This is a genomic window from Mesorhizobium sp. C120A (assembly GCF_030323105.1).
Taxonomy (GTDB): Bacteria; Pseudomonadota; Alphaproteobacteria; order Rhizobiales; family Rhizobiaceae; genus Mesorhizobium.
Window position 1 is genome coordinate 2726651 of the sequence record NZ_CP100476.1, and the last position, 57671, is coordinate 2784321.

Below are 57671 nucleotides of genomic sequence, written 5' to 3' on the forward strand. Positions count from 1 at the left end.
TATTTTCCCCTCGATGAAGAATACGACGTCGATCCGATGGACAGCTATGCTCTGTCCAAGGTCGTCAACGAGCACACGGCGCGCGCCTTTGCGCAGCGCAACGGCACCGATATCTATGCGTTGCGCATCGGCAACGTCATCGAGCCGCACGAATATTCGCTGTTTCCGAAGTGGTTTGCCGATCCGGGCTTTCGCAAGCGCATCGCCTGGAGCTATGTCGACGCGCGCGATCTCGGCCAGATCGCGCTGCGCGCCGTTGAAACGGACGGGCTCGGCTTCCAGGTGTTCAACGCCGCCAATGACGACACCTCGTCCGACCTGCCGACAGCGGAACTGTTGAAGCGGTTTTATCCCGACGTGCCGGTCAAGACGAAGCTCGGCGAATATGAAACGCTGCTTTCCAACCGCAAGGCCAGGGACATGCTCGGCTTCCGTCCCGAGCACAGCTGGCGCAAATACGTCAAATAGGACTGGCAAATTGGGCTTTGGGGCAAGGTTGTAACCTGATCTGTGCACAGGCGCAGGCTTTGCCGTCTGCGCCCGGCACTCTGCTTGACAGCTTTCGAAATCCGGACTTTGTGGACGCATGAGGGACGGAAAGCCGAATAAGGGAACGAAGCCTGAAAAGGGGGCATCCGCCGAGCGCCCGGCGGCCCTTCGCCGGGCTGACGCGACCCGGATGCCCGGCACCAGCGTGCATGCGTCACTGGCCAGCGAAATCGGGCTTCGGATCGTGCGCGGCGACTATCCGCCGGGCACCATCCTGCCCAATGAAGCCAAATGGTCCGAAACCTTCAACGTCAGCCGCTCGGCGGTGCGTGAGGCGATCAAGATGCTGATGGCCAAAAGCCTTCTGGCATCGCGCCCCAAGATCGGCAGCTGGGTGGAGCCCAGGGAGCGCTGGAACCTGCTCGATCGCGATGTGCTCGCCTGGTACGCGACCGCGCCCGACCGTGAGGTGTTCCTGAAGACGGTGCAGGAATTCCGCCATATCATCGAGCCGGAAGCGACTGCCTTCGCCGCCATGCGACGCACCGAAGAGCAGATGGCCGAGATCAGCCAGGCCTGCCGCGAGATGGGCGAGGCGCCGAGCCTGCAGGAGCGCACGCGCGCCGATACGCGTTTCCATCTGGCCATCCTGCGCGCCTCCGGCAACGATCTGCTGGTGCCGCTCGGCGTGCTGATCGAATCCGCCTTCGATCATCTGTTCACCTATACGACGCGCGAACTCGACGATCTGCAGCATGCACAGCAACTGCACGAGGCGATCGAGAAGGCCATCCGCCTGCAGCGGCCGGAGGCGGCCCGCAACGCGGTGCGCAAGCTGCTCGCCAATACCGACGGCGTCATCAACACCCGGTAGGATATGCTGATATTCAGGTGAGGCCGGCCTGCAAACGCCGGCTTTCTGCGCTTCCGGTGCTCACTTACTTAAGTACGCTCCGCTCCGGTTCTCGAAATCCAACGTTTTCGGCGCGGCCTGACCTGAATCTCAACACATCCTGCGAGCGCTCAGCCGGCCTGCGAAGTGGCCAGGTGCTGCCTGGTCAGCGCGACCAGCAGCGCCTGGTCGCGGGCGGCGTGCTCGGGGCGGTTGACCACCTCGTCGCCATTGACGATCGCACCCCAGAAGCCGCGCAGTTCCTCGACGAAGGCTTCGCCGTAGCCGGCACGCAGATCCCTTGTCGACAGTGTGTGGCCGTCCGAGGTCTTCACAGTCAGCCGGGTCGGATGATGGTTGAGCCAGGGCGAGGGGAATTCGAGCTCAAGGCTGGCATCGTCGAAGAAGAGCGTGATGCGTTCCTTGTAGTCGGCGAGCTTCGGCACGGTGAGATGCGTCATCGTCCACAGCGCCTGGCCGTCGAGCAGTTTTACCGCGCCCTGGCCGCCATCGCCATTGGCGAAGATCTGCGCGCCGACAACCTCGCCCTCCGGCACGCTGAGCGCGTCGAGCAGGCCGTGCACGGCATTCACATCGTGAATCAAGGCGGAGCTGTAAGCGCCGGTAAACCCACGGAAAGCCAGATCGGTCATGGGCTGGCCGATGGCGCGCTCGACCTGTTGTTTCTGCCTGGCTTGCGCGGCGGCAATCAGCTCCTCGGGAATGTCGTTGCCGCGCTTGTAGCGCTGGTGGGCGATGAACGGCCAGGCATCGGGATCGTTGACCTCGACCGAGACGGACCGCAACGTCTTTGCCGTGCCGGGCAGCGAGGCCAGCGCCAGCCGGTAGCTCGGATCGAAGCGCTTCATATAGCCGACCTGCATGACCTTGCCGGCCTTGTCGCGCGCGGCGATGATCTCGGCGATTTCCGCCGGGGAATAGCAGAGCGGCTTTTCGCAGAAGACATGCAGGCCGCGCCCGAGTGCGGCCAGTACCTGCTCGTGATGCAGCGGGTCGGGCGAGCCGATGACGACGGCGTCGAGCTTCTGGCCGAACAGTTGCTCCGGCGTTTCGAAATTGGCGATGCCGTGAATTTCGCTGACATATTCCCGCGAAATCCTTGACGGGTCGGCAACGCCGACCAGTTCGAACAGGTCGCCGAGCCGCAACAGGTTTGGAATATGCTCGACCTGCGAAATCATGCCGGCGCCGATGACGCCGACGCGTATCCTGCTCATGCTGTTAATACTCTCTGCAAAAGTGTTCCAGGCTCAGGGTGCGGCGGCCGGCCGGTTGCCGATCTGCGCCAACAGCCCGGCAATCTCAGCTTCCACCGCCTTCAAATCCTCGCCGCCCGACATGATGGAAATCACCTCGTCGCGCGAGATCTCGGACTTGGCGTATGTACCGCGATTGCGGCCGCGGTTGAGCAGCGTGAAAGTGTCACCGACAGGGTAGGCGTGGTGGATGTTGTGGCTGATGAAGATCACGGCCAGGCCGCGTATGCGCGCCTCGATGATGAATTTCAGCACCATCGCCGCCTGATGCACGCCGAGCGCCGAGGTCGGTTCGTCCAAAATCAGCACCTTGGCGCCGAAATGCACGGCGCGTGCGATCGCCACCGACTGGCGCTCGCCGCCCGACAGCGTGCCGACGGCCTGCGTCGGGTCGCGCACGTCGATGCCGATATCGGCCATCGCCTGGCGGGCAATTGTGTTGGCGCGCTCCTTGTCGAAGCGCGAGAAGGGCAGGCGGCTTCTGGTCGGCTCGCGGCCGAGGAAGAAGTTGCGCGTGATCGACATCAGCGAGATCATGCCGAGGTCCTGGAAGACCGTCGCGACGCCGAGGTCCTGCGCGTCGCGCGGGCTGCGGAACGTGACGGGCTTGCCGTCGACGAAAATCTCGCCCTTGGTCGGCCGGTGCACGCCCGACAGAACCTTGATCAGCGTCGACTTGCCGGCGCCGTTGTCGCCCAGCAAGCAGTGCACCTCGCCGGGATAGACCTTGATGTCGATATCCTGCAGCGCGCGCACCGAGCCGAAATTGACCGATACACCACGCAATTCCATGGCTGGCTGGATGGCCGGGGATGGGTTTGGATAGGTCATTTGCCACCTCCGCGTCCGAGCGCCTTGAGGCGGATGTAGTTGTTGACGAGCACGGCCATCAAGATGACGATGCCGAGGAAGACCTTGAACCAGTCGGTGTCGATGCCGGTGTAGAAGATGCCCATCTGCACCAGGCCGAAGATCAGCGCGCCGAACAGCACGCCATAGACGGTGCCGTAGCCGCCGGTGAGCAGCACGCCGCCGATGACCGCGGCGATGATCGCCTCGAATTCCTTGAGCAGGCCGCGCGTGGTGTCGGCGGAGCCGGCCTCCATCACCTGGATGGTGGCAAGCAAGGTCGCGGCACAGGCGGTGTAGATGAACAGCGCGATCTTAACCCGGTCGACCGGCACGCCGACATTGCGGGCGGCATTGAGGTCGCCGCCGGTGGCGAAGATCCAGTTGCCGTATTTGGTCTGGGTCAAGACATAGCCGGCAAGCGCTGTCAGTCCGAGCCACCAGACGATCGACATCGGAATGCCGACGACGAAGGGAATGCCGTCGGTGCGGGTGGCGATCCAACCTTGCGTGCCCATCCATTGGAAGAAGCCAGTCAGGAGATGGCCGTTGAACAGGCCCGCGGTTGCCGGGTCCGGCGCGCCGTCGAGGATGTAGGGGATCTGCGTGCGGCCGGTGACGGCGCGGGTGATGCCGATCGACAGGCCGCGCAGGATGTAGAGCGACGCCAGCGTCACGATGAAGGAGGGCAGGCGGGTCTTCACAACGATCAGGCCGTTGACGTAGCCGGTGAGGATGGCGACAGCGAAGGCGCAGGCGATGCCGCCCCACAGCGGCAAGCCCCAATATTTCACCGTCAGTCCGATGACGACGCCGGCGAAGCCGACCATCGAGCCGACGGAGAGATCGAACTCGCCGGCGATGATGAGAAGGGCTGCGGCCGTGGCGATGATGCCGAGTTCGGCTGCCAGCGTCAGGAAGGTCATCGACCCCTGTAGCGAATAGAGGTTCGACGCACCCGGCAGCAGGGCGAAGATGATGACGGTGGCGATGAGGCCGCCGGCGGCACCGGCTTCGGGCCGGCGCAGCCATTGCGTCAGCCGGCCGGTGCTGGCCAGCCGCTCGTCAGTGCCGGCAGCCCGTTTCGACGTCATGCCGAAACGGTCCTTGCCCAGTACCCCGGGGGCCGGCGCTTCTGGAGGTATCGCCTTGTCTTCCACAACAGCCATTAGGCTCCCCAATCGCTCACTTCGCAATCTCGACCAGAGACGGGAGCGCATGGCGGCTCCCCGATCCGTTTTGGTCTTGCCTTAGCGGATGCCGTCCTTGGCGAGCGCCAGGATCGCCTTGGCCTTATCGGGCGAGTCGATGAACAGCGGACCGGTGTAGGCGTTGTTCTGCGGCCAGAAGCCATGTGTGGCATGCTCGACCAGATAGATCACCGGCAGGTATCCCATCAGATATTGCTGGGCGTCCATGCCGAAGCCCATTTCGCCGGCGACGACGGAATCCAGGACTTCGGGGCTGATGTCGAAGGTGTAGAGCTTGATCTTGCCGAACAATTCCTTCTGCCGGAAGAACGGGATCAGCGGATTGGCGGCAGTGGCGCCGAGCGCGAAGACGGCCTGGGTGTCGGGATGCGCCGACAGATAGGCCTCGGTGCGGCGCTGGATGTCGGCCGGATCGGGCGACACGGTAAGCACTTCGGTGCCGCCGCCTGACGGCTTCAGCCCATCATTCAACCCCTGGCAGCGCTGGTCGAGGCTGACATTGCCGACCTCGTGGTTGATGCAGACGACTTTGAGCGTGCCTTCCTTGGCCAGCCGCTCGCCGGCCTTCTTGCCGGAATCATATTCGGAGACTGTGCCGACGTAGAGAGAGGTGCCGAGTTCGGCGCCTTCCTTCTCGCCGGAATCCAGGACGACCATCGGAATATTGGCGGCAAGGCCGGCCTTGACCGATTTACCAAGCGCATTGGCGTCGGCAATGGAGACGGCGATGCCGTCTGGATTGGTGGCGATGGCCGCGTCGAGCAGGCGGGCCTGCTCGACCACGTCGAACACTTGCGGCGCATAATATTCGACCTTGGCGCCGGTCAGCGCCGCCGCATCGTCGACGCCGCGCTTGACCACCGACCAGTAGGGATCGGAGGCCGAGCCATGCACCACGAAGGTGATGCGGACATCCTTGGGATCCTTCAGGCCGGCCGCTTGCACGACGCCCGCCAGCATACTCATCGAGACAAGCGCGCCGAGCGCCAGTTTCAGAACAGTCTTCATGTCATTCTCCCATTGTCGTTGCAGTTCCAATTCCCTCTTTGCGCCTCGGCCGACGGATCGGCTTACGGCGCTGACCGGGTGGCCGCTTTGCGGGCCTTTGCCAGTGTCGATGCCCCGAGCCGTGCACGAAGCTCCTCGCGCAGCGGCTTCATGCCGATGATGTCGATGTCCTGCGCGCCGAGCCAGTCGCGGAAAGCCTGGTCGCGGAAGAGTTCGTATTCCTCGGTGCGGATATAGGCGGAGCGCGGCTCGATGAGTTCCAACTCGCCCGGCGCGTTGAAGTGCAGGCAAAAGAAGGTCAGGCCTTCGCGCACCCCTTCGACCAATGCCCTGTAGGCGGGCCCTATCGGCTTGGAGCGTGGACGGCCCCAGGTCGTCTGAATGGCGGCGTCGAAGATGACAAAGCCCTTGGCCCGGGCTTCAGTGACGCCGCGCTGGAACGCCGCTTCGGTGACGCCAACCAGATTGTCGTTGGGCGAATAGGCCGACAGCGTTTTGGTCAACAGCACCGGCAAGCGATATTCCAGGCCGAGCTTGATGTAGACGTCGCAAAACTCGGGCGACAGCGCTGCCCCCATATGGGCGTCAAGATGAGTGACGTCGATGCCGGCGCGGTAGGCGGTGTCGATCTGGGCGCGAAGCTCGGTTTCCACCGCTTGCGGTGCTGCCTTGCGGCGGGTGGTCGCGACATCGGGCCAGAAATAGCCGAACTCGTCCGTCAGGCCGGCCGCGCGCGACGGCGACGTCAGCGGCCGCCATTTGTAGTGCTGCTTTTCGCTGTTCAGCGTCAGGTGGACGCCGAGATCGAGCCGGGGATCGGCGGCTGCCGCTTCGGCCATCTCAGGGAACCATGGGCACGGCACCATCACGGCGCCGGAGCTGCAGGCGCCCAGTGCGGTCAGTTCGAGGAAGGCGCTGTTGGCGCCATGGCACATGCCGACATCGTCTTCATGCAGGACGAGCTGTCGCGTCATGGACGGCCACCGTCTTGCCGGCCACCATCTTGCCGGCCACCATCTTGCCGGCACCCCGGTTTCGAGGGTCTTCCAAAGTGTGTCCCGTGCTGCATGGAACCGACCGTTTGCCCAACTGGACGCGATGGAACGCCCAATGCGGGCTTTCCGACAGGGCCACTTCAGCGAATTCGGATGGGTACGATTTTTCCGCGGGCCTGCATTCTGGAATGTCGATTTCATTCGATATGCCCACAGTCGGCGCTAAACGCCGCTCCGACGTGAGCAGGATGGCTTGGTCCGATCGCAGCGGAGTGGTTCTTTCAAACAGCGGCCGCAGGCGTACTGCTTTCATACCATCAGCGATGTGGAGACTTGCCATGTACACTGCCGGCGAAGAAGAGATCGAAGCCATTGCCAGGGTGATCCGCTCGGGTGCGCTGTTTCGCTATGGCGAGAACAGCGAGTGCAACCGCTTCGAGGCCCGCTATGCCAGGCATCTCGGCGTCGAGCATTTTGCGCTGGCCGCCAGCGGCACCTATGGGCTCGCCGCCGGCCTGATCGGCCTCGGCATCGGCCCGGGCGATGAGGTGCTGGTGCCGGCGCACACCTATATGGCGACCGCCACAGCAGTGCTGTCGGTCGGCGCCATTCCGGTCATTGTCGATATCGACGAGAGCCTGACCATCGACCCGGCCGCTCTGCGCGACGCCGTCGGCCCGGGCACCAAGGCGGTCATCCCGGTACATATGTGGGGTGCGGCCTGCAACATGAACGCCATCATGGACATCGCTAAAAAACGCGGTCTGCTCGTGCTGGAAGATGTCTGCCAGGGCATTGGCGGCGGCTATGAGGGCAAGAAGCTCGGCTCCATCGGCCATGCCGGCGCCTACTCCTTCAACTACTTCAAGAACATCACGTCGGGCGAGGGCGGCGGCATCGCCACCAGCGATCCGAAAGTGGCCGAGCGCGCGCGCTGCGCCATCGACCCCTGCCACTTCTACTGGCAGGGCCGCAGCGACAGCATCAAGCCGTTCGCCGGCATCGGCGCGCGCGCCTCGGAATTGATGGGTGCAATGCTCAATGTCCAGCTCGACCGTCTCGACGGCATCATCGAGGCGATGCGGGCGGAGAAGAAGAAGGTGCTGGCCGGCACGCGCCATCTCGGCAATCTCGGTCTGACGCCGTCGCCGATGAACAGCCCCGACGACGATTGCGCGGCGCAGGTGATGTATCTGCTGCCCAGCGAACAGGCGGCGCAGACTTTTTCGAAGACCATTCCGAGCGTCATTGCCGGCAAGACCGGCCGCCACAATTTCACTCAGTGGGACCAGGTGCTGATGCATGAGGGCGCGCATCATCCGGCGCTCAATCCGTACACGCTGCCGGAAAACAAGGGCCTGCGGCTGACCTATGCCGACGATCTCGGCAAGGGTTCTCTCGACATCCTCAACCGCACGGTGATGATCGCGACGAATCCGGCGCATGGCGACGCCGACATCGACGACATGGTCCATAACATCGATGCGGCGGCCCGTGTGGCGCTGGAGAATGCCTCGCTGGACGATGTCGAGGTGCGCAAGGCAGCGCCCGTCGATCTGCAGAAATTCGATAGTGTGAATTGAAGCGCTCAGCGCTGGATCGGCCTATTGCCGGTCCAGCCGCATGAAGGCAGCGCGCAACGCCAGCACCGCGCGCAGGATCTGGCGTTCGTCCATCGCGGCATAGCCGAGCAGCAGGCCGTGTTCCGGCTCGCTCGAATGGTAGTTGATCGAGATGCCCTGCACGTCGAGGCCCTCCTTGACGGCGGCGGCGACGACGTCGCTGTCCTTGTAGGGTCGGATAAAACTGGCCAGCAGCTGCATGCCGGAATCGTTCTCGGTCACAGTCAGCCATTCGGCCAGATGCTCCTGGCACAGCTTGACGAAATTGGCTTGCCGGCGCGCATAAAGGCGGCGCATGCGTTTCAGATGCGTGGCGAAATAGCCTTGCGTGATGAAGTCGTTGACCGTCGCCTGCAGGATCAGCGGCGCGAACTGGCCGGTGATCGAGACGGCGCGGTCGAAGGGGACCGACAGTTCGCGCGGCACGATGAGATAGCCGATGCGGAGCGCCGGGATCAGCGTCTTGCCGAAGGAGCCGATATAGACGACCCGGTCGGCGTGATCGAGGCCGCGCAGCGCCGGTACCGGCCGGCCACGGTACCGGTACTCGCCGTCATAATCATCCTCGACGATCCAGGCGCCGTGGCGCTCGGCAATGTCGAGCAGTTGCAGCCGCTCCTCGATGCGCATGATGGTGCCGAACGGCCACTGGCAGGATGGCGTCACATAGATCAGCCGCGGCGGCGGCAGCTCTGGGTCTGCGAGATGCCAACCGTGGCGATCGACCTTCAAGGGCGCGAGCTGCGCGCCGCTGGCGAGAAAGGCGCTCTTGGCGCCGAGATAGCCGGGCTCCTCCATCCAGACATGGTCGCCTTCGTCCATCAGCACGCGCGAAGCGAGGTCGAGTGCTGCCTGCGCGCCGGTGACGATGATGACCTGGTCGGCGGTGCAGTTGATGCCGCGCGACAGGCTGATGGTCGACGCAATGGCCTGGCGCAGACCGGGATGGCCGGCAAAGGAGATATAGCCGAGCAAGTTCTCGTCGCGGCTGCGTGCGTTGCGCACCAGAAGGCTCGACCAGATGGTGAAGGGGAAGGACGCGGTTTCCGGCACGCCGGGATGGAAGTTGATGACACCGGCATTGCGCGGCGGCTGCGGGCCGTTGACGATGGTCTGACCGCGCCGCGAGAGCTTTTGCGGAGCGGCAAGCCCGGCGCGCAGCGCGGCCGGCGGGCGTTTCTGCTGGATCGGCGCCACCCAGGTGCCGGACCCGGCGCGCGCCTCTATAAACCCTTCGGCGAGCAGCTGGTCGTAGGCGGCGATCACCGTGTTTCGGCCGACCTTGAGATCCTCGGCCAGCGAGCGTGTCGATGGTAGCAGCGTGTTCTGCTGGATCTGGCCGTCGAGGATGAAGCGCCGCAGGGCGCCATAGATCTGTCGGTGCATCGGTTCGTCCGAGCCGCGGTCGACCGACATGATGTCGAGGGAAAGGCGCATGTGGTCGGCCAAGCTAGTCTCCGACGAGCCTGGCTGCGCGCGCGATCTTTTCTTCGTTAAGCAGGCAAACGGTCTCGAGCACCAGCCGTCTGGTTGCGGGACGGACCTCACGGCTGTTCTTCAGCGCGCGATGAACGGTTGCCGCGCCGAGTTCCGCCTTCTCGGCGATCTCACGGATGGTGCAAAGCCGTTCCATGCCGAGTGCCGCCTCGAATGCCATGTCGCTCCTCCATCCGCATCAAGGCATGCCTCGTCGCCAGCCTCAAGCTTGAAACGCCGGGCCGGCAACTCGGGGGCAAAAATTTCGATGCCAAGAACTGTGCGATCCGCGCCGCCAAGGGAGGGCGGCGGCGCGGATCGCCGGGCGCTTTCGCGTCGCTACCCCTACCGAGGCGCGCGCCCAACCGGCCCAACCACCAGCCCCCCGGCGGTGGTTAGGCCAAGTCTCGTATCGCGACGTCGAACCCGGCCGCGCAGGCCGATTTGAGAAGCGAAGCGTAACCTTTCGTGGCATAGGTCAAGGGGTGTGCCTTGGCCGGATCCTGCTCGGCCTCGACGACGATCCAGCCTTCGAAGCCGCGCTTGGCCAGCGGCTTCAACAGCGACAGGAAATCGACGGAACCGTCGCCGGGCACAGTGAAGATTCCTTCCATCACTGCCGCCATGAAACTCATGTCCTCGCGCCGTGCCTTCTCCAGCACGGCCGCGCGGACGTCCTTGCAATGGAAATGCACGATGCGGTCGAGATGCCGGTTCAGGAGGGAGGCCGGGTCGCCGCCTGAGAACAGACAATGGCCGGTATCGAACAGCAGGCCGACGCTCTTGCCGGTTGCGGCTATCAGCCTGTCGACCTCGTCATCGCTCTCGACGATGGTGCCCATATGGTGATGGAAAGCCATGCCGACGCCGAAGGCAGCCATGCGGTCGGCGAGTTCGGTCAGCTTCTCGCCATAGGCGGTCCATTCGCCGTCAGCGAGGCGCGGACGCTGTGAGATCGGCGCGAAAATGCCGTCATGACGGCCGCGCGAGGTGTCGGCATAGACGACGACCTTGGCGCCGAGGTCGCGCAGCAGGGTCAGATGCGAGGTGAGGGCGGCGAATTCCTCGTCGACCGTGCGGTCCAGAATGCGGCCGTCATACCAGCCGGAGACGAGCTCCAGTCCGTAAGAAGACAGGATCGGTCCAAGCTCGTCGCTTCGCCTGGGGAATTTGCCGCCGAGTTCGGTGCCGCGATAGCCGGCCTGCCTGGTTTCCGACAGGCATGTCGCGAGCGGCGTATCGCCGCCGAGTGCGGGAACATCATCATTGCTCCAGGTGATGGGATTGATGCCGATCTTGACCGTCATGCCGCTACTTCAAAGGGCTCGGGGAAACACAAAGCCGAGGCCGGCAAATTGAGGGGAAAGAGGACCTGTCACTAGGTCCAGTTGAGGTGAATTTGGCAGAGCCAATCGGGAGCGCTAAAGCGCGTCCCGTTTGAACGGACTAAGTCGACGCGCTTAGGTCTTTGTTTATGCATGTCGTTGTCTCAAAACCGGCGCCACTTTTGAGCGACATGCATTAATCCTGCTGCGGCCGTCCGAAGGCCGCGCGCAGTTCGTCCTTGGCGTCCTCGAGCACTTTCCGGCGCGCCTGCGGCAGGTTCTTGCCGGCGCGGTTGATGTAGAAATTCAGCATCGACATGGCCGACTCAAACGGCTGGGCCTTGCGGCGGTCGCTGTGCTCGGCCGAGCGCTTGAGCGAGGCCGCGATCTTCCTGGCGTCGTCGGCTTCGAAGATGTGGTCCTCAAGGTCCATCGCATCGCTGTGCTCGGTCACCTCGGCCGACCATTTTTTCTTCGCGGTCATGACAAACTCCTTCCTGTCGCAAAAACTCGGGCAGGCCGCCGCGGTTCCCGAGAAATCGCCGGGCCGCTGGAGCCACGGATCATGGCCCTGTGGCGCTGCCCGTCGCGGTGAATGCGCCGATAGTGGCGACACAACGGTCGACTTCCCAGGACCGTAGACAGGAAACGCCTTGACCCCGATCGTCGCCAATCAGGCGGATAGCCCCGGCATCGACAGCAGCTACGCCTGGATGCGGCTTGCCATCTCCATGCTGCTGGCGACGATCGGTGCGGTCGGCATGTGGGCCGTCGTCGTCGTGCTGCCGGCCGTGCAGGCCGAGTTCGGCGTTGACCGCGCCGCGGCATCGATGCCCTACACCGCAACCATGGTCGGCTTCGCCGCCGGCAATGTGCTGGTTGGCCGCGCGGTCGATCGCATGGGGTATTGGATCCCGGCACTGCTATCCTCGGTGGCTCTCGCCGCCGGCCTGCTGCTCGCCGCGTTGTCGACCTCTATCCTGCAATTCACCCTTGCCCAGGGCGTGCTGATTGGTGTCGGCACATCGGTGATCTTCGGGCCGCTGATCGCCGACATCTCGCACTGGTTCAACCGTCGGCGCGGCGTCGCCGTCACGGCGGCGGCTGCTGGCAACTATCTCGCCGGAGCGCTCTGGCCAACCATCATGCCGACACTGATCAAGGCGGAAGGCTGGCGCTTCACCTATGCCGGCATCGGTGTCTTCTGCCTGGTCACCATGGTGCCACTGGTGCTGTTGTTGCGGCGCGCTGCTCCGACGGCGGCTGCCGCCGGTTCGCCCGGAAGCCGGCCAGTGCAGTCGATTTCGCTGTCGCCGGCGGCGTTGCAGGTGCTGCTGATCGTTGCCGGTCTCGGCTGCTGCGTGGCGATGTCGATGCCGCAGGTGCACATCGTCGCCTATTGCATGGATCTTGGCTACGGCATTGCGCATGGCGCCGACATGCTGTCGATCATGATGGCGGCGGGCGTCGTCAGCCGGCTTGCCTCCGGCTTTGTCGCCGACCGCATCGGCGGCGTGAAAACCCTGCTTATCGGTTCCGTGCTGCAATGCCTGTCGCTTTTGTTTTACATCCCGTTCGACGGGCTTGCCTCGCTCTATGTCGTGTCGCTGGTGTTCGGCCTGTCGCAAGGCGGCATCGTGCCTTGCTATGCCATCATCGTGCGCGAATACCTGCCCGCCAGGGAGGCCGGCCAGCGTATCGGCATCGTCATGATGGCGACCATCTTCGGCATGGCGATCGGTGGCTGGATGTCGGGCTGGATCTACGACCTGACCGGCTCCTACGCCGCCGCGTTCCTCAACGGGATCGCGTGGAACTTGCTGAACATAGTGGCCATCGGGCTGCTGCTGTGGAAAGCAAAACGCAGTGCTGCCCTGATGGCTTAGGAAGGCAGGATTGCCCTGTTGCTTGACAAGGGCGATTGGCTGCGCGACGCCAGCAGGCGAGTGGGTGCGGCAGCAGCCGGCATGGTGGCAGTGGAAAAGCTGAACATGGTTTCGCAAGGGCGCAGCGGCCGGGGCCCGGCACGTGGAGGATGTCCATGACCAAGCCGCGCTCGCGTCGCGGCGGCGGCCGCCCGACCCTATCAGATGTTGCGCGCAAGGCCGGCGTCGGCGCCATCACCGTGTCGCGGGCGCTGCGCGAACCGGAACGCGTCAGCCAGGATCTGCGGCGCCAGATCCAGGCCGCCGTCGACGAACTCGGCTATATCCCGGATCCCAATGCACGGGCGCTGGCCTCGGCGCGCGCCGATGTGTTCGGCGTGCTGGTGCCGTCGCTGACCAACAACGTCTTCGCCGAAGTGGTGCGCGGCATCTATGACTGCCTGTCGGACGGCCCGTTCCGCGTCCAGCTCGGCAACACCCATTATTCCGGCCTCGAGGAGGAGCGCCTGCTGCAGGTGTTCGCACCGCAGCGCCCGGCGGCGCTGATCGTGGCCGGCATCGACCAGACGCCGACCTCGCGAAAGCTGCTGGAGAGCGCGGGCTGCCCGGTGGTGCAGGTGATGGAGACTGGGCCCGATCCGGTCGACATGCTGGTCGGCTTCTCGCATTTCGACGGCGGCCGCACGGCGACCGAGCATCTGATCGAGGCGGGCTACCGGCGGATCGGCTTCATCGGCGCACGCATGGACCCGCGGTCGCAGCGGCGGCTTGCCGGCTATCGCGCGGCAATGGAGAAGGCCGGCCTGTTCGACCCCCGGCTGGTCACCACCACGCCGCTACTGTCCAGCGTGACGCTCGGCCGCGAGCTGCTTCGCGATGCGCTGGCCAAGATGCCGGCGCTCGACGGCGTCTTCTGCAACAATGACGACATCGCGCTCGGCGTTTTGTTCGAATGCCATAGCGCCGCGCTCAACGTGCCGAAAACAATCGGCATTGTCGGCTTCAACGACCTCGAAATGATGCAGGCGGCGTTCCCGCCGCTCACCAGTATCCGCACCCCTCGCTATGAAATCGGCCGTCGGTCTGTTGCCATGGCGCTGGCGGCGATCGCAGGACGAAGGCCTGAGCAGCGGGTCGTCGATCTCGGTTTCGAACTCAAGCCCCGCGAGAGCACCGCACGCTGAACACGCTTGGCGGCCTCAGCAAATGGTGCTTTACACAACGTCATGGTAGCGCTACCATTTTCGTCGGGCAGACGTTTTGATGAGAGGCCGTGCCTGTTTATTATACATAAGCAACAGCTCATGCTTGTTTATTATGTATAATATGCTAGTTTCGTTTCTCGCCTGTGAAGCGGCGAGGGGGAGGGGATCGGGCCGGCTTCGGGCCCTTGAGACGTGGCGCCGGCCAGGCTGGAGGGCCTTCGGCAGGCGTGGAAAACACACCACGACAAACAGCATCAAATAAACAAGCAGCAGCAAATAAAACTACAACTGGGAGGAATATCGATGATCAAGTCACTTGTTGGTGGCATCGTTGCCGCCACTGCATTCGTCATGCTGAGTTCGTCGGCCATGGCCGACCCGGAAGTCGTCAAGGGACCGTCGGCTGAGCCGGATTGCTTTGCGCCCTGGGCGGCCGATACGCAGTTCTTCAAGTTCCCCAAGAAAGACGGCCCATACCGCATCGCGCTCGCCAATGGCTATATCGCCAACACCTGGCGCATCCAGATGGTGCAGACCGCCAAGGCCTATGCGGCCCAGCCGGAGGTCGCCGCGAAACTGAAGGAATTCAAGGTCGTCTCGACCGGCGAGGACGTGCCGGCCCAGATTTCGGCGATCAACAACTTCATCGATTCCGGCTATGACGCGATCGTCGTCAACGCCCAGAACCCGACCGCTTTCGGGCCGGTCATCAAGCGCGCCAAGGAAGCTGGCGTCATCCTCGTCGCCTTCGACAATATTCTCGACACCAAGGACGCCATCAACGTCAATGTCGACCAGAAGGGCCTTGGCGAATTGTGGGGCAAATGGCTGGTCGGCCATGTGCCGAATGGCGGCAAGGTGCTCGAAGTGCGCGGCGTTGCCGGAACTTCCGTCGACACCGACCGTCACAACGGCATCCATGAAGCGCTCGATGCCTCCGGCAAGAAATGGGACGTCACCGAGGTGGTCGGCAAATGGGACGACGGCGTGGCACAGAAGGCCACGGCCGACGCCATTGCCACCAACGGTCCGTTCGACGGAATCACCGGGCAAGGCGGCGACACCGGCATCGTGCAGGCGATGATCGATGCCAAGCATGCTTTCGTGCCGTTCGGCGGGGAGACCGAGAACGGTTTCCGCAAGTTCTGCGCGGCACATGCCGGCGACGGGCTGAAATGCTCATCGGCCGGCACCGGTCCGGCGCAGGTCGCGGTCGCCATCAAGACGGCGATTGCCGCGCTCGAAGGCAACGTCGTTCCGCAAGCAGTGAAACTGCCACTGGCGATCGTCGAGGATCCGAACTTCAAGGCCGGTCAGGATTTCTTCCCCGACCAGTCCGACAATTTCTTCGTCGGCAATTCCTTCCCGACCTGCGGCATCAATTTCACCGCGCAGGAAATTATGGGCCAGACCAAAGCTGACCAATAGGGGCTGACCAATAGGCGGCATATCCGGCGCCGCGGGATCTCCGCGGCGCCGGCCACTCGATATCCCTTGAAGTCAAACTGCCTCGGGAGGGCCGATGGACGGTGCGGTTCCGCTCTTCCGGATGGAAGGCATATCCAAGCGCTATGGTGGTGTGCGGGCGCTGGAAAAGGCCGAGCTTTCGGTCTCGTCCGGTAGCATCCACGCCATTCTCGGCGAAAACGGCGCCGGCAAATCGACGCTGATCAAGGTCATGGCGGGCGTCGTCGCGCCCGACGAAGGCCGCATGATGCTGAACGGCAGCGAGGTGACGTTCGCTTCGCCTGCTGCTGCAAACAAGTCCGGCATCGTCTGCATCTTCCAGGAGCTGTCGCTGGTTCCCGAACTCAGCGTTGCCGACAACATCGTCATCTCCGATCCGCCGAAGCGTTTCGGCATGATCGACCGCAAGGCGCAGCGCCGCATTGCCGAGGATGCGCTGGCACGCGCAGGTGCGGCCGACATCCATCCATTGGCGCTGGTCAAGGATCTTCCGCTTTCAAGAAGACAGATGGTCGAGATCGCCAAGGCATTGGCCAGGAAGCCGCGCATCCTGATCCTCGACGAGGCGACCTCGGCCCTGACCGCGACGGACGTCGCCAGGATATTCAGCGTGCTCAAGCGATTGCGCTCGGAAGGGCTGGCGCTGCTTTACATTTCGCACCGCATGAACGAGATCGCCGAGCTTGCCGACCACTGCACGGTGTTTCGCAACGGCCGCAATGTCGCCAGCTACAAGGCAGGCACAAAGAGCGACAACGAAGTCGTCGAACTGATGATCGGGCGCGAATACAGCCATATTTTTCCGCCGAAACCCGCGCGCACCGCAGCCGCCGCCGTTCCCGTGCTGGAGGCGCGCAAGCTGTCCTGGACGGACCGGCTGGACAATGTCTCGCTGACGGTCGGGGCAGGCGAGGTCGTCGGCCTTGGCGGCCTGGACGGCCAGGGCCAGCGCGAATTGCTGCTTGCCTTTTTCGGTGTGCTGCGCGGCCTCGGCGGCCAGATCCTTATCGACGGCAAGCCTGTTTCGATCGCCAGCCCCCAAGCGGCGCGCGACGGCCGCATCGGCATGGCGCTGATCCCGGAGGACCGCAAGACCGAAGGCCTGATGCTGCCGATGACGGTGCGCGAGAACCTCTCCTTTGCCGCCCTAGACCGGCTGTCCAAGGCCGGCATCATCGACCGCGCCGCCGAACAGCGGCTGATCGACGACATGGTCGGGCTGCTGGCGATCAAGACGGCCGGCCTCGACATTCCGGTCGGTGCGCTGTCGGGGGGCAACCAGCAGAAGGTGGTCATCGCCAAATGGCTGATGCGCCAGCCGCGTATCATCCTGCTCAACGATCCGACGCGCGGCATCGACGTCGGCACCAAGCAGGAACTCTATCAACTGATGCGCAAGCTGGCGGATGCGGGGGCGGCGATCCTGTTCTATTCGACCGACTATGACGAACTGATCGGCTGCTGCGACCGCGTGCTGGTGCTCTATGACGGCGCGGTCAAGCGCGAGCTGGTCGGGGCCGAGATCACCGAGCGGGCGCTCATTGCAAGCGCGCTCAACATCCATGGCGATGACGCCGGCGCGAGAGACGATACCGGCGCAAGACAGGGAGCGGACGCGTGAAAGAGTGGCGCTACTGGCTGGCCGAGCAGCGCGGAACACTGATGGCACTCGGCATATTCATTGTCATGTTCGTCATCTACACCTCGAACCATCCGGCGGGCTTCACCGCCAATGTCGTGCAGACGGCGTCCAACAAGGGCGTGCTGCTCGCCTTCGTCGCCATGGCGCAGACACTGGTCGTGATCACCGCCGGCATCGACCTCTCCATCGGCATGATCTTCACGCTGACCAATTGCCTCGCCTCCTGGCTGGTCATAGGCACCGGCCTCGAGACCGCTTTCGGCGTCATCGCCGTGCTCGGCACCGGGCTCCTGTGCGGAGCGATCAACGGCGCCATCGTCATCTACGGCCGCCTGCAGCCGATCGTCGCCACGATCGCCACGGGTGCGGTCTATTTCGGCATCGCGCTGCTGCTGAGGCCGTTTCCCGGCGGTTCGGTCAACGAAGGTCTCGCCGACGCGCTGACCGGGCGCCTGTTCGGCGTAGTGCCGGCCAGTCTTATCGCGCTGCTCGCCGTCGTGCTAATCGTCTGGGTGCCGTTCAGCCGCTCGGTGCTCGGGCGCGCGGCTTATGCGGCCGGCTCGTCGGAGACGGCGGCCTACATGTCCGGCGTGCCGATAAGGCGCGGCAAGTTCGCTGCCTACGCGCTCGCAGGCCTGTTGGCCGCGATCGGCGGACTGTTCCTGACCTTCTTCACCTATACGGGCGATGCAGCCTATGCCAGCGGCAACGCCTATACGCTGTTTTCAATCGCCGCGGTGGTGCTGGGCGGCGTCTCGCTGTTCGGCGGCAAAGGCAGCGCCATCGGCGCCATCTTCGGCGCGCTGGCCTTCCGCACCATCGGCGACCTGTTGTTCGTGTTCGATTTCGACCCGCTATGGCAGCCACTGTTCCAGGGCGTTATCCTGCTGGTTGCGGTCAGCCTCGGCGCCTTCGCACTGTTTCGGGTCCGCAACCGGCTGGAGTGGTTCCTGTGAGCGAAACGACGTTGGGCGGCATCGCCGGCCGCATGCCGAAATTCATCCGCCGCGCCGATCCGGCGGTGCTGACGGCCTTCGCCTGCATCGTGCTGTTGCTGTTCCTAGGCAGCCTCTATTCCAGGAGCTTTCTGTCGCCTGAATATCTCTTGCAGCAGCTCAAGGTGGCCTCGTTCCTCGGCGTCATCGCCACAGGCATGATGCTGGTCATCCTGCTAGGCCAGATCGACCTATCGGTGCCGTGGGCGGTGGCGGCGGGCGCGATGATGGCGTGTGCGGCCGCGGCCTATGGCCCGATCGGTGTGGCGCTGGCCATCCCGTTCGGCATCTTTTGCGGGGTGCTGATCGGGATCGTCAACGGCTTTGGCGTCGCCTATCTGCGCATACCCTCGATGATCATCACGCTCGCCACCAACGCTGTCGCGCAAGGGCTCATGGTCGTTTATACCGGCGGCTACTCGCCACAGGATTCGGCCACCGGCGCCATGCGCTATCTTGCGACAGGTTTTACCATTCCTGGCGTGCCTAACGCCGTCATCATCTGGGCGCTGATTGGTGCCGCGATGGTGTTCGTGCTGTCCCGCACCAGCTTCGGCCGCACCGTCTACGGCATCGGCAACCGCGAGCGTGCCGCCTATCTCTCCGGCATCGATACAAGGCGCGTGGTGATGATCGCCTTCGCTATCTCAGGCGGGCTGTCCGCCTTTGGCGGGGTGCTTCTCGCCGGCTATGCCTCCAAGGCGGCGCAATCGATGGGCGATGCCTATCTCCTGCCGTCGATCGCCGCCGTGGTTCTGGGCGGCACCTCCATCCTGGGTGGCCGCGGCTCCTATCTCGGCACCGTCGCCGGTGTCATTCTGATCACCCTCCTGCAGTCCATACTCTCGGTCATGCAGATGCCGGAGGCGGGGCGGCAGATCGTCTATGGTCTGGTCATCGTCGCCATGCTCCTGCTCTACGGCCGCGCGCCGGCAAGCCGCTGACCGTGGACGAAAAGACGGCACAGGCGCCAATGGACGCTACCGGCTCAGTGCCTCGGGCCATTGTGGTGATGGGCGTCGCTGGCTGCGGAAAATCGGCTGTCGGCAAGGCATTGGCAGCAGAGGAAGGGGCCGTCTTTGTCGAGGGCGACAGGCTGCATCCGCCAGAGAACGTCGCGCGCATGGCGAGCGGCGAGCCGCTCACCGATCAACTGCGTGAGGGCTGGCTCGATGCCATCGGCGAGCGGATCGCCGACCTGACCGGCAGCGGCCAAAGCGTGGTTGCCGCCTGCTCGGCGCTGAAGCGCAGCTACCGCGATCGTCTGCGTGGCTTCCGCCGGGATATCGATTTCATCTATCTGAAGATCGATCCCGCAACCGCCAAGCAGCGTGTCGCCAACCGCAAGGGGCATTTCATGCCGGCAAGCCTGGTCGAGAGCCAGTTCGCCATCCTTGAGCCGCCTGGCGCCGACGAGCAGGCGCTGACGACAGACGCCACACTTCCAGTGGCTGAGATCGTCACCGCCGTTGCCAGCCTGCTGGCCGGCGCAAAATCATGAATCGTCAGGCAAGGCACTTTCCGGCCGTTCGGTGAACCGGTCATGGCCGGACCAGACCATCATTTGCTCGGGATAGAGTTTCAGCGCCTCCAGCAAGCGGTCGCGCTTGAGCAATATGTACTCGGCCTGCAGCGCCATGTTCTTGGCGCCGCCGGCGCTGGTCGAGGGCTCGCCGGCCTCTGCCGGAGCCGGCACCAGTTCGGGACTTAGGACGGCGCGGTATTGGCGGAACGGATCGGTCTCGAAGGTCGACATGGAAAACAGCGCGGCCTTGCCTCTGGCAGCGAAATTCGTCGGCGCCGAAGCCAGGTGGGTCCAGCCGCTCTCGCCAAGGCCGACTTCGGTGAATGTCGAGCCGGCATGCACCGTGTTGGTCACCAACACCACGCCGTTGCTGCCAAGGATCTTCTGGATCCGGCCGGTGACCTGGTAGGCGTCGCTGCGGTCGAACACGATCCGGCTTTTCAGGAAACGGTTCTCGACCCGAACCATCGGCGGGTTCAGGAAGCGCAAGCCGAAGGTCGAATCGGATATGCCGTGAGCCCTGACGCTGAGCTGGTGTGTCTCGATGCCGGCTTCATGGAGAGCGCGTTTGCCGATGATGGTCTGGGCCGTGAACTGATCGCACCAGATGATAGCGCCGTGGCCGCGCTTCAGCGCCGCTTGCAGGCCTTCCAGGCCCTCCAGCCGGATATTAGGTGACCAGCGGCGGCCGATGAGATGCGCGGCAAGCAGCAGACGCCGGCGGTGGTTGGCGCAGAGCAAGGCCCTGAACTGCCTTTGCGCATCGATGCCGTTGCCGAGCACGGCGCGCGTCGCGGCGGCGTAGCGCACGAAATCCTTGCGGATATGGCGCTTGAGGCGCAGCCCAGATACGCGGCTGCAGACCGCGGCCCACCAATCGACCGGCAGCGATGCCGCGACGCCGATGTAGAAGGCGGCCAGCAGCAACTCGCGGAGATCCCTGTTGTTGAAGGTGCGCAACTTGCCGGCGCGAACCTGCTTGCGGCTGAAGAAGCGGACATGCTCGGCGCGTTCGGGCACCAGGATGTCGGCGATGATTTCCGTATGATAAATGACGGCGGAAGATGGTGTCCGGTCGGCTTTCCGGGATTTTCCCAACCACGGCAGCCTCATCCGATCGGTGTCCACCTGTTCTTGCGTGCGTCCGGAAATCGCTTTACTGCGTCTGCCACGGGCGCGCAATCGGCGCCGGCAAGGCCATGGTGAACGCCATTCAGGGTTCGAACTTGAAACAGGCCCTATCGGTAGCACTTCCCCAACTGGCGCCCTGGCGGCCGGCTGCGGTGGCGCTGATGGCGCCGGACCGGCCGTCCCTGAGCTTTGCCGGCCTCGCCAATCTTGTCGACAAGCTCTGCGGCGATCTCGCCAGGCGTGGCCTTACCCGCGGCACGGCCGTCGGCATCGTCTTGCCCAACGGCCCGGAAATGGCGGCCTGTTTCCTGGCGGTCTCGGCGTTGGCGACGGCGGCGCCGCTCAATCCGGCTTACGGCGAAGACGAATTCCGCTTCTATCTCGGCGATCTCGATGTGAAGCTGCTGCTGTGCGGACAAGGCATGGGCGATGCCGCGCGCAACGCCGCAAAGGGGCACGGCATTGCGGTGCTCGACGTCGTCGTGACTGACGGCGCCAAGGCCGGCGAGTTTCTGCTGGCGGGCGACGCCGAGGTGGAGGCTGCCAGCGAGGCTCGCCTCGACGATATGCAGTTCAACGGACCCGACGATTTCGCGCTTGTCCTGCACACATCGGGAACCACGGCGCGACCGAAGATCGTCGGCTTGCGGCAGCGCAATCTGCAGGCATCGATGGCCAACATCGCCAGCACCCTGGCGCTGTCGGCAAACGATATGTGTCTCAACGTGATGCCGCTGTTCCACATTCACGGGCTGATGGCGGCGCTCAGCGCACAGCTGGCAGTCGGCGGCGCTGTTGTCTGCACGCCGGGCTTCAACCCGCTCAAATTCTACGGCTGGCTGGGCGATTTCCGGCCGAGCTGGTACAGCGCGGTGCCGACCATGCATCAGGCGATCCTGGCGCGCGCCGCCCGCAATGGCGAAACCATCGCGGCTGCGCGGCTGCGCTTCATCCGCTCGTCTTCGGCAGCGCTTCCCGACACCGTGTTCCGCGACCTCGAGCGCGTCTTCGGCTGTCCGGTGGTCGAGGCCTATGGGATGACCGAGGCGGCGCACCAGATGACATCCAACGGCCTGCCGCCGGCACGCCGCAAGCCAGGCTCGGTCGGCCTGCCTGCGGGTCCGCAGGTGACGATCCTGGACGACAAGGGGACGATCCTGCCGGCGGGTGAAAAGGGCGAGATCGCGGTGCGCGGCGCCAACATCCATGATGGCTATCTCGACAATCCGGTGGCCAATGAAGCTGCCTTCAGCGATGGCTGGTTCCGCACCGGCGACCAGGGCCTCATCGACGAGGATGGCGATCTGAAGATCACCGGGCGGCTGAAGGAGATCATCAATCGCGGCGGCGAAAAGATCTCGCCGCTCGAGGTCGACAATGTGCTGCTCGATCATCCGCTGGTGGCGCAGGCGGTGACCTTCGCCGTGCCGCACGCCATGCTCGGCGAAGAGGTGGGTGCGGCCATCGTGCTGGCCGAGGGCGCCACCGCCGATGCCGAGCAGATACGCGATTTCGCGCGCAGCCGGATCGTCGAGTTCAAGGTGCCGCGCCACATCCTGTTTCTCCAGGAGATACCCAAGGGTCCCACCGGCAAAATCCAGCGCGTCGGCCTGGCCGGCAAGCTCGGCCTGGTCTGAGGACTCTCATTTCAGCATGATCTTGTCCGAAAACCGGTTCGCACTTTTCGGGACCATGCTCTAATTTAGATCTGCGATGTCAGCTCGACCGGAAAATCATCATTGTCGGCGTCGCGCATGGCGGCGAGGCTGCGATTGTCCAGCACTTCGGCGATCGCCTGGCGCACTTCCAGCATCATGTGCCGGACTTGGCAGGTCGCCTCGTCGCAATCCTCGCAGCGCTGGTATTGCGTGCGGCTGGCGCAGGGTATGGGAGCGAGCGGGCCGTCCAGCACGCGCACGACGTGGCCGATCTTGATTTCGGAAGCCGGCCGGGCGAGGCGATAACCGCCTTCCTTGCCCTTGCGGCTGAGGACGAAGCCGGCATTGCGCAGCTCGCCCAGAATGGCATCCAGAAATTTCTTCGGGATGTTGTTGGCGATCGCGATGTCGTTGACGAATGCAAGCTGGCCGACCGGCAGGCCGGAAAGATGCACGAGGGCCTTGAGGCCGTATTTGCCTTTTTTGGTAAGCATGCCCGCTTCAGTTCATGAAAACCCCAACCACCCGCATCTGGCGGTTGTTTGTGTGCAAATCATGACGTTTCGCCTGAACAACCCGGTTTCGCGTAGAACAAGCCGCCCGGTTGAGACGTTAGGCACAAAGGCGTTGATTCTTTGTAACGTTTTTCGCCGATCGCGACAGATTCCGCATGAAAGCCGTTTGTCGGCGCGCGAACGTAAAAGCCGGCAAAGCGCCGGCTTTCTTGTGAGGTGAGGTCGAACGCTGCTGATATCAGCGGCTGCCATAGGTCTGGTCGAGCAGACCGCCGGCGGCGAAGTGCTCCTTCTGTACCTTGTCCCAGCCGCCAAAGACGTCTTCCACCGTCAGCAGGCGGACATCGGGGAAGTCGGCCTTGTATTTTGCCGCGACTTCAGCGTTGCGGGCGCGCAGGCCATTTTCAGCCGCGATGGTCTGGCCCTCGGGCGTGTAGAGGAAGTCGAGATAGGTCTTGGCGAGGTCACGGCTGCCGTGCTCGTCGGCGACCTTGTCGACGATCGCCACCGGGAATTCGGCGAGCAGGCTGACCGTTGGCGTGACCTGTTCGAACTTGTCGTTGCCATACTCCTTGCGGATGCCGCGCGTTTCCGACTCGAAGGTGATCAGCACGTCGCCGATCTCGCGCTGCACGAAGGTGGTGGTGGCGGCGCGCCCGCCGGTGTCGAAGATCGGCACGTTGTTGAACAGCTTGGTGACGAACTCCTTCACCTTGGCGTCGTCGCCCTTGAAGGCTTCCTTGGCGTAGGCGGTTGCGGCCAGATAGGTGTAGCGCGCATTGCCCGAGGTCTTGGGGTTGGGGAAGATCACCTGCACGTCGTCGCGCACGAGGTCGTTCCAGTCCTTGATGTGCTTGGGGTTGCCCGCGCGGACGAGAAAGGATGGGAGCGAATAGAAGGGCGAGGCGTTGTCGGGGAAATCCTTCTGCCAGTCGGCGGCGACGAGGCCTTTCTTGACCAGAAAGTCGATGTCGGTGACCTGGTTGAAGGTGACGACATCGGCGCCGAGGCCTTCGGCAATGGCGCGCGCCTGCGCCGAGGTGCCGGCATGCGACTGGTCGACGGTGACGCCCGGATGGCCGGCGACGAAAGCCTTGTTCACCTGGGCGAACAATTCGCGGCCGACATCATAGGAAGCGTTGAGCAATTTGTCGGCCGACCAGGCCTGCGAAGAGGCGAGGACCAGGCCGGCGACGGTGGCGACGCTGAGCAAAAAACGCTTCATGAAAACAGGCTCCGATGTGCAATGCGTTGCCAGAACATAGCCGGGCCGGAGGGTGTACTGCGAGGCACACGGGGCAGACGTATGGCGTTGCAGCGAAAAAGAAATCGCTGAAGCAGGTTATCGGCGAAAATTCATTCCAGCCGAAATGCCGGTGCGTTGGGGTTTTCTGTGGTTTGCAATTCGAAGCCGAGTGGCATATACAAATGGCATATACAAGTGGAACAGACAGGGGAGGCTGCCATGCCGCAGCACCGTCACTCAATACCACCGCCCAGGGAGGCGAAGCTCTTCCGCAACAACCGCAGCCAGGCGGTGCGCATTCCCGTCGAGTTCGAGCTTCCCGGCGAAAAAGTCCTCATCAGCCGCGACGGCGATCGCCTGGTTATCGAGCCAGTCCGTAAACCAGGCCTCACCGCCTTGCTCACCCAATGGGCGAAAGAGCCGCCGCTTGGTCCTGAAGACGACTTTCCCGAGATCCATGATGCGCCCGTGGGGCCTGAGGATATCTTTTGATGCGGTTCATGCTGGACACCAACATTCTCAGCGACATGATCCGAAACCCTGCCGGCAAGGCTGCCAGTACGGCGGTTCGCGCGGGAGACGGTGCCCTGTGCACCAGCATCGTTGTCGCCTCGGAGCTGCGTTATGGCTGCGCCCGCAAGGGATCGGCCAAGCTGCTCGCCAAGGTCGAGCAATTGCTCGCCGAGTTACCTGTGCTGCCGCTCGACGTGCCGATGGATAACGAATACGGAGCACTTCGTGCCGAGCTGGAGGCCAGAGGCCAGCCAATCGGCCACAATGACCTTTTCATTGCTGCCCACGTCTGCGCGCTGGGGACGACGCTGGTTACGGCCAACACCGGTGAGTTCAGCCGGATCAAGGGCCTGAAGGTCGAGAACTGGCTGGAGTAGCGCCGGATCGATGTCTATGCCGCCGGGAAAAGCTTCCAGCGCCTTGGCCTGAACGCCACCCGGCTCTTCTGCGCCGCAGGATGGTCCACAGGCAGTTCGATCTCGACGCGCTGGCGCTCGCCGCCGATTTCCAGTTCGACGCGTCTTGTGCCGGCGACGCGGCGGCTGGCGGCGACCGTGCCGGCGATGCAGCCGCTGCAGCCGCTGCAGCCGTCGAGCAGTTCGATATCGTGCGGGCGGAAATACAGCGTCGCATCGCCCTCGGGTGCGTGCGGCGCCGACACGCCGATCGGACGGTCGGCGAGCCAGATCTCGCCATTCTCAACCTTGACCGGCAGCATGCTCGATTCGCCGATGAAGGAGTAGACGAAGGGCGAGTTCGGCGTGTCGTAGATCTCGTCGGCGGAGCCGACCTGCTCGATGCGGCCCTGGCTCATCACCACGACGCGGTCGGCAAGCTCGAGCGCCTCTTCCTGGTCGTGGGTGACGAAGACGGTGGTGTGGCCGGTACGGTCATGGATCTCGCGCAGCCAGCGGCGGAGTTCCCGGCGCACCTGCGCATCGAGCGCGCCGAACGGCTCGTCGAGCAACAGCACCTTGGGCTCGATGGCCATGGCCCGGGCGAGCGCCACGCGCTGGCGCTGGCCACCGGAAAGTTGCGCCGGATAGCGCTTTTCCAGGCCGGAAAGCTGAACGAGATCGAGCAGTTCGGTGGCGCGTCGGCGGATTTCGGCCGCCGGTGGTCGCGACGGTCCATGCCGGACCTTGAGGCCGAAGCCTATATTGTCGGCGACCGTCATGTGCCGGAAAAGCGCATAGTGCTGGAAGACGAAGCCGACATTGCGCTCCTGGATCGAGCGGTGCGAGGCGTCCTCGTCGCCGAAGAAGATCTTTCCGCGCGTCGGCCGCTCCAGGCCGGCGATAAGCCGGAGCAGCGTCGTCTTGCCGGAGCCGGATGGCCCAAGCAGCGCGATCAGCTCACCCGACTTGATGTCAAGCGATACGTCATGGAGGGCCGGAAACCGGTCAAACTCCTTGCGTACGTTGGCAACGCGAACTTCCATGTAGATCCCTCAGTAATTTGGTGCATGTCGTTGTCCCAAAACCGGTTCCCAGTCTTGGGCGACATGCATTTAGTCAGTGCCCGCGCGTTGCGGCGATCTCGGCGCCGTAGCGCATCTCGAGAAGTGTTTTCAAGACCAGCGTGACCAGCGCCAGGCCGGCAAGCAGCGAAGCGACGGCAAAAGCGCCGACGGCGTTGTACTCGTTGTAGAGGATTTCGACATGCAACGGCATGGTGTTGGTCAGCCCGCGTATGTGGCCCGACACGACCGAGACCGCGCCGAATTCGCCCATCGAGCGGGCGTTGCACAGAAGCACGCCGTAGAGCAATCCCCATTTGACGTTGGGCAGCGTCACGTACCAGAAGGTCTGCCAGCCATTGGCGCCCAGAGAGAGCGCGGCTTCCTCGTCGCCGTTGCCCTGTTCCTGCATCAGCGGGATCAGTTCGCGGGCAACGAAGGGGAAGGTAACGAAGATGGTCGCGAGCACGATGCCGGGCACGGCGAAAAGGATCTGGATGCCGTGCGCCTTCAGCCATTCACCGAACAGTCCCTGAGCGCCAAACAAAAGCACATAGACCAGGCCGGAAATGACCGGCGAGACCGAGAAGGGCAGGTCGATCAGCGTGGTTAGAAAAGCCTTGCCCTTGAACTCGAACTTGGCGATCGCCCAGGCAGCCGAAATGCCGAAGACGACGTTGAGCGGCACGGCGATCACCGCCACCAGCAGAGTCAGCCGGATCGCCGAGCGCGTATCGGGATTGGAGAGCGATTCCGTGTAGGCGCCAATGCCTTTCGCCAGCGCCTCGTGGAAGACGATGATCAGCGGCAGCAGCAGGAAGATGGCGAGGAAGGCGAAGGCCACCGCCATCAGCAGCAGCCGCACCGGCCGGCTTTCGGTCACCGCCGCCGACCGGCTCTCGTGATGCGGTTCGTAGGATTTGATCTCGGGGTCAGCCATAGCGCTTGCGACTCCATGACTGCGCCAGGTTGATGACCAGCAGCATCACGAACGACAGCAAAAGCATGATCGCCGCGATCGCGGTGGCCGCCGGATAATTGTACTCCTCGAGCCGGATGACGATCAGAAGCGGTGCGATCTCCGACTTGTAGGGAAGGTTGCCGGCGATGAAGATGACCGAGCCGTATTCGCCGACGCCGCGCGCGAAGGCGAGTGAGAAGCCGGTGATGATGGCCGGCGCCAGGCCGGGAAACAGGATGCGGGTGATGATCTGGAAGCGGTTGGCGCCGAGCGTCGCGGCGGCTTCCTCCACTTCCTTGTCGATCTCCTCCATGATCGGCTGCACCGTGCGCACGACAAACGGCAGGCCGATGAAGACAAGCGCCACGACAATGCCGAGCGGCGTGTAGGCGACCTTGATGCCGAGCGGCGCCAGGAGATGGCCGATCCAGCCATTAGGCGCATAAAGAGTGGTCAGCGCGATACCGGCCACTGCCGTCGGCAGCGCGAAGGGCAGGTCGACCATGGCGTCGACGACGCGGCGGCCGGGGAAGCGGTAGCGCACCAGCACCCAGGCGACGAGCGTGCCGAAGACGACGTTGACGGCGGCTGCGATGAAGGCTGTGCCGAAGCTGATTTCGAGTGCGTTGATGGTCCGGCGGTCGGTGGCGATCGCCCAGAAATCGGTCCAGCCGAGGGCTGCCGAGCGCCAGATCAGGCCCGACAGGGGGATGAGGATGATGAGCGTGAGGTAGGCAAGCGAGAAGCCGAGCGTCAATCCGAAACCCGGAATGACACTCGGCTGTCTGAATCGCCACCCCGCCTTGGCGGGTGCTATGGTCATGTCGTCCTGATCTAAATCCTACTGGGCCGGCTTGTAGATCTGGTCGAATATACCACCGTCACCGAAATGATAAGGCTGTGCCTTCTTCCAGCCGCCAAAAAGCGGATCGTCGATGGAGATCAGCTTGATTTCGGGCGTCTTCGGAATGTCAGCCGCATCCACCAGCTCGGGCTTGGCCGGACGATAGTGGTTCTTGGCGATGATCGTCTGGGCTTCCTTGGAATAGAGCCAGCCGAGATAGGCTTCGGCGACCTTGCGGGTGCCCTTGGCATCCACATTGGCGTCGACGATCGCCACCGGCGGCTCGGCCAGGATCGAGGTCGGGGGATAGACGATCTCGAAATTGTCGGCTCCGAATTCATTGAGCGCCAGATAGGCGTCGTTTTCCCAGCCGATCAGCACGTCGCCGATGCCCTTTTGCGCGAAGGTGACCGTCGAGCCGCGTGCACCGGTGTCGAGCACCGGAGCATTGGCGTAGAGCTTGCCGACGAATTCCTTGTTCTTGGCTTCGTCGCCGCCATCATTGGCGTTGGCATAGGCCCAGGCGGCAAGGTAGTTCCAGCGCGCACCGCCGGAGGTCTTGGGGTTCGGCGTGATCACCTGGACGCCGTCCTTGACCAGATCGCTCCAGTCGTGGATGCCCTTCGGGTTGCCTTTGCGGACCAGGAAGATGATGGTCGAGGTGTACGGCGCCGAATTGTTCTCGAATTTCTTGCGCCAGTCCGGATTGATCTTCTTCGATTTGGTGACGATGGCGTTGATGTCGCCCTCAAGCGCCAGCGTGACCACATCGGCATCGAGGCCGTCGATCACGGCGCGGGCCTGGGCGCCCGATCCGCCATGCGATTGCTGGATCGTGACCGTCTCGCCGGTCTCGGCCATCCAGTGTGCGACGAAGGCTTCGTCATAGGCCTTGTAGAGTTCGCGTGTCGGGTCGTAGGACACGTTCAGAATGGTCGTATCGGCAAACGCGAAACCGAGCGTGCCGAACTGGATCGATGTGGCGACCAGTGCGCCGAGCAGTTTCTTGAAATGAGGTTTGGTCATTCCCGCCTCCGTTGATGACGGCTGAACTCTATCGAATTGATAGAAATTAGATGCATTCAACGTTGCCTTTTTTGTCCGCTCGAAGGAAATTTTCGCCGATATTGGGTCTCGGAAGGAAATATTTTCCTCATATTGGTCTAACCCAAATCCGGCCGGTTTGAGGCTATCTAGGAGCTGACACCGCAGAAGCAAGGCCGAGAGAGGGAAGGCTCGGTGTAGCACCGGGCGGTTCAGCCCGCAGTGATAGGAAAATCGAAGCGCAGCTTTGGAAACGGCTCGTCCCGAAGCGTGTAGTGCCACCACTCGCGCGCATAATTCTTGAAGCCGCCGGCGCGCATGGCGTCGAGCAGCCTTTTGCGGTTTGCCGCCGCTTCTGCCGCCAATGGGCGATGTGCGGTTTCGCTTGCCGGGTCGAAACAGTCGAAGCTGGTGCCGAAATCGAGCGTGCCGGCGCCGGCCGCGCCGCAAGCGGCGGATGACTTGTTCTTGCCGTCGCTGCGGGCGATGGCGACATCGACGGTCGAGCCGCGCGAATGGGTGGACAATTCGCCGATATAGCCCTTGGCGATGAGGTCGCCGCGCTGCACCTGAGGGTACCATTGCGGATCGGGCGGGCCGCCCTCTCTGGTCCATTTGCCCATGTCGGCAACGGCGCGGGCCGGGCGGTAGCAGTCGAAGACGACCAGCGTCAGGCCATCGGCGGCGAGCGCTTTCTGCACACCGGACAGCGCTTGCGCAGCTTGCTTCGTGAGGATGCAGATTGGGGCGTCGTAGCCATCGGTCTTGCGATGCAGGAAATTTTCCAGGCGGGCATAGCGGATGTCCTGGCGGATCGAGGGATCGACATCAGCCAGGCGGAGGAAGCCGGCGGGCAGGGGATCGGCGTCGGCGGGGGAGCAAGTCGAAACGAACATGGATACGGCTAAGGCCAATCCTCGATGCAAGCGCTTCGGCACACCCCCCTCTGGCCTGCCGGCCATTGGCCGGCAGGCCAGAGGGGGGTGCCTCGCGCCGGGTCTCGGGCGAAGAAGCCCAATCCCCTGAATCGCTTGGCGCCATCTATTCAACGAACACCTTCACGCTTGCCGCGCGTCCCACGGCGTCGATGACGGTGAGCGTCGAATAGCCGGCGCCGTCGGGCAGCCAGGTCGCGGTGCGGCGGCGGTCGATGCCGACGAGCGGCTTGCCGTTGGCCAGCCAGCGGAACGGCGCGCGGCCGCCTTGCAGTTTCAGCACCAGCGGCGAGGCCTCGGCGGAATTGGTGGCGAGATCGACGCGGGCGCCGTTGGGCGGGAAAATGATCGTTGGCGCCGGTTCCGTCGGGCCTGCCTGCACCAGTCCGTCGGCGCCGGCGCCGAAGCGCGCCAATGTCACCGGCAGGTCTTCGCGCCTGGCCTTGACGACGCCGGCCGGCTGGCTGGGCAACGGGACGGCGGTGAGGCCTGAACGGACGAAGCCCTCGAACAGGATGGGGGCGGCCGAGACATAGCCGGACAGGCCGGGCACGGCGCCGGCATCGGCGCGGCCGACCCAGACGCCCAGCACGTAGCGGCCGTCGAAGCCGACCGACCAGGCGTCGCGGTAGCCGTAGGACGTGCCGGTCTTGTAGGCGATGCCGCGCTGCAAGGCGCCCTCGGGCGGCTTCACGCCCGACAATATGTCGGTGATCTGCCAGTTCGCCTGGGCGTCGAGGATGGTGGCGGTGGTGCGCTCGGAATTGGCCGGCTCGGTGCCGTCATGGAGCGTGTTTGCCTTGCCGCCATTGGCGAGGCCGGTATAGAGCTGGACGAGATCGCGCAGCGTTACGCCGACGCCTCCGAGGCCGATGGCGAGGCCCGGCGCCTCGTTGACCGGTAGCACCGGGCTGACGCCGGCCTGGCGGAAGCGCGCCATCAGCCGTGCCGGGCCGACAGAGTCGAGCACGCGGATTGCCGGCACGTTGAGCGACAGCTGCAGCGCCTGGCAGATCGAGACATCCCCCTGATAGCCCATGTCGAAATTCTTTGGCCGGTAGCCGCCGAAATCGACCGGACTGTCCTCGATCAGCATTTCCTGGGCCACCAGCCCCTGCTCGAAGGCGAGGCCATAGATGAACGGCTTCAGCGTCGAACCGGGCGAACGCACGATCTTGGTCATGTCGATCCAGCCGGAGCGGCTGGCGTCGAAGAAATCGGCCGAACCGACTTCGCCGAGGATGTCCCCGGTGCGGGCATCGGCCATCACCATGGCGACGGAGAGGCGCGGCCCAAGCTTGATGGCGGCATCGCGCGCCACCTGCTCCAGTCCTTGCTGGACGCTTTTGCGGATAGTCAGCTGCAGCGGCTTGCCGGGTATGGCCTTGGGCAACATGGCGTAGGCGGCGTGTGGCGCCAGCGCCGGCAATTTGCGGCGCAGGCCCGAGACATCGTCTAGTGCGGCGCGCGCGGCTTCGCGCTCGCCGAGCAGGCCAGCTGATACCATGCGGGTCAGCACGCGGTCGCGGGCGGCATGAGCGATGGTGAGATTGCGGTCGGGCCGGCGCTTTTCCGGCAATTGCGGCAAGGCGACGAGCAGGGCTGCTTCCGAGACGGTCAGCCGCTTCGGCTCTTTGCCGAAATAGGCGAGCGAGGCGGCACGCACGCCTTCGAGATTGCCGCCATAGGGCGCCAAGGTCAGGTAGCGTTCGAGGATCTCCTGCTTGGACAGGCGCCGCTCGATCTGGATGGCGCGCAGCATCTGCTTGATCTTCGAGCCGAGGCTGCGGTTTTCGCGTGGCTCGATCAGCCGGGCAAGCTGCATCGACAGGGTCGAGCCGCCGGAGACGATATGGCCGCTGGTGGCGAACTGGCCGGCGGCGCGCGCCAGCGCCAGCACATCGACGCCATCATGGTCCCAGAAGCGCTTGTCTTCATAGGTGACCAGCATGTCGACGAACTGCTTGTCGACCTGGTCGAGATGAGTGTCGAGCCGCCAGTAACCGTCCGGCGTGGCGAAGGCGCGCAACAGCTGGCCGTCGCGGTCCTGGACCTCGGTGGAGACGGTGAGCCTTCCGGGCAGCGGCGGCGGAAAAGCGCGGTCGAGTTCCCAGAGAGAAGCGGCAGCGATCGCCGCAAAGCCGACGAGGGAGGCGGCGGCGATGCCTGTTCGACGGAGAAATTTTCTGGAGAGCATGGTGGTGCCCTTCATCCGCCTGCCGGCTCCTTCTCTCCGCATAGCGGGGAGAAGGAGATGGTCGCGGACATCGGCGTGTTCATCTTCGTCAAGGCGCCTTACGGCGCCTTGATCTCCATCATGCCGGTGGCGGTGCGGGCCGAATATTGCGGCCGGTACATGTCCTCCACCGTGGCCGCCGGATGGGCATAGGTGCCCGGCGTTACCGCACGCACGACGTAGGCCAGCATGATGTTGCGGTCGCCATCGCCGTCATTGGGATTGAATGCCGCGACGAAACGGTCGTCGCGGAATTCGAGATGGGCTGCGTCCGTTTGCGCCAGCCAGGTGAAGTTCGACAATTGGGCGCTGGAGACAAGGCCCGGATTGTCGATCTCGAAGCCGGCCGGCAACAGGTCGGTGATCAGCAGGCGCGAAGGCCAGCGGTTCTGCTCGTAAACCTTGAGCACGACCACGTAGCGTTCGTTCTGCGTCGCCTCGGTGACGTTGGCTTCGGTGCCATCGAGCTTGTAGTAGGTGCGGTCGATGGTGAAGCCGTCGCCGCCGGCCGGCAAGGGCTCTACCGGCGAGGCGACCGTGGTGACGACCGCCTGCAGCGGCGTGGCGCCGGTGTTGGCGATGGTCAGCGGGCTGTCGGCAATGTCGGTGCCGCTGAGGTGGTTGGAATATCCACCTGCATGCGGCGCGCCGTTGACCGAGAGCGTGATCGAGTCGTTGCCCGACTTCAGCGCGCGGGCCGCCAGAAGCATCCAGGACTCGTCCTGCGTGCTGGTCCAGCGGGCATCGGCGCGTTCCCTTGCCACCAGCCGGATCAGCTCCGGCACGATGGTCGGCACCGGCTTCGATTCGGCGGCGAGCGCCAGGATCGCGGCGCCATCACGCAGCCGCGAGCCATAGTCGGACCGGTAGTAGTCGTATTCGGTGGTCGACTTGGCCAGCTGCAGCGCCGTCTGGAAGGTTGCTTCCGAACGCTGCGCGTCGCCGTAGAGCGCCAGGCTCGCCGCCAACTGGGCGACGGCCATCGGGCTCGAGAAGGCTTCGAGCTTGGTGTCGGCGTAGTAGCGCAGATCGCCGACCGAGGCCTTCTTGTTGCGGGCCAGAACATAGAGCGCGTAGGCGATTTCGCTGCCGCGATCCTGGACGTCCTGGTCGTAACCGACCGAGTTTTGCAGATTGCTCAGCGCCTGGCTCATCGCCAGGGCCGGCACGTCGTAGTTCTGCTCGCGCGCCCGGGTCAGGAAGTCGGTGACGTAAGAGTCGAGCCACAGATCGCCGGAGCCCGGACCCCACAGGCCGAAGCTGCCGGCCGAAGCCTGGTAGCTCAGCACCTTGTAGATGGCGGCCTGCACGCGGCCGTGCAGTTCGGGATCGCTTTGCATGCCAACGCCGGACGCCAGATCGTTGACGTAGAGAAGCGGCATGGCGCGGCTGGTGGTCTGCTCGGCGCAACCATAGGGGTAGCGGTCGAGCGTCATCAGCAGTGACGGCACGTCGAAGGCCGCAGCCTGCGAAACGCCGACGCTGATCGAGGCGCCGTCGAGCAGGCTTGCCGCGAGCAGCTCCTTGTCGACGCGCAGCGAGCCGCCATTGCCCTTGAGGTCGACGACCAGACGGGTGGTGACCGGCAATTGCGCCGGACGCACCGGAACATACAGCGTCTGCTCGACGGCGGTGCCGTCGCCATGGGCGAGCTTGATGGTGATCGAGGCATTGCCCGCCGTCTGTGCAATCAGCGGCACGGTCAGCGTCTGGCGCTTGCCCTTGGCCAGCGTCAGCTTTTCGGGCAAGGGCTTGTCGCCGGTCGAGAGGTCGCCGGTCGTGGCGATCGACAGGGCATAGTCGCCCTCCGGACCGTCGGTGTCGGCGACGTCGAGCCGCATGATAGCTGCATCTCCAGGCGCCAGGAAGCGGGGCAGGCCGGCAGTGATCACCACCGGATCGCGCACGATGACATCGGTCGTGGCATGGCCGACGGCCTCCTTGGTCCAGGCGACGGCCATGACGCGCACGGTGCCGTTGAACTGCGGGATGTCGAAGTCGATCCTTGCCTTGCCGTCGGCGTCGAGCTGGACCGGGCCGGAGAAGAAGGCGACCAGCTTTTCGGTCGGCGGACTGCCTTGCGGCTGCATGGAGGCGCCGTCGCCGCCGGTCCTGAGCTTGCCGGTGGTGCCGAGCGAGCCGTCGATGAGACGGCCATAGATGTCGCGGACTTCAAGCCCGAGCATGCGCTGGCCGAAATACCAGCCCTCCGGATCCGGCGCCTTGTAGTTGGTGAGGTTCAAAATGCCGACATCGACGGCAGCGACCGTGACATAGGCATTGCTGCCCGGTGCTACGCCGGCGACCGAAACCGGGATCGACAGCTGCTGGCGCGGCATCGTCTTGTCCGGCGGCGTCAGGGTGACGGCGAGCTTTTTCGAACCTGGGTCGACCGTCAGCCATTTTACGCCGATGGCGCGCGCCGGCATGCGGGTTTCCTGCGCATCGCCGGGCCGGAACAGGGTTGCGGTGATGTAGGCGCCGGCGCCCCAGTTGTCACCGACCGGGATGTCGACCGTGCTGCCGCCGGCCGGCACGGTTGCCGTGACGGTCTTGAGCAGCTTGTCGGCGCCGATGGTAACCAGCAGTTCGCCGGCAAAATGCGGCGACACTTTCAGCTTGGCCACGTCGCCGGCGGCATAGCTGTCCTTGTCGAGAGCGATCTCGAGCCCATCAGGCGTTTCGGTGGAGGTCGAGGAGACATACCAGCCGGCGTCGAACTCATAGCTGGTCGCCGGGCCCTCGGGATCGGCAGTCTCGATCTCGAGCCGGTACTGGCCCCAGTCGACCGGCATCGTCACGGTCGCCTCGGCATCGGCGCTGAGATCGACCTGGCCGTTGGCGATCGACTTGGTGAAGGTGACCGGTTCGTAGTTCCACGAGTTGTTGTTGCGATACCACTGGTAATTGCGTTCGACCTTGACCAGCGACCACTGCGCGCCCTTCAGCGTCTCGCGCTTGCCGTCGGGATCGACCGCGATGAGGCTGAATTTGGCGGTGCCGCCCTGCGGCACCTCATTGTCGGCGAAATCCGGACGAATGCCGATCATGTGGCCTTGCGGGCGGATGCCGATGTTGATCGAGCGCTCGATGGCGCGGCCGCCGGTTTCGCGCATGCGAACCGTGACCTTGGCGTCGACCAGCTTGGTGGTCGCGGGCAATTGGTCGACCGTGACCGGGAAGGTCGCCTTGCCGTCGTCGCCGACCACCGGCAGACCGGTGAACGGGGTGACCGAAGGCTCGGCCGACTGCTCGTCGGCAAGGCCGAACGAATAGCCGGCGAAACGGTCCCAGTCGCGCGCCGTCGACAGCGTCAGCTCGCCTTCGAGCGCGAGGCCGGCGGCCGGCGCGCCATAGAGGAAGCGGCCGTCAATGTCGATGTTGGCGGTTTCGCCCTGGGCGATCTCCTGCTTGTCGGACTTCATATCGAACTCGATGCGATCCGGCACGAAGTCTTCGACCAGGAACATCTGGCTGGAAACGGCCGCCTGCTTGGGATCGGTATAGATCGACACCGTCCAGGTGCCGCGCATGGCGTTGGCTTCCAGCGGCAGGTCGACGGCATAGCCGCCGGCCGAGACGCCATCGGCAACGATGCGGCGGTTCTCGACGCCGTCGGGACGGGTGAAGATGAAGGTCAGCGGCAGGTTTTCCACCGCTTTGGAGGCGCCGTCGCGGGCAAGGGCTGCGACATGCACATCCTCGCCGGCGCGGTAGATGCCGCGTTCGGTCCAGGCATAGACATCGAGCGCGCCCGGTGCGGCGCGTCCGGCGACGCCGCGATCGGACAGATCGAAGCCAGCGCGGCCCATGTCGAGGAAGACGAAATCGTTGTCGCCCTGCTTGGCCATCAGAACGGCCGGCACCATGCCGCCGTCGCCGCGCGTCAGGCCGGGGTTGAAGACAGCATGGCCTTCGGCGTCCGACGTGGCTGTGCCGAGGATTTCATTGTTCCTGGCCAGCAGCGTCAGTTCGGCGCCGGCGATCGGCTTGGCGGTTCCGAGCGAGCGGGCAAAGACATTGAGGCCATCCTGGCCGGTATAGGTCGACAGGCCGATGTCCGAGACGACGAACCACTGCGTGGCAAGCGAATTGTAATTGTCCTCGTCATTTTCATTTACCGCTTGCGCGGTCAGCACGTAGACGCCGGGCTTGCGCTGCGGCAAGGCTTCGTCGACCGGGAACGAAGTCGTGACGTCGTTGTTGAGGTCGTTGGCGATATCGAGCTGCCCCTGCCAGACCGGCTCACCCATCTGGTCGGAAATGCTGGAGATATCATAGCCGTCGAGCTGCTTCAGGAACTGATAGCCGGACAGAAGCTGCGCGAGCGAACGATCGCCGATGCGGTAGAGCTTCATCTGCGCGGCGTTCATGTTGACGGTGACGACCGGGATGCCGCGGCGGGCGCCGGCGGGCAGCACGAAGCTGTCGCCGGTGAAACGGGCGGACGGCGCGCGGTCCTGCACATAGATCGACAGCACGACCGGAGCGGCGGTGACCTCGCCAATTGCGGCCGGCAGGCCGGCGCGGAAGGTCACTTCGTAATGCTGGCCGTGTTCCAGGCCTTCGACGCAGATCTGCTTGTCCTTGGCCTCGACGCCCTTGGGCGGCTGGTTGTCGACGGTGACGAACTGGGCGTAGTCGACGCCGGTCTTCACCAGCTCCTCGGAAAACTGCGCGCAAATGCGCGGCGCGCTGGTGTCGGCGTCGATCGAGTGATCGATGACGCGGAAGCCCTTGCGGGCCTTGAGATCCTCATATTCGGCCTTGACCGCCGGCGAACTGACCAGCGCGAGGCTGGCTTCATAGGCCTGCAGGGCTGGACGGTAGAGATCGCGGCGGTCGAGGCCGTTGCCGAGCAGCGCCAGCACTTCGGCGCGGGTCTTGGTGGTGCGCAGCAACTTGTAGGCGTTGATGGCGGCGGAGGTGCCTTTGACCGGCAGATTGTAGGATTCGGAGGTGCCGCTGGCCGGCTGTATGGCAAGCGTTTCACGCGCCAGACCGAGCCAAAGCTGGCCGTCGTCAGGCAGGACCGAGACCGCGGCCTCGTATTTGTTCATGGCTTGGCCATGGTCGCCGGTCAGTGCAGCCTGTTCGGCGGCGGCGCGGAGTGATTCCAGCCCGTCGGTCGGCTTGTCATAGGCCGGATCGGTCAGCTTGTTGCGGTATTGCTGGGCCTGGTCGGCCATCCAGTTGGGGAAGAAGGCGAGTTCCGGCGGGGCGCCGATATCGGGGTCGCCATCGACATTGACGACCTTGCCCGCGACCGCGCCGCTGAAGGGTTTCAACTGGTTATAGTCGGATTTTAGGAAGCACCATTTGGCCTTGTTGTTGTAAGTAAAGGCGCGGCAGGCGGGGTCGCCGAGGCATGTCGTCTTGCACTGATCGAGGCTGACATTCTGGTCCGATCTGAGATCGAACCCGAAATAGTCGGAATTATTTGAGGTCACCACCCGGCGGGCTTCGGCCGCTTGCGCTACAGACCCCCAGGCGAAAATGAGAAGAATCAAGATCGACAGACCACGAGCCGCCGCGCGCATCGCCATAACACCCTCCAGACACTGCTACGTCCGCGGCATGTTCAAGCTTCAGTCAAGCTTGTCAACACGAGGACGGGCAGGTTTCCGCCCGCCAACGGTTCCCAAACCGGCCAATGACCGGTATGCCGATAGTTCATCCAGGGGAAAGGGATCACGCTTTCTTGCGAAAACGCAGAAGGTGTGAATTCCAAGCCCTGCCTATTTCAGACAATTGGATTGTGGCCCCTTTACGAGCGCTTCAAAACTTCATTCCAATTTTAGTTTTGTAACCTAGGTTGTCCTGATGCCGGCGTATGAAGCGCAGATGTCGAAGGTAAGTGCGCCACGGCGCACGCTTTCGCGCGCGCTGATTGTGGCGTTGGCGTGCTCGAGCGTGCTCGTTGCCGAATCGGGGTCGGCGGCCGCCTTCGAGCTCTTCGGCATCAAATTGTGGGGCTCTTCGAATGACGAGGACGCCGATATCGTCGACCCGCTGCGCTATGCGGTGACCATCGAAGCGCCCGATGCCGACAAGGACTTGGTCAAGAAGCTCGAAAACGCCTCGTCGCTGAAATCCGACGAGGACCGCCCGGTTTCCGGCTCGCTCGGCCTTTTGGCAAAGGCGCGTAGCGACCGCGAACAGCTGGTCGCCGCGCTTTATGCCGACGCCCGTTATGAAGGCGTCGTCACCATCGCCATCCAGGGCAAGGTGCTCGACGATTTGCCGCCCGATGTCGAATTTACGGGTCCGCAGCCGATCCCGGTGGTGATCAGCATCTCGAGCGGGCCCAAATTCACGCTCGGCAATATTCGGCTGGAGGGCGATGCCGCCGGGCTGGCGAGCGCCGATTTCGGCCTGATAGCCGGCGGCGATGCCGGCTCGGGCGCCGTGCTCAAGGCCGAGGCGCTGATCGTGCGGGCGCTGAAGCAGGAGGGCCGGCCGCTGGCCCGGATCACCGACAGGCAGGTCGTGGCCGAGCACACCACCTCGACGCTAGACGTGACGCTGACGGTGGCCGCCGGGCCGGTTGCCGGTTATGGCGACACCACCGTCGATGGCACCGAGAAGGTCGATCGCGAGTTCACCGAATATATGACCGGGCTGAAACGCGGCCGGCAATATTCGCCTGACGAGATCGACGATGCCCGCGACCGGCTGCTGAGGCTCGAAGTGTTCAACAGCGTGACGCTGAAGGAAGCCGACAGTCTTGACGCCGACGGCAACATTCCGATCGGCGTTCAGGTCAGCGAGCGCAAACCACGCTATTTCGGCGTCGGCGGCACTTTCTCCAACACCGAAGGGCTAGGCCTGGAAGGCTATTGGGGCCACCGAAATCTGTTCGGCCGGGCCGAAAAGCTGCGCATCGAGGGCAAGATCAGCGGCATCGGCAGCAACGATCTCAGCGAGCTCAACTACAATGCCGGCATCATGTTCGAGAAGCCGGGGGTGGTCGGGCCGGCCTCGAAATTCATCGCCAGCGTCAAGACCGTACTCGAACATCCCGACGCCTACGACCATTTTTCGGTCAAGGGCAGCACCGGCCTGTCCTATGAGATCGACAAGAAGCAGACGGTTTCGGCTGAAATCGCGCTCGACTACTCCAGGATCACCGACGCTTTCGGCAAGCACAAATACCTGATCGCCAGCATTCCGCTGCAATATGTCTACGACAACAGGGACAACCGGCTCAACCCGACCAGCGGCTTCAGGGTTCTGGCCTATGCCGAACCGAGTTACGACATTCTGAGCGGCGCCGCCTTCCTCAAGCTCAGGGGCGAGGGGTCGGCCTATCAGTCGCTCGACACGGCCTCGAAATTCGTGCTTGCCGAACGCGTCGCGCTGGGTTCGATCGTCGGCACCGGCCTTCAGAACGTTCCAGCCGACAGGCGCTTCTATTCCGGCGGTGGCGGCTCGGTGCGGGGCTATGCCTATCAGGGCATCGGACCGAAGGACATCGACAATCAGCCGATCGGCGGGCTTTCCTTCTTCGAAACATCGGTCGAAATGCGCATTGCGCTGACCGACACGATCGGCATCGTGCCGTTCGTCGACGCCGGCACTGTCTCGACCACAGCGACGCCGGACTTTTCCGACGTGAAGGTCGGCGCGGGCGTTGGCCTGCGTTACATCACGCCGTTCGGGCCGCTGCGCATCGACGCCGCCGTGCCGCTCAACCGCGACCGTGGCGACCCGCGTTTCGGCATCTATGCCGGGATCGGACAGGCGTTCTGACGATGAAGATTTTGAAACGCATCCTTCGCCTGTTTTTCTACACGCTGCTGATCGTGGCGGCGGCGGGCATCGGCGCGTTGATCGTGCTGACCAAGACCGAGCGCGGCCGCGAAAATCTCGCCGGCATCATCTCTGACATGGCCTCGTCAGGGGACAGCAAAGTCACGGTCAGCGGCATTAACGGTATCTGGTCCGGCGCGCTGACGGTCGACCATGTCGTGCTGGAAGACCGCGAGGGCGCCTGGCTGGTGGCCCGCAAGGTGGCCGTCGACTGGTCGCCGCTGGCGCTGTTGTCGAAGAATTTCAGCGCCGACCGCATAGCGGCCGAACGGATAGAACTGGCACGGCTGCCTGTGGCGAGCACCGAGCCGAGCAAGAGCGGGTCGACCGGCCTGCCGGTTTCGCTTGATATCAGAGCGATCGATTTGCCGGAGATCGCGCTCGGCCAGCAACTTGCCGGCAGCGGCATTGCCGAACTTGCGGCCAAGGGATCGGCCAAGGTCGATGCGTCGCCGCTGGCGATCCAGACGGTGCTCAACGTTACCCGCCATGACGGCAAGCAAGGCAATATCGACGCCAACATCCACTTCGCGCCGGATGAAAACAAGCTCGACCTCGATCTCAAGGCTTCCGAGCCGGCCGGCGGCATCATCGCCAACCTGCTCAAGCTACCCGGCGCGCCGCCGGTCAACATCGTCGTCTCGGGCACCGGGCCGCTGGCCAACTGGAGCGGCATCGGCACCTTCATGGTCGACGGTCAGATCGTTACCCAGCTCACCGGCCGGCACCAGCTCACCGACAAGGGCAACCGGATCGAGGCCAAGGGCGACGGTTCGTTCGAAGGCTTCCTGCCGGAACGGTTCAAGTCGCTGTTTGCCGGCAAGACCAGTTTCGACCTCGCCGGCACCGCGACCGCAGCCGGCGGCGTCGACATCGAGCGCGCTGCGATCGAGAGCGACGCAGTTCATGGCACCGCTGCCGGCATGGTCGACCCCAAGGGCGCCAGTGACCTTTCGGTCGAACTCGTGGCCAAAGCCAAGCCGGTCACGGTCAATGTCGGTACCCAGGCGCAGCCGATCATGGTGGCCATCAACAATGTGACCGCGCGCGCCTTCGGTGACGGCAAGGCGCCGATGATCGATGCCGGCGCTTCGCTCGTCTCGGTGGTTGCGGGCGGTTCTCAGGTGAACAATCTCGATGCGCGGATCCATTCCGACGGTTTCGACATCGAGAACCGCAGCGGCCCGGTCAGCGTGTCGCTGGCGGCGGCCGGGCTGAAGACCGACGTGGCGACGCTGGCGCCGCTGATCACCGGCAAGCTGACGGCCTCTCTTGCCGGTTCGATCAGCAGGGACGAGATTTCGCTCGACGAAGGCACGCTGCGCAGCGATGCTCTCAATGCCGGGCTGACGGCTAAGGTGACGCTGGCCGATCTCGCCATGACGCTGAAGATGAATGCGGATGCTGTGTCGACGGCGCTGCCGCCGCAGATCAGTTCGCTGCTTGGCGAACGGGTCAAATTCTCGGCGACCGCGACGCGCGATCCGCAGGGCTCTTTCGCCGCCAACTCGATCGAACTCACTTCCGGTTCGCTGAGCGCCAGCGGCACCGCCAGCGCGCAAGGCAGCGATATCCAGGCCGACATCAAGGGCAAGCTCGGCGACGTCTCGGTGCTGTCTTCGCTGGTCGGCGTGCCGATCGCCGGCGGGGTCGATTTCGCGCTGACGGCAAGCGGCGCGCGCAACGCACCGGATTTCTCGGTTTCGGCCGACAGTGCCAGCCTGACGGCCTCCGGCCGCACCGTCAAGGACATCAAGCTGACCGCATCGGGCAAGGCCGACATTGTGAGCCCGGCCGCAGATGTCTCGCTGACCGGCGCGGTCGACGAACAGCCGCTCGCCATCAAGGCGGCGCTGGTGACGAGCGATGGCAAGCGCTCCATCAAGGGGCTCAGCGTAGCGCTGGGCGACAACAAGGTGTCGGGCGACCTCACGCTCGATGAAAAATTCCTGCCGCTGGGGACGCTGACGATCTCCGCCCCCGATATCGCGCCGCTGGCGTCGCTGGCCGGGCAGACGGCGGCCGGCGATATCGGCGGCACCGTGGTGTTCGCCAAAGACGGCGAGGCTCCCACTGTCACCATCAATGCAGCCAGCGTGTCGATCGCGCGCGGTGATGTGGCAGCCAAGGCAGTCACCGTCAGCGCACTGATCGCCAACTATCTCAACAGCCCTGCGATCTCCGGCACGATCAAGGCCGAGAGCGTGACCTCGGGAACGACCGTCGTCAGTGGCATCGGCGTCGACCTCAAGCGTGACGGCGACTGGACGAATTTCACCGGCGGCGCAACCATATCAGGCATTCCGGCGACAGCTGCCGGGCGGGCGAAGATTGCCGGGGGCGCGACCAGCGTCGAGATCGCGTCCGGCGAGGCGACGGTGCGCGGCATCAAGGTGGCGATCGCCGAGCCGTCGAGCCTGACCATTGCCGATGGCATAACCAACATTCAAAGGCTGGTAGTCGATCTCGGCGGCGGCTCGGTGACGCTGTCGGGCACGGCGGGCCAGACGCTCGATCTGGCGGCGACCTTCTCGGCGCTGCCGGCTGCGCTTGCCAATGGCTTTTCGCCCGGCCTCGATGCCGCGGGCACGCTCGACGGCACGGCGCAAATCACCGGGCCGTCAGCAAATCCCGACATTCGCTTTAATGCAAAACTGGCCGGCGCCGAGACCAGCCAGACCCGTCAGGCCGGGCTCGGACCGCTCGATGTCGATGCGGCCGGCAGCTATTCGACGGCCGGCGGCGTCGTGCTGGATCAGGCGACGCTGTCGGGCCAAAAAATCTCCGGCAAGGCCGCCGGCACCGTCAACCCGAACGGCGCCAGCGATTTCGCGCTCGATCTGACATCGTCCGGTCCGAGCCTGCCGTTGACGCTGGGCAGCGCGGAAAGCCCGATCAAGCTCGAATTGCAGGCGCTGTCGGTGAAGGCGGCCGGGCAGGCTGCGCAAGCCAAGCTCGACATCTCGGCGGTACTGCCTTCGGTGGCGACGGATGACGCCAAGGTCGAGGGCATTGCGCTTGCGCTGCATTCCGATGCATTTGATATGAAAAGCCGAACCGGTCCGATCTCGGGCACGGTGACGGCGGACAAGATCGGTCTAGACAATCCGACCATCGCGCCGCTGATCGTCGGCAAAATCACCGCCAAGGTCGCGGGCAGCCTGGCGGCCGATGCGATTACCATCGACAGCGGCTCGGTGCAGGGCGATGCGCTGGGCAGTGCCTTCAATGGCCGTGTCGGCATTGCCGATGGAGCAATCGACCTCAACCTCAACGCCGACGTGCTGTCGGCGGCATTGCCGGCTGCGGCGCGCAGCGTGCTGGCAGAGCGCACGCAGCTCAGCGCCACGCTGAAGCGGGATGCCAATGGCAATGTCAGCGCCAATCCGGTCACGCTGGCGTCGGGCGCACTGACCGCGGACGGTCAGGCCAGCCTCGCCGACAACAAGCTTAGCGCAGATATCAAGGGTGCACTGGCCGACATCTCGCTGTTGTCGAAAGATGCCAAAGGCGCGATCAGCTTTGCACTCAACGTGCAGGGGCCCAGCCTGGCGCCGGACCTGTCGCTGACGGTCAACAGCGACCGCCTGCTGGTGGCGGAACGCGAAATCACCGGACTTAAGCTGATTGCGACCGGCAAGGCCGATGCCGCGAACCCGGCAGCCAATGTGCAACTGACCGGCAATGTCGCGGGGCAGGCACTGCAAGGCAGCGCGGTGCTGGCGACTGCCGACGGCAAGAGCGCCATCAACGGCCTGCTGCTGTCACTCGGCAAGAACAGGATTTCCGGCGACCTTGCGCTCGACGAGGCTTTCGTGCCGGTCGGCACCATCGCGCTCGACCTGCCCGATATCGGACCGCTGGCGGTGCTGGCGCTGGAAAAGGCCGGAGGCGATGTGCGCGGCACTATTGCATTCTCCAAGACCGCGGATGGCCCGAACGTCGCCGTCAAGGCTGCGACCGCTTCGATCACGCGCGGCGACCTGCAGGCGAAGACGGTGTCGATCGATGCGCTGGTCGCCAACTATCTCGCCGCGCCGGTCATCTCGGGCAAGATTCGCGCCGACAGCGTCATTTCCGGCGGCACCGCCATCAGCGGCATCGATGTCGATTTGAAGCGCGACGGCGACTGGACCGGGTTTTCCGGCGGCGCCACCGTCAAGGGCATTCCGGCGAGGGCTGCGGGCAGGGTAAAGGTGGCTGGCGGCACCACCACCATCGAACTCGCTTCCGGCCAGGCCACGGTGCAGGGCATCAAGGCGGCCATCGCCCAGGCCTCGACCGTCAGCATCGCCAACGGCACCACGACGCTGGACAAGCTGGTGCTCAATCTCGGTGGCGGCACGGCGACGGTGACCGGCAAGGTCGGGCAGGCACTCGACATCAGTGCCGCGCTGTCGAAGGTGCCGGCTTCGCTGGCCAACAGTTTTTCGCCGGGCCTCCAGGCCGCCGGTTCGATTTCGGGAACAGTCAAGGTAACCGGCGCGCCGGGCAATCCGACTGTCGCTTTCGATATCGATGCTGGTGGGGTGCAGACCTCGCAGACGCGCAGCGCCGGTCTTGGCGGCATGAATATCTCTTCGTCGGGAACATTCGCCGGCAAGAAGCTCACCTTCAACGCCGACATCAGCGACGGGGCCGGGCTTGGCCTCAAGGGCGGCGGTACGGTGACGACGGCCGGCACACCAGCGCTGGTGCTCGACTTCAACGGCAAGGTGCCATTTTCCTTCCTGGCCGCCAAGCTTGCGGCGCAAGGGCTGTCGCTCAGCGGCACCGCCAACGTCAATATCCAGGTGCGCGGCCCGGCGGCGTCGCCGGTGATCGGCGGCACGGTCAGCACGTCGGGCGCCCGCCTGGTCGACGCGCGCTCCGGCCTTGCCGTCAATGACATTGCCGCCGACATTTCGATCGGCAACGGCGTTGCCCGGGTCAACCGGCTAACCGGCACGCTGTCGACACGCGGCAGCCTGTCGGCCTCCGGCACACTCGGCATCAATCCGGCGCAAGGTTTCCCAGCCGATTTGTCTATCAAGCTGGTTGACGGCCGCTATACCGACGGCAGGGTGGTGACAGCCAATCTCGGCGGCGACCTGACCATCAAGGGGCCGCTCACCTCGGCGCCGGTGATTTCGGGCACCGTCAATCTGGCCAAGACCGTCATCACCGTTCCCGATAAGCTGCCGGGCTCGCTGGCAGCGCTCGGTGTCAAGCACAAGAACGCGCCCGCCTCCGTGCGGGCGCAGGACAAGGCCTTGCGACCGGCGGCGGCCAGCGGTGGTGGCGGCAGTGGGCTTGTCCTCGACGTCACGGTCAATGCGCCGAACCAGATCTTCATCCAGGGCAGGGGCGTCGATGCCGAGTTCGGCGGTTCGCTGAGGCTGACCGGCCCGGCGGCTTCGCCGCAGGCGGTCGGCACCTTCACCTTGCAGCGTGGGCGGCTGTCGATCCTCGGCAAGCGGCTGACCTTTACCGAAGGCACGGTCGGCTTTTCGGGCTCGCTGGTGCCCTACCTCAACTTGACCGCGACATCGACCACGACCAGCGCCACCGTCACCATCGTCGTCTCGGGCGAAGCGACCAATCCGAAATTCGACTTCTCATCGGTGCCGGCGCTGCCCGAGGACGAGGTGCTGGCGCAGCTGATTTTCGGCCGCTCTATGTCGAACCTGTCGCCGCTGCAGATCGCGCAGCTGGCCGAGGCCGCCGGCCAACTGGCCGGCGTCGGCGGCTCGACCTCGCTGCTCGAAAACCTGCGCAGTGCAATCGGCGTCGACGACCTGGATGTGACCACCGATGACCAGGGCGGCACCGCCGTGTCGGCGGGCAAGTACCTCAATGACCGCACCTATGTGACGATCCAGAAAGGCGACAGGCCAGGGTCGGGCAAGGCGACGATCGACCTCAATGTCGGACGCGGCGTCAAGCTGCGCGGCGAGGCCAATGATGGCGGCGAGGCCAAGGGCGGCATATTCTACGAAAAGGAATATTGAGTTCCTGGCCCTTACCGCCACCGGAACTGGCGCTGTCTCAACCCGCCCAAATGTATCAATTACTCGCCTAAGCAGATTCCGGCGGAATCTGGGCGCGCTAGCACTTTTGCGCCAAGTCTGTCGTTATCACGCGAACCGCTCCCTTTTCAAAGTTGCACATTCCCTAACGGGTTCCGTAGCCATGCCGTCTTTGACATCACGGCAGGGATGCGGAATGTTAAAAGGCGGAAAGCCAACAATGGGAGTTAAGGTATGACAAATTACAAGAGTAATGGCGATCGCGTTCCCGATCACATCCTGGCCATGGCCGAAGAAGCCAAGGCAGGCAAAGTCGATCGCCGCGAGTTCCTCGCCATGGCGAGCGTGTTCGGCGCGTCGACTGCGATGGCCTACGGCATGCTCGGCGTAGCCGTGCCGACCCAAGCCAGGGCCGAAGAGGTGCAGGGCAAGAAGGGCGGCATCCTTAAAGTCGCGCAATGGGTCAAGGATCCCAAGGATCCGCGCAAGGCCGACTGGTCGGAAATCGCCAATGCCGAGCGCCAGGCGCTTGAGCCGCTGGTCAAGTACACCAGCGAATACACGTTCCGCCCGTACCTTCTGGAGAGCTGGGAGGTCAACGACGACGCCACCGAGTACACGTTGCATGTGCGCAAGGGTGTGACCTGGTCGAATGGCGATGCCTTCACCGCCGATGACGTCATCTTCAATCTCAAGCGCTGGGCCGACAAGAAGGCCGAGGGCAATTCCATGCCTGGCCGTCTCGGCACGCTGGTCAAGGACGACAAGCTCGACGAAAGCGCCGTGACCAAGGTTGACGACCACACCGTCAAGCTGAAGCTCGGCAAGGCTGACATCGCGCTCATTCCGAACATGTGCGACTATCCCGGCCTCATCGTGCACAAGAGCTTCGACGAGAAGGGCGGCGACTTCAAAGCCTGCCCGATCGGTACCGGCCCGTTCGAGCTCGTCTCCTACGATGTCGGCCAGAAGGTGGTCTACAAGCGCCGCGAGGACAACAAGTGGTGGGACGGCGAGGTGTTCCTCGACGGCATCGAATTCGTCGACTACGGCACCGATCCGGCAGCCATGGTCAGTGCCTTCGAGGCCGGCGAAGTCCATACCAATTTCGAGACCTCGGCCGACTATGTGTCAATCCTCGACGGACTGGACCTGGTCAAGTCCGAAATCGTCACCGCGTCGACCATCGTGTGCCGCACCAACATCAACAACAAGCCTTACGGCGACCAGAAGGTACGCAACGCGCTGCAACTCGCGGTCGACAACAATGTCGTCCTGCAGCTTGGCTACGGAAATGCCGGCACGGTGGCTGAAAACCACCATGTCTGCCAAATCCACCCGGAATATTACGAGCTGCCCAAAGTCGCTCGCGATCCGGCCAAGGCCAAGGCGCTGATGGCGGAAGCCGGCCAGGCCGACTTCGAGCATGAGCTGATCACGGTCGACGAAGACTGGCACAAGAATACCGGCGACGCCATCGCCGCGCAGATGCGCGACGCCGGCCTCAAGGTAAAGCGCACGGTGCTGCCGGGCTCGACGTTCTGGAACGACTGGACCAAGTACCCGCTGTCGATGACCAACTGGAACATGCGCCCGCTCGGCGTTCAGGTTCTGGCGATCGGCTATCGCACTGGCGAGGCGTGGAACGAGTCGGCCTATTCCAACCCCGAATGGGATGCCAAGCTCAATGCAGCATTGGCCGTTGCCGATGCGGCCAAGCGCAAGGAGATGATGAAGGACATCGAGCAGATCCTGCAGGATTCCGGCATCATGATCCAGCCATACTGGCGCAAGCTCTACAGCCACTCGGTCAAGGCGGTGCAGAATTACAAGATGCATCCGACCTTCGAGCGCGACTACGGCAAGGTCTGGCTCGACCAGGCGTGATCGGAACGTCAGGGAAGGGGCGCTTCGCTCCTTCCCGTCACGCCTTGCATGGTCCAGAACCGGAAGCCGCCGCAGCAAAAAGTTGCGGACTCTCCTGAAAGACCGTTCAATAAAACTGGGTTGATTGCATCCGAGTGCCGATTTGACGGCCAACTCTGCCGGCAACGGCAAAGCTGGTTTTTCGAACTGGCTCCAACCCCAACCAGACCGGCAGGGGACCGCCATGCTTTCTTTCGTAATCCGGCGTCTCGGCACCATGGCATTGACGATGCTGTGCCTGACGATGATCGTCTTCTTCCTGATCAACCTCGAGCCGAATTTGAAGAAGCTGGCGATCAGCCAGACCGAAATGCACACATCGGCCGAACAGCTCGAAAGCTGGCTGGTCAACCATGGCTACCGGCAGAACTTCTTCGTGCGCTACGGCCAATGGCTGGGCGTCGTCCCGAAGCAACCGGTGACCGATCCGGCGACCGGCAAGCCGACGCAGCGTTTCTCCTTCTGCAACGATCCGCTGGAGCCGAAATTCTCCGGCATCCTGGAAGGTGATTTCGGCTGCTCGACCAAGTTCAAAACCTCCGTTGCGTCAAAGCTCTTCCCCGCACTCGCCGCCACCGGTATCCTGATGCTCTGCGTGCTGTTGGTGATGGTGCCGATTTCGCTGCTGATCGGCATCCTGGCCGGCATGCGCGAGGGCTCGCGAACGGACCGAACGCTGTCCGTCGCATCGATCGCGTCGACGGCGACGCCCGAATATGTGTCCGGCGTCATCTTCACCGTCATCTTCGCCTCCTGGCTCGGCTGGCTGAACGGTTCGGCCGCCTCGGCAAGCCAGGGCATCACCTTCTACAATTTCACCCTGCCGGTGATGACGCTGGCGATCTACGGCATCGGCTACATCGCCCGCATGACACGCGCCTCGATGGTCGAGGTGATGACGCAGCAATATATCCGCACCGCCCGGCTGAAAGGGCTTTCCTTCGGCAGCGTCGTCGTCAAGCACGCGCTGCGCAATGCGCTGATCGCGCCCTTCACCGTCATCATGCTGCAATTTCCCTGGCTGCTTACCGGCGTCGTCATCGTCGAGGTGATGTTCCGCTACCAGGGCTTTGGCTACACGCTGGTCGAGGCCGCCGGCAACAACGACATCGATCTGCTGCTTGGCTGTTCACTGGTCTCGGTGTTCATCGTGCTGATCACGCAGCTCATCTCGGATGTCGGCTACGCGTTCCTCAATCCGCGTATCAGAGTTCAATAGGGGGCTGGGGCAGATGCAGGTCGAATATATCGGTGCCTTCAATGTCGTGCTCGGCGTGATTGGGCGTTTCTGGCCGGTCTGGTTAGGGCTTGCCCTGGTGATGGGAGCGAGCTTCGCCTACAAGAAAAGGCTCGGCCTCTACGGCCAGCTGTTCGATAGCGGCGTCGGCATAGTGGGTGTCGGCATCTGCCTGTTCTGGCTGTTCACGGCAATCTTCGCGTCGACCGTCGCGCCCTTCGATCCGCTCGCCCAGGTGCCGATCATGAAGGATGCGCTGCCGGGCGCGCTCGAGCCGGTATCGAAACTCATCTACTATTTCGGCGGCGACAAGCTCGCCCGCGATGTCTTTTCGCGCATGGTCTATGGCAGCCAGATCGTGCTGATCATCGCACCGGCTGCGACCGGTTTCGCGCTGATGGTCGGCATTACGCTCGGTCTGCCCGCCGGCTACTATGGCGGCCGGATCGACACCGTGCTGTCCTTCCTGGCCAATCTGGTGCTGGCCTTCCCGGTGATCCTGCTGTTCTACCTGCTGGTGACGCCGGGCATCATGGATACGCCGATCCCATACGCCATGGCCGGGCTGTTCTTCCTGTTCCCGATCATCTTCTTTTCGGTGCTGTTCTGGACCCGCTACAAGAACCGGCCGGACCGCCTCTATATATTGCTCGGGCTGACGCTGATCATCGGCGGCTGGGTCTATGCCGGCCTGGTGTTCGACGCCGATCCGTTCAAGATCATCCACATCGATCCCAACCAGCTCAACATCTTCGTGGCGGTGGTGTTCGCCTCCAGCCCCGGCGTGTTCCGCATCGTGCGCGGCCTGGTGATGGACATCAAGACGCGCGACTATGTGGCGGCGGCGCAGACGCGCGGTGAATCGCCCTGGTACATCATGCTGTGGGAGATCCTGCCCAATGCGCGCGGGCCGCTGATCGTCGATGCCTGCCTGCGCATCGGCTACACCACGATCCTGCTCGGCACGCTCGGCTATTTCGGGCTGGGCCTGGCGCCGGAGAGCCCGGACTGGGGCACCGCAATCAAGGACGCCAGCCGCCTGCTGCGCTCCTTCATCCACCCGGCGCTGCCGCCGACGATCGCGCTGATGTCGTTCGTGCTGGGCTTGAACCTGCTTGCCGACTCGCTGCGCGAACAATCGATGAAAGACTGATCTGCGGGTTTCGGCCCGCGAGCATGAAAATAGGATTGGAGCGACCCATGAATGAGGCAGTTCGAAATCCCGGCAACCCGACCCTTGGGCCAAGCGCTGCGCCGATCATCGAGATCGAGAACCTGTCGATCTCCTTCTTCACCCGCAAGGGCGAGATCCCCGCCGTCATGGACTTTTCCTGCACGGTGATGCCGGGCGAAGCCATGGGCATCGTCGGCGAGTCCGGCTGCGGCAAGTCGACCGTGTCGCTCGGCATCATGCGCGACCTCTCCAACATCGGAAAGATCGTCGGCGGCAAGATCAAGTTCCAGGGCAAGGACATGGGCGAGCTGTCCGACGAGGAGTTGCGCTCCATCCGCGGCAACAAGATCGCCATGATCTACCAGGAGCCGATGGCGAGCCTCAATCCGGCGATGAAGGTCGGCCAGCAATTGATGGAAGTGCCGCTGATCCACGACAAGGTGTCGAAGGAAGAGGCTTACAAAAGGGCGCTCGAAATGGTGCGCTCGGTGAGATTGCCCGATCCCGAACGCATGATGCGTTCCTATCCGCACCAGCTGTCCGGCGGCCAGCAGCAGCGCATCGTCATTGCCATGGCGCTGCTGTCGAAGCCGGCGCTGCTTCTGCTCGATGAACCGACGACGGCGCTCGACGTGACGGTGGAGGCCGGCATCGTCGAACTGGTCAAGGGGCTGGGCGAGAAGTTCGGCACGTCGATGATCTTCGTGTCGCACAATCTGGGCCTCATCCTCGAGACCTGCGACCGCATCACGGTGATGTATTCGGGCGAAGCGGTCGAGACCGGCAAGATCAAGGACGTGTTCGACCGGATGCGCCATCCCTATACGCAAGGGCTGTTCCGCTCGATTCCGCTGCCGGGCGCCGACAAGAATTCGCGGCCGCTGATCTCTATCCCCGGCCAGTTGCCGCTGCCGCATGAGCGGCCCAAGGGCTGCAATTTCGGCCCGCGCTGCCACCATTTCGTTGAGGGCGTCTGCAATGCCGCCGAAATCCCGATGATCGAGGTCGCCGGTCACGAAGGGCATTTCTCGCGCTGCGTGCGCTTCAACGAGATCGACTGGGAAGCGCTGCCTCCCGGCGCCAAGAAGGTCAATGAGAAGGTCGTGCCCGGCGCGCCGGTGCTCAAGATCGAGGATTTGAGAAAATACTACAAGGTCGGCGGCAGCGAAGTGTTCGGCTCCAGCGAAGGCCGCGTGGTCAAGGCCAATGAGACGATCTCGTTCATGGCGCGCGAATCCGAGACCGTCGCCATCGTCGGCGAGTCCGGCTGCGGAAAGTCGACACTGGCCAAGGTCCTGCTGGGGCTGGAGACGGCAAGTGCCGGCACAGTGACGCTGGGCAACAAGGAGATCCAGTCGACCGGCATCGAGAAGCGCAGCGTCGAAACGGTGTCGTCGATCCAGATGGTGTTCCAGAACCCGTTCGATACACTCAATCCCAGCCACTCCGTCGGTTCGCAGATCATCCGCACGCTGGAAAAATTCAAAGTCGGCAACAATGTCGCCGAGCGGCGCAAGCGCATGCTGGAGCTGCTCGACCTGGTGAAGCTGCCGCGGGCCTTCGAGACGCGCAAGCCGCGTCAGCTCTCAGGCGGCCAGAAGCAGCGCATCGGCGTGGCGCGTGCCTTTGCCGGCGATGCCAAGGTGGTGGTGGCCGACGAGCCGGTGTCGGCACTCGACGTCTCGGTGCAGGCGGCGGTGACCGAGCTGCTGATGGACATCCAGCGCAAGAACAAGACGACGATGCTGTTCATCAGCCACGATCTGTCCGTCGTGCGCTACATCGCCGACCGCGTCGTCGTCATGTATCTCGGCTACATCGTCGAGCAGGGCACGACCGACCAGATCTTCGCGCCACCCTATCACCCCTACACAGAGGCGCTGCTGTCGGCTATCCCGATCGCCGACACCAGCGTGGTCAAACGGCACATCGTGCTCGAAGGCGACATCCCGTCGGCGATGAACCCGCCGAGCGGCTGCCCGTTCCAGACGCGCTGCGGCTACAAGAAACTGGTGCCGGACAATCTGTGCGAGACCAAGGTGCCGCCGGTGAAGCATCTCGGCGATGGCCATATGAGCCTGTGCTGGCTGTCGGACGATGTGCTGGCGACGATGGAGCCGGTGATCAAGTTCGACAGGGAACACGCAGCGCATGAGGGCGTGCCGGAAGACGCACCGGATGGGATCGGCCCCGGTTTCGCCGGCGAACCGCCGAAGCGCCCGCATGGCAAGAAGCCGAGCTGACCAGCCATAGAGGCAATGCCGCTCGTTGGCGCATTGCCGCAGCTTCGCCATAGCTCAAGGAACGACAGCTACGTTCGCTTGAATATTGCTGTCCATTGCTTTATGTGATGCGTGATGTTTGATGCGCGGTAGGGAGCATGTTGTGAGAACCACACTTGCAATCGATGACGATGTCCTACTTGCGGCCAAGGCCATGGCGCGACAGCAGGATCGCAGCGTTGGCGACGTCATTTCCGATCTGGCTCGCCGCTCACTGCGCAGGCCCCCGACCGGCGGTGAACGCAACGGCATCCCCTTGCTTGCATCGCGGCCCGACAGCCCGATGGTCGATCTCGAAATGGTCAATGCGCTTCGCGACGAATTGCCGTGACCTTCCTGCTCGACGTCAATGTGTTGATTGCGTTGATCGATCCGGCTCACGTCGCGCATGAAGATGCCCATCGGTGGTTCCAGTCCACCGGGCATTTATCATGGGCAACATGTCCCATTACCGAGAATGGCGTCATCAGGATTGTAAGCAACCCGAAATACCCCAATTCTCCGGGTTCGCCCGCCGTGGTGGCGCAGATTGTCGGCAAGCTGCATGCCCTTTCAGGACATCAGTTCTGGCCTGACGAGATCAGCCTTGTCGGTTCCAACGACATCGATGCAGCCAGGATCCTCACCCCGGCACAGGTAACGGATAGCTATCTGTTGGGACTCGCCAAGGCGCGTGACGGCCAATTGGCGACGTTTGACCGAAAGCTGTCGACGGCAGCGGTAAAGGGAGGGAGGTCGATCCTCCACCTGATCCCAAGCGAATGAATGGCTGAGTTCCGCTTCGATCGCAAACTGCGTGGCTGCAAGACCGCTTGGCAACGTCAGCTGCCGCATTGCCGCAGCTGTTCGGCATAGTCGCGGGCCATCTTTTCGGTCGCCCTGGCGTAGCCCTGCACGCCGGCATCGCCACGGTTACCGCGGCCATAAGCGGTCCAGCCGAGATAGTAGGCGAGGTAGAGATTGTAGGTGTCGTCGCGGGCGACGCCGAACGTGTCTGATGTCTTGGAATGATACCAGCCGACGAAATCGACGGCATCGGCAAACTTGGTCCGCCGCGCCGCCCAGCTGCCGGTCTCGCTCTGATATTGCGACCAGGTGCCGTCGAGCGCCTGTGAGAAGCCGGTGGCCGACGAGACATGTTTCCACGGAATGAAGCCGAGCAGTTTGGTACGCGGCGGCCTGGCATTGCTCTTGAAGCCGGATTCCTTGCGCACCGTCGCCATCAGCACGGGGACGGGGACGCCGTATTTCTGCGAGGCGCGCTCGGCGGCCGACTGCCAGTTGTCGAACCAGCCGTCGTTCTGGTCGAAGACGGCGCAGACATCGTTGATATGGTTGGGTGGCGTCGCGCAGGCCGGCAAAGCCAGCAGCACGCCAACCGCTACAATTTTACTCAAATTCGAACTACGCATGGAAGACGAATAGGCCGAAATCATAAAGGGAATCTTGCGGCGTTTCTTAACGGCTTGCCGGCCCGGCTCCGCTGAGTGGGCCTGTATCATTATTCCGACCTTTTGCGTCGCCTCTGTCTCCATACGAATTCAAAAATGCCGCCTTGGCTAAAATCACGCCCGCGAAGGGCGGATTTCTGACAGCGATATCCGGATGCCGGCGCTCTGATGCCAGGCATGAATGAACCAAGACGAAAGCGCGGCGCGGAGCGAACCAGCAACCGGGGGCCTGCCGCCATCCCGCAACTTCCACTGCGGCGGGTGACCAATCCCTATCCGCCGATGGCGATGCTCTCAGTCGACCAGGTCGAAACGATCCACCAGGCGTCGATGCATATTCTGGAAAATTTCGGCATCGAGGTGATGTCTCAGCGGGCGCTGGCGCTGTTCGAGAAGGCGGGCGCAAAGGTCGACCATGCAACGGCGAACGTCCGCATCGACCGGGGCCTTGTCGCCGAGGCGCTGAAGACCACGCAGTCCAGCTACCGGCTGACGCCGCGCAACCCCGCCAACACCATTCATCTCGGCGGCAACACGATCAATTTCACCCTCGTCGCCGGGCCGCCCAATGTGCACGACACGGAGCGCGGCCGGCGCGCTGGAAACTTGCACGACTATGCCGATCTGACCCGGCTGGCTCAGCATTTCAACTGCATCCACATGCTCGGCAACCAGGTCTGCGCGCCGGTGGAACTGCCGGCCAACACCAGGCACATGGATACCTATTTCACCAATCTGACGCTGACCGACAAATCCTTCCATGTCTCGGCGATCGGACGAGGCCGGGCGCTGGACGGCATCGAGATGATGGCAATCGCGCGCGGGCTGACGCTGGACGAGATGCGCGATGATCCCGGCATCGCCACCATCATCTCGGTCAACTCGCCGCGCCGTTTCGACGAAATGATGGCCGAAGGGCTGATGACCATGGCCGAGTTCGGCCAGTCGGTGGCGGTGACGCCGTTCACGTTGATGGGCGCGATGAGCCCGGTGACGCTCGCCGGCGCCCTGGCGCAGCAGAACGCCGAAGCGCTGTTCGGCGTGGTGCTGACGCAACTGGTGCGCCCCGGTGCGCCGGTGATGTACGGCGCCTTCACCTCCAACGTCGACATGAAGTCGGGCGCGCCGGCCTTCGGCACGCCGGAGAACACCAAGGCCAATATCGCCTCGGGGCAATTGGCGCGGCGCTATTGTCTGCCCTACCGCACAACGCCGGGGTCGGCATCGAATGCGGCGGACGCGCAAGGCGCCTACGAGACGCTGATGGCGCTGTGGGGCGCTGTGCTCGGCCACGGCAACCTCGTCTATCATGCCGCCGGCTGGCAGGAGGGCGGGCTGACGGCATCGTTCGAAAAGCTCATCATCGATGTCGAGATGATCCAGCACATGATGGAATTCCTGCGCCCGATCGTCGTCGACGAGGCGGAGCTTGCTGTCGAGGCGCTGGGCGCGGTGCCGACCGGCGGCCATTTCTTCGGCGAACCGCACACGCTGGAACGCTATGCCACCGCCTTCTACCAGCCGATGCTGTCCAACTGGCAGAATTACGAGGCCTGGCAGGAAGCCGGCGGCCTCGACACCACGGCGCGCGCGACCCGGCTGTGGAAGAAGGCGCTGGAAGACTATGTCGAGCCGGTGATGGACATCGCCGTGCGCGAGGCGCTGGAGGCATACATGGCCAGGCGCAAGGAAGCGATCGGGCAGGGCGAGCCGTGACTTTTTCAGCGTCGGCGCGCGGCGCTGCCTTTCTGATTCACCTTATCTCCTCAACTCATTGATAACAGAGAAAAACTCATGAAATCGCATGCAAAGGTCGTGGTCATTGGCGGTGGCGTCGTCGGGTGTTCGGTGCTGTTCCATCTGGCCCGCCATGGCTGGACCGATGTCGTGCTGCTGGAGCGCGACGAGCTGACCTCGGGCTCGACCTGGCATGCGGCCGGCGGCATGCACACGATCAATGGCGACCCCAACGTCGCCAAGCTGCAGAAATACACGATCTCGCTCTACAAGGAGATCGAGGAGCTGTCGGGACAGGCGACCGGCGTACATCTGACCGGCGGCGTGCTTCTGGCGGCAACCGAGGCGCGGCTCGACTGGCTGCGCGGCGTCGTCGCCAAGGGGCGTTACCTCGGCATCGACCTCGAGGAGATATCGGCCAACGAAGCGGCCGAGCTGATGCCGCTGCTCGACCCGAAACAATTCGTCGGCGCCGTCCGCAACAAGGAGGACGGCCATCTCGATCCCTCCGGCGTGACGCATGCCTATGCCAAGGCCGCGCGGAAACTGGGCGCGGAAGTAGAGCGCTTCACCAAGGTGGAAGACATCGTCCGCCGTCCCGACGGCATGTGGCGCGTCATCACCAACAAGGGCGAAGTGGTGGCCGAGCATGTCGTCAATGCCGGCGGGTTATGGGCGCGCGAGGTCGGCCGCATGGTCGGGCTGGAACTGCCGGTGCTGGCCATGGAGCACATGTACCTGATCACCGAGGATATGCCGGAAGTCGCCGCCTGGAACGCCAAGACCGGCACCGAGATCATCCATGCCGTCGATTTCGATGGTGAGCTGTACCTGCGCCAGGAGCGCGGCGGCATGCTGATGGGCACGTATGAGAAGGCCAACAAGGTCTGGTCCGAATTCCAGACGCCGTGGAATTTCGGCCATGAACTGCTGGAGCCGGATATCGACCGCATCGCGCCGTCGCTCGAAGTCGGCTTCAGGCATTTCCCGGCCTTCGAGAGGACCGGCATCAGGCAGATCATCAACGGCCCCTTCACCTTCGCGCCGGACGGCAATCCGCTGGTCGGGCCGGTGCGTGGCCTTCCCGGCTTCTGGGTCGCCTGCGGCGTCATGGCGGGCTTTTCACAAGGCGGCGGCGTCGGCCTGGCGCTGTCCAACTGGATGATCGAGGGCGATCCCGGCGCCGACATCTGGGCGATGGATGTCGCGCGCTACGGCGACTGGGCGACGATGGCCTACACCAACGCCAAGGTGCGCGAGAACTATTCGCGCCGCTTCTCTATCCGCTTCCCCAATGAGGAGCTGCCCGCCGGGCGGCAGCTGAAGACGACGCCGATCTATGATCTGCTGTCGGCCAAGGGCGCGCAATGGGGCGTGTCCTATGGGCTGGAAGTGCCGCTCTGGTTTGCGCCCGAGGGTGTCAAGGACGAGTTCTCGTGGCGGCGGTCCAGCGATTTTTCCCATGTCGCCAATGAGGTCGCGACTGTTCGTGAGAGCGTCGGCCTGGCGGAGATTTCGAACTTCGCCAAATACAAGGTGACGGGAGGAGGGGCGGCCGCTTGGCTCGACCGGGTCTTTGCCTGCAAGTTGCCCAAGCCAGGCCGCATGACGCTGGCGCCGATGCTGAAGGATGACGGC

At 63.8% G+C, this 57671-nt stretch carries 44 protein-coding genes (2 of these 44 running past the window's edge); 23 read left to right on the forward strand and 21 right to left on the reverse strand.

Going from position 1 to position 57671, the window contains the following annotated elements; all coding sequences use genetic code 11:
• Together NL532_RS13220 and NL532_RS13225 are read left to right on the forward strand one after the other, a co-directional pair.
• Positions 1 to 468: the 3' portion of an NAD-dependent epimerase/dehydratase family protein gene (locus NL532_RS13220; protein ID WP_023712090.1), read on the forward strand. The gene continues 423 nt to the left of window position 1, outside the view; the window shows 468 of its 891 coding nt (coding positions 424–891); its start codon lies off the left edge, out of view; it ends in the stop codon at positions 466 to 468.
• Between the two features lie 118 nt (positions 469 to 586).
• Positions 587 to 1363 carry a FadR/GntR family transcriptional regulator gene (locus NL532_RS13225; protein WP_023725423.1) on the forward strand — a complete coding sequence of 259 codons (777 nt, stop codon included), beginning with the start codon at positions 587 to 589 and terminating at the stop codon, positions 1361 to 1363.
• A 149-nt stretch (positions 1364 to 1512) separates the two neighbouring features.
• On the opposite strand, the gene NL532_RS13230 is transcribed toward NL532_RS13225, so the two are convergent.
• From NL532_RS13230 to NL532_RS13255, 6 genes are all read right to left on the reverse strand, one after another.
• A complete protein-coding gene (locus NL532_RS13230; RefSeq protein WP_023673056.1) occupies positions 1513 to 2619 on the reverse strand; it encodes a Gfo/Idh/MocA family protein in 1107 nt (368 codons plus the stop codon).
• 33 nt (positions 2620 to 2652) lie between these two features.
• Positions 2653 to 3489 (reverse strand): ATP-binding cassette domain-containing protein, encoded by an 837-nt coding sequence (locus tag NL532_RS13235; RefSeq protein ID WP_050588879.1) that lies wholly within the window; start codon positions 3487 to 3489, stop codon positions 2653 to 2655.
• A complete protein-coding gene (locus tag NL532_RS13240) occupies positions 3486 to 4601 on the reverse strand; it encodes an ABC transporter permease (RefSeq protein WP_023687958.1) in 1116 nt (371 codons plus the stop codon). The genes NL532_RS13235 and NL532_RS13240 overlap by 4 nt, the downstream gene beginning before the upstream one ends.
• A 156-nt stretch (positions 4602 to 4757) precedes the next feature.
• Positions 4758 to 5726: a rhizopine catabolism ABC transporter substrate-binding protein gene (locus NL532_RS13245; RefSeq protein ID WP_023687959.1), complete on the reverse strand. Its 969-nt coding sequence runs from the start codon at positions 5724 to 5726 to the stop codon at positions 4758 to 4760.
• A gap of 62 nt (positions 5727 to 5788) precedes the next feature.
• Positions 5789 to 6700 (reverse strand): polysaccharide deacetylase family protein, encoded by a 912-nt coding sequence (locus NL532_RS13250; protein ID WP_023829209.1) that lies wholly within the window; start codon positions 6698 to 6700, stop codon positions 5789 to 5791.
• On the reverse strand, positions 6675 to 7061 hold the full coding sequence (locus tag NL532_RS13255) for a hypothetical protein (RefSeq protein WP_031194894.1): 387 nt from the start codon (positions 7059 to 7061) through the stop codon (positions 6675 to 6677). Before NL532_RS13255 ends, NL532_RS13250 begins: the two co-directional genes overlap by 26 nt.
• Here NL532_RS13255 and NL532_RS13260 point away from each other — a divergent pair.
• Positions 7060 to 8304 (forward strand): DegT/DnrJ/EryC1/StrS family aminotransferase, encoded by a 1245-nt coding sequence (locus NL532_RS13260; protein ID WP_023752957.1) that lies wholly within the window; start codon positions 7060 to 7062, stop codon positions 8302 to 8304. The genes NL532_RS13255 and NL532_RS13260 overlap by 2 nt on opposite strands.
• A gap of 21 nt (positions 8305 to 8325) precedes the next feature.
• Here NL532_RS13260 and mocR read toward each other — a convergent pair whose 3' ends face one another.
• The 4 genes from mocR to NL532_RS13280 all read right to left on the reverse strand — a co-directional run bounded on the left by mocR (position 8326) and on the right by NL532_RS13280 (position 11628).
• Positions 8326 to 9792, reverse strand: a complete 1467-nt coding sequence (gene mocR, locus NL532_RS13265; protein ID WP_023829210.1) for a rhizopine catabolism transcriptional regulator MocR — start codon at positions 9790 to 9792, stop codon at positions 8326 to 8328.
• Position 9793: 1 nt separating this feature from the next.
• Entirely contained in the window at positions 9794 to 10000 is a 207-nt protein-coding gene (locus tag NL532_RS13270) for a LacI family DNA-binding transcriptional regulator (RefSeq protein WP_023705614.1), read from the reverse strand.
• A 214-nt stretch (positions 10001 to 10214) separates the two neighbouring features.
• Positions 10215 to 11126, reverse strand: coding sequence for a myo-inosose-2 dehydratase (gene iolE, locus NL532_RS13275; RefSeq protein ID WP_023752959.1), 912 nt, complete (start codon positions 11124 to 11126; stop codon positions 10215 to 10217).
• A gap of 214 nt (positions 11127 to 11340) precedes the next feature.
• On the reverse strand, positions 11341 to 11628 hold the full coding sequence (locus NL532_RS13280) for a DUF3175 domain-containing protein (RefSeq protein ID WP_023826552.1): 288 nt from the start codon (positions 11626 to 11628) through the stop codon (positions 11341 to 11343).
• A 229-nt stretch (positions 11629 to 11857) separates the two neighbouring features.
• Between NL532_RS13280 and NL532_RS13285 the strand changes: the two genes are divergently transcribed.
• The 7 genes from NL532_RS13285 to NL532_RS13315 all read left to right on the forward strand — a co-directional run bounded on the left by NL532_RS13285 (position 11858) and on the right by NL532_RS13315 (position 19840).
• Positions 11858 to 13030 carry an MFS transporter gene (locus NL532_RS13285; RefSeq protein WP_050588124.1) on the forward strand — a complete coding sequence of 391 codons (1173 nt, stop codon included), beginning with the start codon at positions 11858 to 11860 and terminating at the stop codon, positions 13028 to 13030.
• Positions 13031 to 13185: 155 nt separating this feature from the next.
• Positions 13186 to 14214, forward strand: coding sequence for an HTH-type transcriptional regulator GntR (gene gntR / locus NL532_RS13290; protein ID WP_023826554.1), 1029 nt, complete (start codon positions 13186 to 13188; stop codon positions 14212 to 14214).
• A 324-nt stretch (positions 14215 to 14538) separates the two neighbouring features.
• A complete protein-coding gene (locus NL532_RS13295; protein ID WP_023682221.1) occupies positions 14539 to 15663 on the forward strand; it encodes a sugar ABC transporter substrate-binding protein in 1125 nt (374 codons plus the stop codon).
• 94 nt (positions 15664 to 15757) lie between these two features.
• Positions 15758 to 17323: a sugar ABC transporter ATP-binding protein gene (locus tag NL532_RS13300; RefSeq protein ID WP_023826555.1), complete on the forward strand. Its 1566-nt coding sequence runs from the start codon at positions 15758 to 15760 to the stop codon at positions 17321 to 17323.
• Entirely contained in the window at positions 17320 to 18300 is a 981-nt protein-coding gene (locus tag NL532_RS13305) for an ABC transporter permease (protein WP_023826556.1), read from the forward strand. Before NL532_RS13300 ends, NL532_RS13305 begins: the two co-directional genes overlap by 4 nt.
• A complete protein-coding gene (locus NL532_RS13310) occupies positions 18297 to 19283 on the forward strand; it encodes an ABC transporter permease (RefSeq protein WP_023673071.1) in 987 nt (328 codons plus the stop codon). Before NL532_RS13305 ends, NL532_RS13310 begins: the two co-directional genes overlap by 4 nt.
• Before the next feature lie 2 nt (positions 19284 to 19285).
• A complete protein-coding gene (locus NL532_RS13315; protein ID WP_023826557.1) occupies positions 19286 to 19840 on the forward strand; it encodes a gluconokinase in 555 nt (184 codons plus the stop codon).
• Here NL532_RS13315 and NL532_RS13320 read toward each other — a convergent pair.
• Positions 19835 to 20977, reverse strand: a complete 1143-nt coding sequence (locus tag NL532_RS13320; protein ID WP_023826558.1) for a lysophospholipid acyltransferase family protein — start codon at positions 20975 to 20977, stop codon at positions 19835 to 19837. The two genes, NL532_RS13315 and NL532_RS13320, sit on opposite strands and share 6 nt — an antisense overlap.
• Before the next feature lie 113 nt (positions 20978 to 21090).
• On the opposite strand from NL532_RS13320, the gene NL532_RS13325 reads away from it, so the two are divergent.
• Entirely contained in the window at positions 21091 to 22632 is a 1542-nt protein-coding gene (locus NL532_RS13325; RefSeq protein ID WP_031203186.1) for an acyl--CoA ligase, read from the forward strand.
• Between the two features lie 65 nt (positions 22633 to 22697).
• Here NL532_RS13325 and NL532_RS13330 read toward each other — a convergent pair whose 3' ends face one another.
• Together NL532_RS13330 and NL532_RS13335 are read right to left on the reverse strand one after the other, a co-directional pair.
• Positions 22698 to 23147 (reverse strand): RrF2 family transcriptional regulator, encoded by a 450-nt coding sequence (locus NL532_RS13330; RefSeq protein ID WP_023673075.1) that lies wholly within the window; start codon positions 23145 to 23147, stop codon positions 22698 to 22700.
• 259 nt (positions 23148 to 23406) lie between these two features.
• Positions 23407 to 24393: a sulfate ABC transporter substrate-binding protein gene (locus NL532_RS13335; RefSeq protein WP_023829213.1), complete on the reverse strand. Its 987-nt coding sequence runs from the start codon at positions 24391 to 24393 to the stop codon at positions 23407 to 23409.
• A gap of 240 nt (positions 24394 to 24633) precedes the next feature.
• On the opposite strand from NL532_RS13335, the gene NL532_RS13340 reads away from it, so the two are divergent.
• A complete protein-coding gene (locus NL532_RS13340; protein ID WP_081730991.1) occupies positions 24634 to 24906 on the forward strand; it encodes an antitoxin in 273 nt (90 codons plus the stop codon).
• Positions 24906 to 25304 carry a type II toxin-antitoxin system VapC family toxin gene (locus NL532_RS13345; protein ID WP_023829215.1) on the forward strand — a complete coding sequence of 133 codons (399 nt, stop codon included), beginning with the start codon at positions 24906 to 24908 and terminating at the stop codon, positions 25302 to 25304. The genes NL532_RS13340 and NL532_RS13345 overlap by 1 nt, the downstream gene beginning before the upstream one ends.
• A gap of 14 nt (positions 25305 to 25318) precedes the next feature.
• Here NL532_RS13345 and NL532_RS13350 read toward each other — a convergent pair whose 3' ends face one another.
• From NL532_RS13350 to NL532_RS13380, 7 genes are all read right to left on the reverse strand, one after another.
• Positions 25319 to 26368 (reverse strand): sulfate/molybdate ABC transporter ATP-binding protein, encoded by a 1050-nt coding sequence (locus NL532_RS13350; RefSeq protein ID WP_023829216.1) that lies wholly within the window; start codon positions 26366 to 26368, stop codon positions 25319 to 25321.
• Between the two features lie 73 nt (positions 26369 to 26441).
• On the reverse strand, positions 26442 to 27326 hold the full coding sequence (cysW, locus tag NL532_RS13355; RefSeq protein ID WP_023690809.1) for a sulfate ABC transporter permease subunit CysW: 885 nt from the start codon (positions 27324 to 27326) through the stop codon (positions 26442 to 26444).
• Positions 27319 to 28170 carry a sulfate ABC transporter permease subunit CysT gene (gene cysT, locus NL532_RS13360; protein WP_023687973.1) on the reverse strand — a complete coding sequence of 284 codons (852 nt, stop codon included), beginning with the start codon at positions 28168 to 28170 and terminating at the stop codon, positions 27319 to 27321. The genes cysW and cysT overlap by 8 nt, the downstream gene beginning before the upstream one ends.
• An 18-nt stretch (positions 28171 to 28188) precedes the next feature.
• Positions 28189 to 29217, reverse strand: coding sequence for a sulfate ABC transporter substrate-binding protein (locus tag NL532_RS13365; protein ID WP_023829217.1), 1029 nt, complete (start codon positions 29215 to 29217; stop codon positions 28189 to 28191).
• Between the two features lie 230 nt (positions 29218 to 29447).
• The gene (locus NL532_RS13370) at positions 29448 to 30131 is read right to left on the reverse strand and encodes a M15 family metallopeptidase (RefSeq protein ID WP_023829218.1); all 684 of its coding nucleotides are present in this window, start codon (positions 30129 to 30131) and stop codon (positions 29448 to 29450) included.
• 145 nt (positions 30132 to 30276) lie between these two features.
• Positions 30277 to 32382, reverse strand: coding sequence for a penicillin-binding protein 1C (pbpC, locus tag NL532_RS13375; protein WP_286488126.1), 2106 nt, complete (start codon positions 32380 to 32382; stop codon positions 30277 to 30279).
• A gap of 83 nt (positions 32383 to 32465) precedes the next feature.
• Complete coding sequence (locus NL532_RS13380; RefSeq protein WP_286488127.1) at positions 32466 to 37952, reverse strand: alpha-2-macroglobulin family protein; 5487 nt, start codon at positions 37950 to 37952, stop codon at positions 32466 to 32468.
• Between the two features lie 277 nt (positions 37953 to 38229).
• On the opposite strand from NL532_RS13380, the gene NL532_RS13385 reads away from it, so the two are divergent.
• From NL532_RS13385 to NL532_RS13420, 8 genes are all read left to right on the forward strand, one after another.
• Positions 38230 to 40158 (forward strand): autotransporter assembly complex protein TamA, encoded by a 1929-nt coding sequence (locus tag NL532_RS13385; RefSeq protein ID WP_286488128.1) that lies wholly within the window; start codon positions 38230 to 38232, stop codon positions 40156 to 40158.
• Between the two features lie 2 nt (positions 40159 to 40160).
• On the forward strand, positions 40161 to 46208 hold the full coding sequence (locus NL532_RS13390) for a translocation/assembly module TamB domain-containing protein (RefSeq protein WP_023829220.1): 6048 nt from the start codon (positions 40161 to 40163) through the stop codon (positions 46206 to 46208).
• Between the two features lie 252 nt (positions 46209 to 46460).
• On the forward strand, positions 46461 to 48113 hold the full coding sequence (locus NL532_RS13395; protein ID WP_023668187.1) for an ABC transporter substrate-binding protein: 1653 nt from the start codon (positions 46461 to 46463) through the stop codon (positions 48111 to 48113).
• A 223-nt stretch (positions 48114 to 48336) separates the two neighbouring features.
• Positions 48337 to 49371 carry an ABC transporter permease gene (locus NL532_RS13400; RefSeq protein ID WP_023668188.1) on the forward strand — a complete coding sequence of 345 codons (1035 nt, stop codon included), beginning with the start codon at positions 48337 to 48339 and terminating at the stop codon, positions 49369 to 49371.
• 13 nt (positions 49372 to 49384) lie between these two features.
• Entirely contained in the window at positions 49385 to 50542 is a 1158-nt protein-coding gene (locus tag NL532_RS13405; RefSeq protein WP_023668189.1) for an ABC transporter permease, read from the forward strand.
• Positions 50543 to 50589: 47 nt separating this feature from the next.
• Positions 50590 to 52806, forward strand: a complete 2217-nt coding sequence (locus NL532_RS13410) for a dipeptide ABC transporter ATP-binding protein (protein ID WP_023729392.1) — start codon at positions 50590 to 50592, stop codon at positions 52804 to 52806.
• 142 nt (positions 52807 to 52948) lie between these two features.
• Entirely contained in the window at positions 52949 to 53176 is a 228-nt protein-coding gene (locus NL532_RS13415) for a hypothetical protein (protein WP_023829221.1), read from the forward strand.
• Complete coding sequence (locus NL532_RS13420; protein WP_023682204.1) at positions 53173 to 53610, forward strand: TA system VapC family ribonuclease toxin; 438 nt, start codon at positions 53173 to 53175, stop codon at positions 53608 to 53610. The genes NL532_RS13415 and NL532_RS13420 overlap by 4 nt, the downstream gene beginning before the upstream one ends.
• A 56-nt stretch (positions 53611 to 53666) precedes the next feature.
• On the opposite strand, the gene NL532_RS13425 is transcribed toward NL532_RS13420, so the two are convergent.
• The gene (locus NL532_RS13425; protein ID WP_023829222.1) at positions 53667 to 54257 is read right to left on the reverse strand and encodes a transglycosylase SLT domain-containing protein; all 591 of its coding nucleotides are present in this window, start codon (positions 54255 to 54257) and stop codon (positions 53667 to 53669) included.
• Positions 54258 to 54473: 216 nt separating this feature from the next.
• On the opposite strand from NL532_RS13425, the gene NL532_RS13430 reads away from it, so the two are divergent.
• Both NL532_RS13430 and NL532_RS13435 read left to right on the forward strand, forming a co-directional pair.
• Positions 54474 to 56012 carry a trimethylamine methyltransferase family protein gene (locus NL532_RS13430; protein WP_023829223.1) on the forward strand — a complete coding sequence of 513 codons (1539 nt, stop codon included), beginning with the start codon at positions 54474 to 54476 and terminating at the stop codon, positions 56010 to 56012.
• 78 nt (positions 56013 to 56090) lie between these two features.
• Positions 56091 to 57671: the 5' portion of a GcvT family protein gene (locus NL532_RS13435; RefSeq protein ID WP_023682201.1), read on the forward strand. 861 nt of this gene lie beyond the right edge of the window; only the first 1581 of its 2442 coding nucleotides appear in the window; its start codon is at positions 56091 to 56093; its stop codon lies beyond the right edge, outside the window.

Bases quoted from the DNA above. Each gene is read 5' to 3' on its own strand.
- cysT (WP_023687973.1), bottom strand. From the start codon at position 28,170: ATGACCATAGCACCCGCCAAGGCGGGGTGGCGATTCAGACAGCCGAGT.
- NL532_RS13320 (WP_023826558.1), bottom strand. From the start codon at position 20,977: ATGAGGCTGCCGTGGTTGGGAAAATCCCGGAAAGCCGACCGGACACCA.
- NL532_RS13240 (WP_023687958.1), bottom strand. From the start codon at position 4,601: ATGACGTCGAAACGGGCTGCCGGCACTGACGAGCGGCTGGCCAGCACC.
- NL532_RS13295 (WP_023682221.1), top strand. From the start codon at position 14,539: ATGATCAAGTCACTTGTTGGTGGCATCGTTGCCGCCACTGCATTCGTC.
- NL532_RS13270 (WP_023705614.1), bottom strand. From the start codon at position 10,000: ATGGCATTCGAGGCGGCACTCGGCATGGAACGGCTTTGCACCATCCGT.
- NL532_RS13405 (WP_023668189.1), top strand. From the start codon at position 49,385: ATGCAGGTCGAATATATCGGTGCCTTCAATGTCGTGCTCGGCGTGATT.
- cysW (WP_023690809.1), bottom strand. From the start codon at position 27,326: ATGGCTGACCCCGAGATCAAATCCTACGAACCGCATCACGAGAGCCGG.
- NL532_RS13340 (WP_081730991.1), top strand. From the start codon at position 24,634: ATGCCGCAGCACCGTCACTCAATACCACCGCCCAGGGAGGCGAAGCTC.
- NL532_RS13235 (WP_050588879.1), bottom strand. From the start codon at position 3,489: ATGACCTATCCAAACCCATCCCCGGCCATCCAGCCAGCCATGGAATTG.
- gntR (WP_023826554.1), top strand. From the start codon at position 13,186: ATGACCAAGCCGCGCTCGCGTCGCGGCGGCGGCCGCCCGACCCTATCA.
- iolE (WP_023752959.1), bottom strand. From the start codon at position 11,126: ATGACGGTCAAGATCGGCATCAATCCCATCACCTGGAGCAATGATGAT.
- NL532_RS13370 (WP_023829218.1), bottom strand. From the start codon at position 30,131: ATGTTCGTTTCGACTTGCTCCCCCGCCGACGCCGATCCCCTGCCCGCC.
- NL532_RS13330 (WP_023673075.1), bottom strand. From the start codon at position 23,147: ATGCTTACCAAAAAAGGCAAATACGGCCTCAAGGCCCTCGTGCATCTT.
- NL532_RS13335 (WP_023829213.1), bottom strand. From the start codon at position 24,393: ATGAAGCGTTTTTTGCTCAGCGTCGCCACCGTCGCCGGCCTGGTCCTC.
- NL532_RS13280 (WP_023826552.1), bottom strand. From the start codon at position 11,628: ATGACCGCGAAGAAAAAATGGTCGGCCGAGGTGACCGAGCACAGCGAT.
- pbpC (WP_286488126.1), bottom strand. From the start codon at position 32,382: ATGAAGGGCACCACCATGCTCTCCAGAAAATTTCTCCGTCGAACAGGC.
- NL532_RS13385 (WP_286488128.1), top strand. From the start codon at position 38,230: ATGCCGGCGTATGAAGCGCAGATGTCGAAGGTAAGTGCGCCACGGCGC.
- NL532_RS13365 (WP_023829217.1), bottom strand. From the start codon at position 29,217: ATGACCAAACCTCATTTCAAGAAACTGCTCGGCGCACTGGTCGCCACA.
- NL532_RS13380 (WP_286488127.1), bottom strand. From the start codon at position 37,952: ATGGCGATGCGCGCGGCGGCTCGTGGTCTGTCGATCTTGATTCTTCTC.
- NL532_RS13390 (WP_023829220.1), top strand. From the start codon at position 40,161: ATGAAGATTTTGAAACGCATCCTTCGCCTGTTTTTCTACACGCTGCTG.
- NL532_RS13250 (WP_023829209.1), bottom strand. From the start codon at position 6,700: ATGACGCGACAGCTCGTCCTGCATGAAGACGATGTCGGCATGTGCCAT.
- NL532_RS13245 (WP_023687959.1), bottom strand. From the start codon at position 5,726: ATGAAGACTGTTCTGAAACTGGCGCTCGGCGCGCTTGTCTCGATGAGT.
- NL532_RS13260 (WP_023752957.1), top strand. From the start codon at position 7,060: ATGTACACTGCCGGCGAAGAAGAGATCGAAGCCATTGCCAGGGTGATC.
- NL532_RS13410 (WP_023729392.1), top strand. From the start codon at position 50,590: ATGAATGAGGCAGTTCGAAATCCCGGCAACCCGACCCTTGGGCCAAGC.
- NL532_RS13395 (WP_023668187.1), top strand. From the start codon at position 46,461: ATGACAAATTACAAGAGTAATGGCGATCGCGTTCCCGATCACATCCTG.
- NL532_RS13255 (WP_031194894.1), bottom strand. From the start codon at position 7,061: ATGGCAAGTCTCCACATCGCTGATGGTATGAAAGCAGTACGCCTGCGG.
- NL532_RS13430 (WP_023829223.1), top strand. From the start codon at position 54,474: ATGAATGAACCAAGACGAAAGCGCGGCGCGGAGCGAACCAGCAACCGG.
- NL532_RS13285 (WP_050588124.1), top strand. From the start codon at position 11,858: ATGCGGCTTGCCATCTCCATGCTGCTGGCGACGATCGGTGCGGTCGGC.
- NL532_RS13400 (WP_023668188.1), top strand. From the start codon at position 48,337: ATGCTTTCTTTCGTAATCCGGCGTCTCGGCACCATGGCATTGACGATG.
- NL532_RS13230 (WP_023673056.1), bottom strand. From the start codon at position 2,619: ATGAGCAGGATACGCGTCGGCGTCATCGGCGCCGGCATGATTTCGCAG.
- NL532_RS13225 (WP_023725423.1), top strand. From the start codon at position 587: ATGAGGGACGGAAAGCCGAATAAGGGAACGAAGCCTGAAAAGGGGGCA.
- NL532_RS13425 (WP_023829222.1), bottom strand. From the start codon at position 54,257: ATGCGTAGTTCGAATTTGAGTAAAATTGTAGCGGTTGGCGTGCTGCTG.
- NL532_RS13300 (WP_023826555.1), top strand. From the start codon at position 15,758: ATGGACGGTGCGGTTCCGCTCTTCCGGATGGAAGGCATATCCAAGCGC.
- NL532_RS13345 (WP_023829215.1), top strand. From the start codon at position 24,906: ATGCGGTTCATGCTGGACACCAACATTCTCAGCGACATGATCCGAAAC.
- NL532_RS13350 (WP_023829216.1), bottom strand. From the start codon at position 26,368: ATGGAAGTTCGCGTTGCCAACGTACGCAAGGAGTTTGACCGGTTTCCG.